Annotated in this window: 46 protein-coding genes (1 of these 46 running past the window's edge); 20 read left to right on the forward strand and 26 right to left on the reverse strand. The window is 37.3% G+C overall.

Annotated features, from left to right (window positions below; genetic code table 11):
• Window positions 1–377: 377 nt before the first annotated feature.
• Window positions 378–1,841 carry a sulfatase family protein gene (locus B6A32_RS07070; protein WP_085302399.1) on the forward strand — a complete coding sequence of 488 codons (1,464 nt, stop codon included), beginning with the start codon at window positions 378–380 and terminating at the stop codon, window positions 1,839–1,841.
• Window positions 1,842–1,877: 36 nt separating this feature from the next.
• Here B6A32_RS07070 and B6A32_RS07075 read toward each other — a convergent pair whose 3' ends face one another.
• The gene (locus B6A32_RS07075) at window positions 1,878–3,920 is read right to left on the reverse strand and encodes a tetratricopeptide repeat protein (protein WP_085302401.1); all 2,043 of its coding nucleotides are present in this window, start codon (window positions 3,918–3,920) and stop codon (window positions 1,878–1,880) included.
• Between the two features lie 331 nt (window positions 3,921–4,251).
• Between B6A32_RS07075 and B6A32_RS07080 the strand changes: the two genes are divergently transcribed.
• The 4 genes from B6A32_RS07080 (at window position 4,252) to B6A32_RS07095 (ending at window position 7,691) form a co-directional block, all read left to right on the forward strand.
• Window positions 4,252–4,818: a hypothetical protein gene (locus B6A32_RS07080; RefSeq protein ID WP_085302403.1), complete on the forward strand. Its 567-nt coding sequence runs from the start codon at window positions 4,252–4,254 to the stop codon at window positions 4,816–4,818.
• 7 nt (window positions 4,819–4,825) lie between these two features.
• Window positions 4,826–5,737, forward strand: a complete 912-nt coding sequence (locus B6A32_RS07085; RefSeq protein ID WP_085302405.1) for a hypothetical protein — start codon at window positions 4,826–4,828, stop codon at window positions 5,735–5,737.
• On the forward strand, window positions 5,718–7,091 hold the full coding sequence (locus tag B6A32_RS07090; RefSeq protein ID WP_085302407.1) for a hypothetical protein: 1,374 nt from the start codon (window positions 5,718–5,720) through the stop codon (window positions 7,089–7,091). Before B6A32_RS07085 ends, B6A32_RS07090 begins: the two co-directional genes overlap by 20 nt.
• Before the next feature lie 204 nt (window positions 7,092–7,295).
• Window positions 7,296–7,691 (forward strand): RNA-binding S4 domain-containing protein, encoded by a 396-nt coding sequence (locus B6A32_RS07095; RefSeq protein WP_085302409.1) that lies wholly within the window; start codon window positions 7,296–7,298, stop codon window positions 7,689–7,691.
• 341 nt (window positions 7,692–8,032) lie between these two features.
• Here B6A32_RS07095 and B6A32_RS07100 read toward each other — a convergent pair whose 3' ends face one another.
• A complete protein-coding gene (locus B6A32_RS07100) occupies window positions 8,033–8,515 on the reverse strand; it encodes a GNAT family N-acetyltransferase (protein WP_085302411.1) in 483 nt (160 codons plus the stop codon).
• 143 nt (window positions 8,516–8,658) lie between these two features.
• Here B6A32_RS07100 and B6A32_RS07105 point away from each other — a divergent pair, with 143 nt between their 5' ends.
• A complete protein-coding gene (locus B6A32_RS07105) occupies window positions 8,659–9,732 on the forward strand; it encodes a Kelch repeat-containing protein (RefSeq protein ID WP_143327881.1) in 1,074 nt (357 codons plus the stop codon).
• A gap of 114 nt (window positions 9,733–9,846) precedes the next feature.
• On the forward strand, window positions 9,847–11,556 hold the full coding sequence (locus B6A32_RS07110) for a proline--tRNA ligase (RefSeq protein ID WP_085302413.1): 1,710 nt from the start codon (window positions 9,847–9,849) through the stop codon (window positions 11,554–11,556).
• Between the two features lie 143 nt (window positions 11,557–11,699).
• Here the strand turns inward: B6A32_RS07110 and B6A32_RS07115 are convergent, their stop codons facing one another.
• Entirely contained in the window at window positions 11,700–12,287 is a 588-nt protein-coding gene (locus B6A32_RS07115; RefSeq protein ID WP_085302415.1) for a C40 family peptidase, read from the reverse strand.
• A 271-nt stretch (window positions 12,288–12,558) separates the two neighbouring features.
• On the opposite strand from B6A32_RS07115, the gene B6A32_RS07120 reads away from it, so the two are divergent.
• The 3 genes from B6A32_RS07120 to B6A32_RS07130 all read left to right on the forward strand — a co-directional run bounded on the left by B6A32_RS07120 (window position 12,559) and on the right by B6A32_RS07130 (window position 15,102).
• Entirely contained in the window at window positions 12,559–13,773 is a 1,215-nt protein-coding gene (locus B6A32_RS07120) for a pyridoxal phosphate-dependent aminotransferase (RefSeq protein WP_085302418.1), read from the forward strand.
• A gap of 39 nt (window positions 13,774–13,812) precedes the next feature.
• Window positions 13,813–14,418: a 5'-deoxynucleotidase gene (yfbR, locus tag B6A32_RS07125; protein ID WP_085302420.1), complete on the forward strand. Its 606-nt coding sequence runs from the start codon at window positions 13,813–13,815 to the stop codon at window positions 14,416–14,418.
• Window positions 14,419–14,490: 72 nt separating this feature from the next.
• Window positions 14,491–15,102, forward strand: a complete 612-nt coding sequence (locus B6A32_RS07130) for a paraquat-inducible protein A (RefSeq protein ID WP_085302422.1) — start codon at window positions 14,491–14,493, stop codon at window positions 15,100–15,102.
• Window positions 15,103–15,231: 129 nt separating this feature from the next.
• Here the strand turns inward: B6A32_RS07130 and B6A32_RS07135 are convergent, their stop codons facing one another.
• A complete protein-coding gene (locus B6A32_RS07135) occupies window positions 15,232–15,591 on the reverse strand; it encodes a Rieske 2Fe-2S domain-containing protein (protein WP_085302424.1) in 360 nt (119 codons plus the stop codon).
• 395 nt (window positions 15,592–15,986) lie between these two features.
• Here B6A32_RS07135 and B6A32_RS07140 point away from each other — a divergent pair, with 395 nt between their 5' ends.
• Complete coding sequence (locus tag B6A32_RS07140; RefSeq protein ID WP_158088462.1) at window positions 15,987–16,688, forward strand: type 2 periplasmic-binding domain-containing protein; 702 nt, start codon at window positions 15,987–15,989, stop codon at window positions 16,686–16,688.
• On the opposite strand, the gene B6A32_RS07145 is transcribed toward B6A32_RS07140, so the two are convergent.
• From B6A32_RS07145 to B6A32_RS19145, 3 genes are all read right to left on the reverse strand, one after another.
• Window positions 16,685–17,590 carry a cation diffusion facilitator family transporter gene (locus tag B6A32_RS07145; protein WP_085302428.1) on the reverse strand — a complete coding sequence of 302 codons (906 nt, stop codon included), beginning with the start codon at window positions 17,588–17,590 and terminating at the stop codon, window positions 16,685–16,687. The genes B6A32_RS07140 and B6A32_RS07145 overlap by 4 nt on opposite strands.
• A 161-nt stretch (window positions 17,591–17,751) precedes the next feature.
• Window positions 17,752–19,056 (reverse strand): inosine/guanosine kinase, encoded by a 1,305-nt coding sequence (locus B6A32_RS07150; protein WP_085302430.1) that lies wholly within the window; start codon window positions 19,054–19,056, stop codon window positions 17,752–17,754.
• Window positions 19,057–19,270: 214 nt separating this feature from the next.
• Window positions 19,271–19,438, reverse strand: coding sequence for a DUF3545 family protein (locus B6A32_RS19145; protein WP_101685929.1), 168 nt, complete (start codon window positions 19,436–19,438; stop codon window positions 19,271–19,273).
• Between the two features lie 312 nt (window positions 19,439–19,750).
• On the opposite strand from B6A32_RS19145, the gene B6A32_RS07155 reads away from it, so the two are divergent.
• Window positions 19,751–20,683 carry a DHH family phosphoesterase gene (locus B6A32_RS07155; RefSeq protein WP_085302432.1) on the forward strand — a complete coding sequence of 311 codons (933 nt, stop codon included), beginning with the start codon at window positions 19,751–19,753 and terminating at the stop codon, window positions 20,681–20,683.
• Between the two features lie 105 nt (window positions 20,684–20,788).
• Here B6A32_RS07155 and B6A32_RS07160 read toward each other — a convergent pair whose 3' ends face one another.
• A complete protein-coding gene (locus B6A32_RS07160; RefSeq protein WP_085302434.1) occupies window positions 20,789–22,732 on the reverse strand; it encodes a S9 family peptidase in 1,944 nt (647 codons plus the stop codon).
• 182 nt (window positions 22,733–22,914) lie between these two features.
• Here B6A32_RS07160 and B6A32_RS07165 point away from each other — a divergent pair, with 182 nt between their 5' ends.
• Window positions 22,915–23,505 carry a zf-TFIIB domain-containing protein gene (locus B6A32_RS07165; RefSeq protein ID WP_085302436.1) on the forward strand — a complete coding sequence of 197 codons (591 nt, stop codon included), beginning with the start codon at window positions 22,915–22,917 and terminating at the stop codon, window positions 23,503–23,505.
• 1,465 nt (window positions 23,506–24,970) lie between these two features.
• Here the strand turns inward: B6A32_RS07165 and sucD are convergent.
• From sucD to sdhC, 8 genes are all read right to left on the reverse strand, one after another.
• A complete protein-coding gene (sucD, locus tag B6A32_RS07180) occupies window positions 24,971–25,843 on the reverse strand; it encodes a succinate--CoA ligase subunit alpha (protein WP_077284901.1) in 873 nt (290 codons plus the stop codon).
• Window positions 25,843–27,009, reverse strand: a complete 1,167-nt coding sequence (gene sucC / locus B6A32_RS07185; protein WP_085302442.1) for an ADP-forming succinate--CoA ligase subunit beta — start codon at window positions 27,007–27,009, stop codon at window positions 25,843–25,845. Before sucC ends, sucD begins: the two co-directional genes overlap by 1 nt.
• Window positions 27,010–27,180: 171 nt before the next feature.
• Complete coding sequence (odhB, locus tag B6A32_RS07190) at window positions 27,181–28,686, reverse strand: 2-oxoglutarate dehydrogenase complex dihydrolipoyllysine-residue succinyltransferase (RefSeq protein WP_085302444.1); 1,506 nt, start codon at window positions 28,684–28,686, stop codon at window positions 27,181–27,183.
• A gap of 51 nt (window positions 28,687–28,737) precedes the next feature.
• Window positions 28,738–31,542 carry a 2-oxoglutarate dehydrogenase E1 component gene (locus tag B6A32_RS07195; protein WP_085302446.1) on the reverse strand — a complete coding sequence of 935 codons (2,805 nt, stop codon included), beginning with the start codon at window positions 31,540–31,542 and terminating at the stop codon, window positions 28,738–28,740.
• A 90-nt stretch (window positions 31,543–31,632) separates the two neighbouring features.
• On the reverse strand, window positions 31,633–32,343 hold the full coding sequence (locus tag B6A32_RS07200) for a succinate dehydrogenase iron-sulfur subunit (protein ID WP_085302448.1): 711 nt from the start codon (window positions 32,341–32,343) through the stop codon (window positions 31,633–31,635).
• Window positions 32,344–32,354: 11 nt separating this feature from the next.
• Complete coding sequence (gene sdhA / locus B6A32_RS07205) at window positions 32,355–34,127, reverse strand: succinate dehydrogenase flavoprotein subunit (RefSeq protein ID WP_085302450.1); 1,773 nt, start codon at window positions 34,125–34,127, stop codon at window positions 32,355–32,357.
• Entirely contained in the window at window positions 34,128–34,475 is a 348-nt protein-coding gene (gene sdhD / locus B6A32_RS07210) for a succinate dehydrogenase, hydrophobic membrane anchor protein (protein WP_085302452.1), read from the reverse strand.
• Entirely contained in the window at window positions 34,469–34,843 is a 375-nt protein-coding gene (gene sdhC, locus B6A32_RS07215) for a succinate dehydrogenase, cytochrome b556 subunit (RefSeq protein ID WP_085302454.1), read from the reverse strand. Before sdhC ends, sdhD begins: the two co-directional genes overlap by 7 nt.
• Window positions 34,844–35,279: 436 nt before the next feature.
• Here sdhC and B6A32_RS07220 point away from each other — a divergent pair, with 436 nt between their 5' ends.
• From B6A32_RS07220 to tcdA, 3 genes are all read left to right on the forward strand, one after another.
• Window positions 35,280–36,566: a citrate synthase gene (locus B6A32_RS07220; protein WP_085302456.1), complete on the forward strand. Its 1,287-nt coding sequence runs from the start codon at window positions 35,280–35,282 to the stop codon at window positions 36,564–36,566.
• Window positions 36,567–36,776: 210 nt separating this feature from the next.
• Complete coding sequence (locus B6A32_RS07225; protein ID WP_085302458.1) at window positions 36,777–38,318, forward strand: response regulator; 1,542 nt, start codon at window positions 36,777–36,779, stop codon at window positions 38,316–38,318.
• Between the two features lie 602 nt (window positions 38,319–38,920).
• Complete coding sequence (gene tcdA, locus B6A32_RS07230) at window positions 38,921–39,706, forward strand: tRNA cyclic N6-threonylcarbamoyladenosine(37) synthase TcdA (RefSeq protein ID WP_085302460.1); 786 nt, start codon at window positions 38,921–38,923, stop codon at window positions 39,704–39,706.
• A 91-nt stretch (window positions 39,707–39,797) separates the two neighbouring features.
• Here the strand turns inward: tcdA and B6A32_RS07235 are convergent, their stop codons facing one another.
• On the reverse strand, window positions 39,798–41,528 hold the full coding sequence (locus tag B6A32_RS07235; RefSeq protein ID WP_233131348.1) for a SufS family cysteine desulfurase: 1,731 nt from the start codon (window positions 41,526–41,528) through the stop codon (window positions 39,798–39,800).
• A gap of 151 nt (window positions 41,529–41,679) precedes the next feature.
• On the opposite strand from B6A32_RS07235, the gene B6A32_RS07240 reads away from it, so the two are divergent.
• The gene (locus tag B6A32_RS07240; protein WP_085302462.1) at window positions 41,680–41,925 is read left to right on the forward strand and encodes a hypothetical protein; all 246 of its coding nucleotides are present in this window, start codon (window positions 41,680–41,682) and stop codon (window positions 41,923–41,925) included.
• Window positions 41,926–42,037: 112 nt separating this feature from the next.
• On the opposite strand, the gene B6A32_RS07245 is transcribed toward B6A32_RS07240, so the two are convergent.
• The 9 genes from B6A32_RS07245 to rimP form a co-directional block, all read right to left on the reverse strand.
• Entirely contained in the window at window positions 42,038–43,303 is a 1,266-nt protein-coding gene (locus B6A32_RS07245; protein WP_143327882.1) for a tetratricopeptide repeat protein, read from the reverse strand.
• 191 nt (window positions 43,304–43,494) lie between these two features.
• Complete coding sequence (gene nlpI, locus B6A32_RS07250) at window positions 43,495–44,412, reverse strand: lipoprotein NlpI (RefSeq protein ID WP_233131349.1); 918 nt, start codon at window positions 44,410–44,412, stop codon at window positions 43,495–43,497.
• A 132-nt stretch (window positions 44,413–44,544) separates the two neighbouring features.
• A complete protein-coding gene (gene pnp / locus B6A32_RS07255; protein WP_085302466.1) occupies window positions 44,545–46,665 on the reverse strand; it encodes a polyribonucleotide nucleotidyltransferase in 2,121 nt (706 codons plus the stop codon).
• Window positions 46,666–47,377: 712 nt separating this feature from the next.
• Window positions 47,378–47,647, reverse strand: a complete 270-nt coding sequence (rpsO, locus tag B6A32_RS07260; protein ID WP_085302467.1) for a 30S ribosomal protein S15 — start codon at window positions 47,645–47,647, stop codon at window positions 47,378–47,380.
• 132 nt (window positions 47,648–47,779) lie between these two features.
• Window positions 47,780–48,724: a tRNA pseudouridine(55) synthase TruB gene (gene truB / locus B6A32_RS07265; protein ID WP_085302469.1), complete on the reverse strand. Its 945-nt coding sequence runs from the start codon at window positions 48,722–48,724 to the stop codon at window positions 47,780–47,782.
• Between the two features lie 2 nt (window positions 48,725–48,726).
• Entirely contained in the window at window positions 48,727–49,134 is a 408-nt protein-coding gene (rbfA, locus tag B6A32_RS07270) for a 30S ribosome-binding factor RbfA (protein ID WP_085302471.1), read from the reverse strand.
• Window positions 49,135–49,270: 136 nt separating this feature from the next.
• Entirely contained in the window at window positions 49,271–51,958 is a 2,688-nt protein-coding gene (gene infB / locus B6A32_RS07275) for a translation initiation factor IF-2 (protein ID WP_085302473.1), read from the reverse strand.
• 21 nt (window positions 51,959–51,979) lie between these two features.
• Window positions 51,980–53,476: a transcription termination factor NusA gene (gene nusA, locus B6A32_RS07280; RefSeq protein WP_085302475.1), complete on the reverse strand. Its 1,497-nt coding sequence runs from the start codon at window positions 53,474–53,476 to the stop codon at window positions 51,980–51,982.
• A gap of 28 nt (window positions 53,477–53,504) precedes the next feature.
• The gene (gene rimP, locus B6A32_RS07285) at window positions 53,505–53,966 is read right to left on the reverse strand and encodes a ribosome maturation factor RimP (RefSeq protein ID WP_085302477.1); all 462 of its coding nucleotides are present in this window, start codon (window positions 53,964–53,966) and stop codon (window positions 53,505–53,507) included.
• Between the two features lie 482 nt (window positions 53,967–54,448).
• Between rimP and B6A32_RS07290 the strand changes: the two genes are divergently transcribed.
• The 3 genes from B6A32_RS07290 to rsxB all read left to right on the forward strand — a co-directional run.
• A complete protein-coding gene (locus B6A32_RS07290) occupies window positions 54,449–56,335 on the forward strand; it encodes an EAL domain-containing protein (protein WP_085302479.1) in 1,887 nt (628 codons plus the stop codon).
• Between the two features lie 225 nt (window positions 56,336–56,560).
• Complete coding sequence (gene rsxA, locus B6A32_RS07295) at window positions 56,561–57,142, forward strand: electron transport complex subunit RsxA (RefSeq protein WP_085302481.1); 582 nt, start codon at window positions 56,561–56,563, stop codon at window positions 57,140–57,142.
• Window positions 57,142–57,671 carry the 5' portion of an electron transport complex subunit RsxB gene (gene rsxB, locus B6A32_RS07300; RefSeq protein ID WP_085302483.1) on the forward strand. The gene runs 25 nt beyond the window's last position, so only the first 530 of its 555 coding nucleotides appear in the window; the start codon lies at window positions 57,142–57,144; its stop codon lies beyond the right edge, outside the window. The genes rsxA and rsxB overlap by 1 nt, the downstream gene beginning before the upstream one ends.

Below are 57,671 nucleotides of genomic sequence, written 5' to 3' on the forward strand. Positions count from 1 at the left end.
GTGCATATTTGGGGTGACATTCGTGATGGTTTTCTTCAAAATAGGTAGTACATTCATGGCGTTTTCTGATTGTTTTTGTTTGGCGATAGATCTGATCACCAAACGTCATGAATGTTCCATTTTTTTTTATATTAATTGATTGATATTTATCAATTAGTTGTGGGGATAGGTCAGTATCTGACCCTACTTTTTGTATTTAAAGTTCAGGAATATCTGCTACTTCTTATTTAAAAAATAGTACCTTCTTTAGTATCTTAGGTTCTCTGTAATCGTAAATGTGTGTTGCAATTAAAATGACTAGTCTTAACTATCCATGTACCTAATGTCTAATAAATGCTAGTTTTGTGTTAATTCTGTAACTTGAATAGGGTTTTCACGTGTTGAAACATTTATTTTCTTTAAGTTTTTTATTAATCATAAACTTAACTTATGCAAGCGAAAAAAATCTGACTAATCAAAAGCCAAACATCATTGTTATTATGACTGATGATCATGGCCAATGGGCGCTAGGCTCATACGAAACACGCATGAAAACACCTAATTTAGATTACTTAGCTGATCAAGGCGTTATATTCGACAATGCTATGACGCCGGCGCCTGTTTGTTCGGCTGCTCGGGCGAGTTTTCATACCGGTAAAATGCCTTCTCAACATGGTGTATACGATTTTTTATCTGAAGGTAAAGGTTACGAAAATAAATGGTTGGTCGGTGAAAAATTTCTGGGTGAGCGATTACAAGAGAATGGCTATCGCACAGCATTATTTGGTAAATGGCACGCTAATGAAGCAAGCCCGAAACCTGTTGCGGGGTTTGATCACTGGCTAAGTTATGATGCGTTAAAAGCCGGTTGGAAAAACCAATACAAACATAGAGGGAGTGTTTCTTTTTCAAAAAATGGTCAACCATTTGAATATACAGGTGTACAAGCAAGGTTTTTAACAGCTGAAGCGATTAAATTTATTGACCAAAAGAATAACAAACCATTTTTTATTAACTTAAATTATGTCGAACCTCATGCACCTTTCGAAGATCTTCCAGAGCGGCTGGTTAATCTTTACCGCCCTATAGCACTTGAGATGATACGCGACGGTGGTAATTCTGACCTTATGCTTGGGAGTAACTATTCATCGGTACCAAAAAATCATCCTGAAGCACTGGCACAGTACTTAGCGGCGATTAGTCTTATTGATGAACAGCTAGGTCATATTATGGACGCTTTGGAGGGACGTGACTTATTAAAAAACACCGTTATTGCGTTTGTTTCTGATCATGGCTTATTAATGGGCCAATATGGCTTGTATGGCAAAACAAATGCTTCATTTCCTTATAACTTCTATGAGGAAACCATACGTATACCCTTTATAGTTTACGGGCCAGAATCACTTATTCAAGGCAAACAATCCCGTGGTGAATTTGTTGATTTACTCGATTTACATAATACAATTTTAGATTTTGCTGGCGACAAAAGTTTCACTAAAGCACAAGGCCCAGGTCGCTCCATTAAGCCCTTACTTAAGGCAGAACGTGTAACAAACTGGAAACGCTACCAAATAATTGAGCGTGGCAATGCCCGCATGATTACCGACGGCCAGTGGAAATTGGTCCGTTATTACAAAAAAGACGCTAGTGTTATTGATCATTGGTACGATTTATCGCACCCCATGAAAGAGCGGTTTATTACTGAGCCCCCTCGTAAAGCAATTGTTTTGAAGATGACAACTGAACTAGATGCGTTCTTTGAAAAATACAGCGACCCTGCTCATTCAGGTAAAAACATTTGGCAACAACCTAGACCTAATTTCAATAGTGAAAATCTGATGGAACAATCTTTATGGCAATAGTTTTTGTTTAAATAACCTTGCACTTGTCGATATAATTTAAATAAAAACAAGCTCTGGAGAGCGTTTATACACAGGGCATATTTTAATGACTTTGTGCCAAATATTTTCTTTGGCATTTGTATTACCTACATACTCAGCCAACCAGGCTAAATGAGCTCTGGCTTGAAGGCTATAAGAAGCCTCTTTTTGAATAAATTGAGTAACTTTGCTACTAATATCAATTAATAAAATGTTGTTTTTAGATAACTTGTGCAACTTTACTTGGTAATACAATTTAAATAGCTCGTCGCTAAGTACGGCATTTTTTAAAAGTTCGTCACGCTCAAGTTGCCTTAATGCTTTTGTATAATAAAAAGCAGCGTTTTTAGGTTGTTCTAGCCTCAAATATACTTCTGCTAAACTTGCCCATGTTTGATGAATAGAGATATCAGGTTGTTGCTTTATAGCACGTAACTTTTGTTCTAATGCTTGTTGGTATTGATGTTGAAATAAATAAACTGTGCCTAAATTCTCATAACCAAGATAATTATCTTTTACGTTTTCAATCAGATCATGATAAGTATTTTGGGCTTGTTCTAGCTCATCGAAACAAAGTTGCATTGTACCTAAGTTAGCTAATATAACCTCATGCTTTACCACGTTAGTCGCTGCGAGATAATATTTTTTTGCATTATGAATATCGCCAACACTAAAGTAAAAATTACCTAATGTATTGTAAGCACGCCAATGGTTGTTTGCGAGTGAAATAGCCTGAGAAGCATACCCTTCAATATATTGGATTAAATCTTCTTCTGATGAATAACTACGATTAAAAACGAAAAACACCTCTGCTGCTACTGCCAACAAGTCAGCGTTATAAGCGTTGTTAAGTTTGAGGCTTTTTATCAACTCAAGTGCCTTAGGTATTTCTCCTGTTCTAGCATAAAGCTCTGCTTGAGCACTTTTTAGTGAGCTACTATTCGAATTTACTAATGCTCCTTTTTGGCAGAATTTAGCCGCGTTTTCAAGAGTGGCTGTTTCATCTTTCATCCAACTTATACGAACATAAGCTCGGCATAATTCAGCCATTGCATCAACAAAGTTGTTATCTAAAGTTATCGCTTTTAATAAATGTGATGTCGCCTTTTTGTAGCTTTGAGCACTATGACTAATAAAAAGTAAATTTTTACCTGATAGATAATAGTTAAGTGCTTGCTCTGATTGAGATAACATTGCATTAATAGGCTCACCATTTATAAACTTTATTGTGTTTTGGGCTAACGCATTTGTTAAGCTGGCACTAGCTGCTTTCATCTCTGTTGGTCTTATTACTTTTTGCAATAATATTGATGTATGCGATTTAGAACGAATTTTAGCTTGAATAATTTGATAATTTTCACCAGATATTACAGAAAAAGAAATTACCGCATGTGCTTGCCATTTTATTAATGCCGCTTGGGCTGAAATACTCTCGTTAAGCACTTGTGTTGGCATAATGGCACTAACCTCATCATTGACTTCAAAGTGTTCAACAAAATTTTGAACTAAGTCGGTCATTAATTGATGAGGTTGCACTACGATTAATGTTTTTCCTATTGCACTATGAATACGTGTACTTTCTGGTAAAACATTGTGTTGATGTATAAATAAGGCTGTTAGCACCAATGAAAAAAAAGCTAATAAGATCAAAATAACATTAGTCTGCCAAAATTTCGCTTTCTGGTAAATTGAGCTTTGCGTAGCTGAGGTTATTAACGAGGCATTGTTGGGGATATGTTCGGTATTTTCAGTCGCATTTTTAGCTAAAAGGTTTGGCGATTGGTTACTTATCGTATCATTAAATTGGCTATCATCTTTTGCCAAATAAATTGTATGCGCTGCTACGTTAAGTGCTTTTGCAACTCTCGCTAAGTTATGCGTAGAAACACCTTGCTCACGAAACACTTTATTCACTAAATCTTTCGGGGCTTTACTTAACCCTTCATCGATCAAAATTTGTTGAGCTAAAGCCGCTTGAGTGTCGAAACCACGCGCTAACATTGCAGCTTCTAATTTTTCTCGAGACGCTTTTATACCTCTTTTACGCTTCCTAGGTTCCATGGGTAAACAATTATCCTAGTGATTAATTTAAAACTCACTAATAAAGTCTAGGTAGTGAATACTTCTTTTGCACGCTTCAAGGCCAATTAATCTTTACTGAATTTAGTATTTTTTATTTGTAAGTTTCAATAATTGGCTTCAACAGACTAATCGTCAGTTAACGCCACTTAAGATTCATTAACTGCATATTTCACTTTTAAGGCTTTGTATAACTTTATTAATTGCCGTATATCTTTTATGAGGCACTGAAAAATCTTCACTTCATTAACATTAATTTAATCGGCCTAAATTAATGGATGAAAACTCCTGTATGGACATTGAGAGGGATAATATGAAAATTCAAAAACACTTCACCACAGCTATAATAACGAGCACACTTTTCTTATTAACCGCATGTAACAGTACTTCGAATAGTAGCGATGATACTTTAGGCTGGGGAACACGAACAGTGTTGTGTACCGGCGGTGGGCTTGTTGGTGGCTATGTTGGAAAAAAGCTTGCAGAGAAATACTTTGAAAAAACGGGTTCTAAGTATAGTGCTGAGCAAATTGAACTGTATACCAAAGGTTTTCAACTGGGTTTATTTCTTACCTTTTGCAAAATAGCTGATTATGCTGGAAATACTATATATAAAAACCTTTCTGAAGAAGGTGAAAAGCAAAGACGAGAGCAAGTATTACAAGCTGCAGCATCTGCACAAACAACAACATACAAAGACCCTAGCAACCCTAATTTACATGGAACAGTTAAACCGATTAAAACCTATGCTGAAAGTGCTCTTAATCGTGAATGTGTTGATATTGAAGATACGCTAGCAGATGGTAATAGTTCAGAAAGTGTTTACGTGAAATACTGTAGAAGCCTGCCGAATGGCCCTTACCAACCTGTAACGGTATAAAAACAAAATGCGCTTTCATCATTGGCTAGGATTATTTTTATTGTTTCTATGCAACCCAAGCTATAGTGCCAATATTACTATAGAGCATAAAGAAAACCGCAAAGTGTTATTTTACAGTGGTCCAGTAAAAGTTGGTGATGCTAGACGTATGCGCTATATGTTAAGCAATAACAGAGTTGATGAGGTATGGCTGAGCTCTGGAGGGGGTGTTTTAATAGAAGGAGTAAAAATAGGCCTGATTTTAAGAGAATATGGCACTATGGTTAAGATAAAAAAACAACATCGTTGTGCTAGTGCCTGTACTGTCGCATTTTTAGGAGGAGTAATTCGTTCAGTTGAACCTAATGGTAGGTATTTAGTACATGCCTACTCTCGGTATAAAGATAAATTGCCAACCCGTAAAGGAGAATCTCAAGCAGCATTAAAACGTCGAATTACTTCCGATCCTAAAGCGTTTCTCTTACAACTATCTAATGAACAAATGCGAAGCATTGCCGTTATGTGGGCAAGCCGTTTATTTGTTTATTATCGTTTAATGATTCAACCTGAACCACGTGCGAAACGCTATACCGTGATTGACTCCACTGAAGAAAGAAATATAAAACGTGCGTTAACGCGATACGGTAATAAAGCATATGAACGTTATCAAACAAAAATACTGAGCAATGATATAAAGCGTATAACAAAAGAAGGTGTTAGTGCTGCCCATGAAATTGCCATGCGCATAGAACGCGACGCAATGAAGGTAATGCTAACGGGTTTAAAGAACTTAGAGCAACAAAACTATTTAAAAAACCGTGCCCCTGAAGCTATTCGAATACTGAGTACCATGTTTGAAAGTCGAATACTTGCAACCAGTGATTTAAGTTTAGAAACGCTCTCAGAATATGGATTTACTAATGTCCCTTTTAGCCAATAACACAGTAAAATATTTAACAACAATTTGCATCATTTGTTTTGCAGGTTGTAAAAGTACCGCTTTAGATAATAATTTAGATACACAAATATTAGCTTCAGGGTCAAAAATTGAATTTAATTGGCAAGACACCCACCCTTTTGCTAAAGATTACGCAAGTCAGCAAATTGTATTAGTTGCAGAATATGTTGAAGTATCGCTTGATGGCGCAACTAAACCCGTAAGACAAGTTATTTCCCGCTCTAACAACCGTTTAACCGAAATTAATAAAAAAATATTTACCTTACCATCAAGCATGCCTTCACGTGTAAATACTCCAAATATTTGCCTGTACTTACAAATGAATCGTCAAGCAATTCCTATTCGCGCAGCTAATAATGCTGACACTGCACGCTTTAGTTACCCTGCGTGGCAAACGTTAGTAGCTGGCAATACAAATCAACAGATTATTTCACAAAACCTAAAAGTGGCTGAAAGAAACTTAACTACGGCTGAAGAAAATATTGATAGAGCTTTAGCACAACAAAATCAAGCTATCGATGATTTTAATGAACAATTATCACAAGATAATACAGCACAAAGCCCGATAATATATGACGCCAAAGATTGTCAGCATATTAATGTAAATACAAAAAAATTAATTCAACCTAGAGATATTATTGCACCGAATAAAAGGCAGTCTACTGCATTTAATATATGTGCTGCTCGTGCATACAATAGCGTGAAGTACGCGAGACAAATTAGCAGTAAAAAAATACCCGCGGTTAAATTATTGCCTTTTTCTATTAAATTTAATCAACAAAATTTATCCAAAGTCATCGCTAATTTTGATAAAAACCGATTAGAACAATTTAAAGTTTTCCATCAAACTTACGAACACTTTTTAAAGAACATTGCTCAAAGTTATACACCAGAGTTAGGTAGTAAAAATGATATATTACCGATTAGCGAATATAACTTTCAATTACAATCACAAGCTTATTCTGCTCTTATCTCTAAAAATGCATTAACCCAGGAACAGATTAATATTGTAAACGAAGTTTATAGTAATGAATTAGAAGAGTTTAAAAGTTGTGTTATTGAGGGACAAAACCAACTAAAAACTAAGTTTGAAGCATGGGAGATTAGAAAAAAAGCTTATCCAAATAGAATTAAAGCTAGAAAATCTTTTTTAAAAGAAAAGTGTGATAATTTATTCTCGCAAAACAAGCAGCAATTACAAATATTAAAGCGACAAGAAACCGCAGCAGATAAAGAGCTTACAGCATTAAAACAACAGTTTCAGCAATCCAACAATACCATTGCGCTAAGCGATAGCAACCTGATATTAAATGGCAAAACCTGTCAAATTCAATAATATAACCTGAATTCTTAATAAGCAGCACTTGCTCAATGCTCCTTTTTAAGCCATTACCTGCGTTAAAACGTCGATAAATAGTAATATAAGTTAACGTTAATAGATAAAATCATTTAAAAATATTTTATTACGATGAATTAGCTTGCACGACAGCGTTAACTAACTCCGTTATAATAGTTTTTTATTTCAATTTTAAAGCCCCATATGACAGACACTATTCAACATATTGATGTTTCAATTCAACCTATAGAACTATGTAAACTATTAAAAATTGCCAACATGGTTGGTGGTGGTGGTGAAGCAAAAATAGTGATCAGCGAGGGTTATGTATTATTAAATAACGAAGTTGAATTTCAAAAGCGTAAAAAAGTCTACCATGATGATATTGTAGAATTTAATGGTGAAGTTATTCAGGTTAATGTAGTGAAACTTGATAAAGAAGCTTCGCCTATAACAACAAAAATAAAAGCCGAGAAAACACTTACCAAACAAAGTGCGTTTAAGAAAACTAAGAATAAAAAAGCTAAAACCGATAACCAGCAACAAGCTGCTCAAGTAAATGATACTCCCCGTTCAAAACGTAAACCAATTTCTTTTTAAATACATTTTGAGCTCTTTTTATAGTAAAAACTTAAGGCATTTAACCACGAGTTCTTTGCTTTGCAAGAGACAAAAAGAATAAAGTAGGGTCAGATACACATTAAATTTTAGTCGCCTGATATCCTCTAAAACGAGCAGCATAGCCAAACTATGGGCTAAATATTCCCTCTTTTACCATTACCCTAGACACCAAAATCAATTAATGTGTATCTGACCCTACTTTATACTAAGCAGACGCTTGCACTAATTAATAACTGGCAAGCGAAACAGTAAATACTTTAGCAGGTTATGTGTAGTTATAATGAATAAACTGTCTTGGCGTTAATTATAGCTTTAATGCCTTAGAGTTTTTTTTGCCAGAATACAGCTTGGCCCATTTTTGGATCAAGCTCATAGCCGCTAAATCCTACTTTTTCATAAGCCTTTTTTGCAACAACATTTCCTTCAAGTACTTCTAAGGTTAATTTACAACAGCCTTTATCAATAGCAATTTGTTCCACGTAATCAAATAAATACGTGGTTAGGCCGCGCCCTCTAAATTCTTTAAGCACAACAATATCATGAAAATTAATTAAGGGTTTTGCACTAAATGTTGAAAAACCTTCCACACAATTTGCTAACGCTGCAACTTTATCATCTACATAACACAATACGCTGAAAACATTATTTTGCTGTTGTAACTTCTCAATTAAATTATGCTGTGTATATGTTGACAAGCTTTCACCGCCCCCCATGGGATCAAGGGCGTATGCAGACAAACACATCATTACATCATTTGCCTGTTGCTTGTTATAATAATCCGCGGTTATTACAGATACATTCATATAAATCTCCTTTGTACGATTAAATACATTGTTTTGCCTTACCCCGATATAATTATCCGCGAATAATACTATAGCCTGAAAGTGTTATTTGCTAGGCTAGCGGCATTATTATCATTTTAGTTTACAAAGAAGAGTTTAATATTATGACCAGACTTAAATTGCCGCTTTGGGCATTTTTAACATTGCTTATTAACCCTGTAGTTCATGCAGCAACGCAAACTCAGTTAAGTGCAATACCAGTGCCTGTTAGCAATAACGGTGTGGCACAAGTTAAAGTAAACAACAATTGGTACTGGATTTCGTTTAGTGGTTTAGGGAACAACAAAGGCTATCAAGATGTACATAATCGTACTTTTGCTTTTGATGTTAGTAAAAACAAATGGTTGGAAAAATCACCGGTACCAATAGCAAAGCCTATTAACGGTTTAGTAGGACGTTTAGCGAGTGTAGCAACAGCTATTAATGAAACGGCTTATGTTTTTGGTGGCTACACGGTCGCTAAAGATCATAGTGAAGTTTCGGTGCCCGACGTTTATGCTTATCATGTATTAAGCGATAAATACCAAGCTTTAGCTCCTATGCCTGTACCTGTTGATGACAGTATTGCCCTGCCTTATAACAATCGATATATCTACTTAATTAGTGGTTGGCATAACGATGGTAATGTAAATTTAGTGCAGGTATATGACATTAAAACCGATAAATGGCAACAGGCATCACCGTTTCCTGGCAAGGCGGTTTTTGGCCATGCTGGCGGCATTGTTGATAATACTATATTAGTTTGCGATGGCGTTAGAGTTGACGTACACCTTAATAAACGTCGAAGTTATGCAGCAGAAACAGCCTGCTATCGAGGTGAAATTGATAGCCAAACTCCTCATAAAATTGCTTGGTTTAAGGTTGAACACCCAACAGGCGAGTCTCGTTATCGTATGGCCGCAAAAGGTATAGTTAATAATACCACCAACAAAGAAATAGTCTTTGTTGGTGGGAGTAACAACCCATATAACTACAATGGTATTGGCTATAACGGTATGCCTTCAGAGCCAAGCAATCAAATATGGCGTTACAACATTAAAACTGCACAATGGCAAATAACCACCACGGATACTGCAACCATGGATCATAGAGCTTTGTTAGAATTAAATGGCGAGTTATTTACCCTAGGTGGTATGGGTAAAAAACAACAAGTTCTTAATACGATTAATCGTTATTAACTAACCTTATCAATAATATTTACCTATTGGGCAATTAAAACCTTTTTCGTGTGAAATTGCCCTGATAGAATACACCTCATATTTATACTCGCTTACTAATGGAATTTTTTCTCAATGCGTACAAGCCAATATTTACTTTCAACTTTGAAAGAAACCCCTGCTAGCGCTGAAGTTATCAGTCATCAATTAATGTTACGTGCAGGTTTAGTACGTAACGTCGCATCAGGTTTATATACTTGGTTGCCCACCGGCTTAAAAGTTTTACGCAAAGTTGAAAACATTGTTCGTGAAGAAATGGAACGTGCAGGTTCACTTGAAGTATTAATGCCAATGGTACAACCGGCAGACTTATGGGAAGAGTCTGGTCGTTGGGAAGATTACGGCCCAGAACTTCTGCGTATTAATGACCGCCACAATCGCTCGTTTGTTTTAGGACCAACGCACGAAGAAGTGATCACTAAACTTGTTGCGAACGAAATAAACAGCTACAAACAGCTACCGCTAAACGTATTTCAAATTCAAACTAAATTTCGTGATGAAATACGTCCTCGTTTCGGCGTTATGCGTGGTCGTGAATTTTTAATGAAAGATGCCTACTCGTTTCATTTAGATAGTGCGTGTTTAGACAAAACTTACCAAGCAATGTTTGACGCTTATTGTCGTATTTTCGACCGTTTAGGTTTAGATTACCGTCCGGTAATTGCTGATACTGGCTCTATCGGTGGCGAAGCGTCACATGAGTTTCACGTGTTAGCTGATTCAGGTGAAGACGACATCGCCTTTAGTGATGGCTCTGATTTTGCAGCAAACGTTGAAAAAGCTGAAGCTTTAGCACCAGCAGGCGATCGAGCTGCACCGACACAAACGATGACAGAAGTTGCAACACCTAATGCCCGTACAATAGACGATGTTGCTAAATTATTATCGATTGATGCCACAACCACAGTTAAAACACTGTTAGTGCAAGGTACATCAACAAAAGAAAACGAAACGCCGATTGTTGCGCTAGTATTACGTGGCGACCACCAATTAAATGAAGTTAAAGCCGAGAACCTAGCACAGATTGCTTCACCATTAACTTTTGCGACCGACGAACAGCTTGTCGCTGCTGCAGGCTGCAATGCAGGCTCTATTGGCCCTGTAGGTTTAAACATCGAAGTTATTGTTGATAGAAGTGCCGCGCACTTAGCTGATTTTGTGTGTGGCGCAAATAAAGACGACGTGCATTTAACCGGTGTAAACTGGGATCGTGATACCACAAGTTACACTGTTGCCGATTTACGTAACGTTGTTGCTGGTGACCCTAGCCCGTGTGGACAAGGTAATATAGAAATAAAACGTGGTATTGAAGTTGGCCATATTTTCCAACTTGGTGATAAATATGCACAAGCAATGAATTGTGGCGTATTAACTGAAGCAGGTAAAAACCAAATTTTAACCATGGGTTGTTACGGCATTGGTGTTTCACGTATTGTGGCTGCAGCTATTGAGCAAAACCATGATAAATATGGTATTAAATGGCCTGCTGCGATTGCACCATATCAAGTAGCGGTTGTGCCAATGAACATGGCAAAATCTGCACGGGTTAAAGAAACCGCAGAGGCGTTATACGAGCAGCTACAAAGCGCCGGCATTGAAGTTATATTTGACGATCGTAAAGAGCGCCCTGGTGTAATGTTTGCCGATCACGAATTAATAGGTACACCATTGTTACTTGTTATTGGTGAACGTAATTTAGACAACCAAGAAATTGAAGTGAAGAACCGTATTACTGGTGAAAAGTCGATGTTAGCCATTGCCGATGTAATGTCGCTATTTGCTTAATATTTATTTTTACGCACTTTTGTAAATAAAGAAAGAAAACGGCTTTGCATAACTTGCAAGGCCGTTTTTATTTAGGTATTAACTGATACTTAAGTAAGTTTACCCAATCTCTGCACAACTCGATACAACTCGATACAACTCTGCTAGCAATCACATTTATCCCAATAAATCACGCGGTCAAACAATTTTGCCATATTTATCGATAATGCTTTAAACGTGGTTATCGGCTTAGCATCGGATTGGAAACACTGCCAAATAAATTGATGACAATTGTTATTAAACAAATGATAATTAATTACCTGATAAATTTGTTCAATTGCTTTTTGTGCGGCTAATTCACTCACCAAAGGCCTACCTAATGAATCACAGGCAATAAAAATTCCATCTCCGGAGCGTGTTTGAGTAAACCTTTGCACAGATACTGCTTTAATTAAACCATTACCATCAACTTCAACAATAGTATTGTCACCAATCCAAATTCCACTGTGCTCTAAAACCCCACCAATACCACAACAAACAATCGCCCCAACCTCAGGTTTAACAAGTTGTTCAGTGTAAAACATATCAGTAGGATAGATAGCAATTGGCGACTCATGTCTTTCAAGATCAGCAAGAGTTTTCGCTCGAAAGTTATTAGCACGATAACCTTGTTGACGTTTTCTATCATCAGCCAATGTTTTTACGGCTAAAGCAGAAGCGGCAGCACCTAGCCACAATAAAGGTAAAGGCATTATTAGTCTCCTCGTTAGTGTAAATTTTCCTGAATGTATGCCCGAAAAATTCCTCTTAATAACAAGATGGCGTAATTATTCACTATTTACTATAAAAAAGTTGCAAGTAACTGTTTCAAAATTGGCTAATATTCGCAACAATGGGATTAAGAACATTAATTTAAATAACGTACATTCAATGACTATCAGTTTTGCTTTAGCTTCATTTTCTGTTTCATATTAACGAGCACGGTAACGTTAATTCACTTTTATCATTTATAAGACCGCCATTATGAAAATTATCAATAAATCTTCAAAATTAAAAAACGTATGCTACGAAATTCGTGGACAAATAGCTGCTGAGGCCAAACGTTTAGAAGATGAAGGTCATAAAATTTTAAAACTCAACATTGGTAACCCTGCCCCATTCGGTTTTGAAGCTCCCGATGATATTTTAAAAGATGTTATTCGCAACTTACCCACGGCCCAAGGGTATTGTGAATCAAAAGGTATATACCCTGCACGTGTAGCTGTAATGCAGTATTTTCAACAAAATGGCATTTTAGATGTTAGTGTTGACGATATTTATATTGGTAATGGTGTTAGCGAACTTATTGTTATGGCCATGCAAGGCTTGTTGAACGACGAAGATGAAGTGTTAATTCCAGCACCTGACTACCCCTTATGGACAGCAGCAGTTGCGCTTTCAGGTGGTGAGCCAATACATTATCATTGTGACGATGAAAACCACTGGTTTCCTGACTTAGCAGATATGGCGAATAAAATAACACCTAAAACCAAAGCCATAGTGTTAATAAACCCAAATAACCCCACTGGCGCAGTTTACAGTGAAGAAATTCTTCAAGGTATTATCTCGCTTGCGCGTGAACATAATTTGATCATATTCAGTGACGAGATTTACGATAAAATTCTTTATGATCAAGCTAAGCATATTCCAACGGCAAGCCTAGCAAATGACGTACTCATTATTACTATGGGTGGATTATCTAAAAACTATCGCATAGCAGGATTCCGCGCTGGTTGGATGGTTGTTTCTGGTCCTAAATCTCATGCCGAAGATTATTTAGAAGGTTTAAATATACTTGCTTCAATGCGCTTATGTGCCAATGTGCCCTGTCAACATGCTATTCAAACAGCACTGGGTGGCTACCAAAGTATTAACGAACTCATTCATGGCGATGGTCGTTTACTCAAGCAACGTAACTTAGCACACAAAATGATAAATGAGATTGACGGTCTTTCTTGCCACCCTGCAATGGGCGCTTTGTATTTATTCATTAAAGTGGATCAAGAAAAGTTCAACATCAGCAATGATGAAAAAATGATATTAGATTTACTCAAGCAAGAAAAAATATTGCTCGTACATGGCAGTGCTTTTAATATTCAACAAAAAAATTACTTTCGTTTAGTGTTTTTACCGCATGTATATGAATTAAAACAAGCAATGGAAAGGTTAGCTAACTTTTTTAGCACTTACCGCCAATAATTTTTAATACTTATTTATAGTTTTACTTAAGGTTTTAATATGCAAAGTACTTTTCTCGCTTGGATGTTTAGAATGCCACTTATCAAACGCTGGGCATTAATGTTTTGCGTTAAACCAGAGAATGTTGCAGAACACTCTCATCAGGTAGCGATTGTTGCGCATTTATTAGCGGTAATTAAAAATGAAAAATTTTCAGGAAACATAAATGCCGATAAAGTTGCTACCGTTGCACTTTATCATGAAGCTAGTGAAACAAGGTTTGGTGACATTGTAAGTCCAACCAAATATGCAAACCCAGAGATCGCACGTGAGTTTAAAAAAATAGAATATATTGCGGAAAAACAATGCCTTGAGTCTTTACCTGAAGAGTTTCAAGCTGTTTTTTCAGATATTATTGTGCAAGATAATGTAGACGAACAATACAAAAAAATTGTTAAAGCCGCCGACATTTTAGTAGCGTATATTAAAGCACTTGATGAATTGAACCACCAAAACCATGAGTTTGATCACGTAAAAGAACGTTTAGAATTAAAGTTAACCAGCCTAAAGCAACAAATGCCTGAAGTTGAATATTTTTTGTCGGTTTTCCTTAAATCTTGCTCTACAACAGTAGATAAGCTTACCGAAGTGCAAATTAAAAAATAGTAGCAACGTGCTCCTAGTTAAACATTCATACGCTTATTAAAAATAATTAAATGAGAAAAACCATAAAATATTATGATAAAAAAACATCTAGGCTTTTTGATTAACCTTGTCGCTATAGCGTTATTTATTCCGGGTATATTTTTACCTATGTTTTCGCTAAATATGGCAATGACAGCAAACGTTAGTGGCGCAAAAGTTACCAATACATTAATTGATAAAAACTTATCTTTATTACAGACAGTACAAGAGCTTTGGCAAGATGAACGCTTATTAGTTGCCGCATTAATTTTTGCTTTTTCAATTTGTATTCCAGTGTTCAAGTTTATATTGCTTACCCTAGCTTACATAAAAAAGCATACCAGGCTTGAAGTTATGGTTTATAGCATTATTAGCAAAATTGGTAAGTGGTCGATGGCTGATGTTTTTGTAGTCGCTATTTTCCTTGCTGTGTTATCTACAAATCATGCGGAAACCGCGACACAACAACAAATGGCAATTTTTGGTTTCAAGTTAGACTTTATTATTAGTAGCGAAACTTTGTCTGCTTTGGGGCCAGGCTTTTATTACTTTACTAGCTATTGTTTATTGTCTTTATTAGGCACAGCAATAAGTAGTAGTAGCATTGGTACAAAAGTTTTAGCGACAACAAAATCTTCAGCTGTAATTAAAGCTATTGACGAGTAATAATTAAACTAACCCACCTATTCTAAATAACACTGACTAAAATTAGGCCATGTGGCTCGCGGTGCTAAAGCGCAATAATTTTTTGCTGGTGACGAAAAATACTGATGCAGCTTTTGGGTCTTCAGGCCGTTAATTTTTAATAATGTAAAAGTCGTCTCCACGTTTCACAGTTAAGTAAGCACGATTGTACTCGCTGAATATACATATAGGGCGACGGTGCAAAGAGCAATATACATTGCCGTCTGGTTTGAGTTCATCCAGGCTTATATCAGCACCTTGATGTGGGCACTTTGCTGAAATAGTACGATACTCTATTTCACCATTGGCTAGCAGCTGCCGATAGATAACAACAGGCTTTTCTGTGCTTGAATATGGTAACTTCGCCATCGCAAATAGAACATCTTCACGCTGAGTTGTCTTAAGATCTGCAAGCTTAATTTCATCTGCTACCTGGCCGCCTGCGGGGTAGTACTTATCTAATGTTAGCAAAATTATTTCCAAATATTCTTTAGTACAACAAGCTTATATTTTGTCATGTTTATTATCTTATTCAAGTATGATCAATGGTTATGAAGAGCGTCAATATTGCAGGCTAACGGCTTGTAAATTATTTTATACTGGCAATAAATAGCAGTTATTCCATAAAATAATGAATAAACTGGCCACTCTTAGCTATTAATCTCAGCTACTAATCACAGCGAAAAATTACAAACACTCAGTTATTTCTGCTAAATGGTTAAAATTTAATACTCTTGAAATTGTCTTAAGCAATAAGTAATACTACCTTTAAATAATAAGTAACAATTTCACTAGGTAGCTTTACGTTGAAACAACATTATTATATTTCATCCTTTATTTTTTTATCGCTTACTATGATACATACCATGTCACTTGCTAGCGATAAAAGCATTAACTTCAGTGTGCCGCCATTCTCACCTTTTAATGGCTTTGATGAACAGCCAAAATGTAAAGGTGTTGGGGTGCTAGCTATTGAGAAAGTAATTATAAATCTTGAAGAAGATTTCACATTAGCTCTACTCCCATACGCTAGAATTTTAAATTCACTGAAAACAGGTCAGCTTGATCTAGCAATATTATTTAAAAATAATACCGTTGCTGAAAACATTGAATACATTGGCCCACTTTCTATGGCAAAGGTTTTGGTTATTACTCAATCTGGTACCACAGTGAAACATTATAAAGATTTATATCAGCTCGACAGTATTGGGGTTATCAGAAGTGCACAATTTAATAATAGATTTGATCAAGACGAGTTGTTAAAAAAAGTTAACGTAAATAGTTATAGCCAGGCGGTTAAGTTGCTAAAATTAAAGCGCATAAACGCTGTAATTGGCTCTAAAATTGGACTTGAGTATGCTTTATACCATGAAAATATGAGCAATGAATTAATAGCTGATGCTTTTTACCTTGGGGACAAAGAGCTAGGATTACACCTTTCAAAAAAGTCTGCTTTAATCAGTAACCTTCCGCTGATAAAAAACGCAGTAAAAAGTGCTTATCAAGCTAATCTTACTGAACAACTTTATAGGCAACAAATGAATGAGTGTTATTCAAAAATATATTAGTGTGTATTTTGCCCATGATGCTGGCAACCTGCGGTTTCAATTTGCAATACACTGGTTGTAATATCGAACTGCTCTTTTAAAACACGTTCAACTTGAAAACGGCAAATTTCGTCATGTTTCTCTAGTGTACATTGATGTTTTAACACAATATGTGCACCAACAACCACTTCACCATTATCACTTTTTACAATTAAGTTATGCACATTGTCGATATGGTCTACTTGCTGTAAAGCTGTTTCAATTTTTTTCAATGCGGGTAAGCGCACACGGTTGAAAAACAGTCCTTTAATACATTTATAAAGCAACTTAGAGCCGGTAAATAGTACAAATATAGAAATAAGTACGCTAGATAAAGAGTCAACAACCGTCCAACCAGTAGCATAAATAATAATACTGGTGGCAAAAGTCACTATAGTTGACAGTAAATCAAAAAAAGTATGTAAAAAAACAGCATATACGTTCACGCTATCTTTGCGGCCTTTATATAAAATATAGGCCGATGCACCATGGAACAAGAAGCCTAACGATGCAACCGACGACATAACAAAAGTATTTATTTCATGTTCATCATGATGCTCATGACCAAATATTCTGTCAGCACCTTGCAGTAAAATCCAACAGCTGATCAAGATATATAACGTGCCGTTAATTAAGCCACCTGATAGCTCTAATCGCTGATAACCATCACTAAATGTTCGGCCAAACTTAATCGCTAAAGTTGAAGCTATTAGCGCAATAAACAAAGAACTATTATGCACAAACAAATGCCCTGCGTCGGCATATACCGCTAGTGAATTTGCATAGAAAGCACCGACCAACTGTAACAGCATAAATACACTGGTAATAGCCAGTGCAATAAGTAAACGCCGCTGCGATGCTTTATGGGTAGTAATAGTTGTCATGCGAAAAAGTTAATACTCTCATTATGGAGATTAATTGAAATTACTGCGTAATATGTCGTCGAAAAGCGCAGCTGATGTAGTCTTATTTGTTCAAAATAAATAATCAGTACAATTGTACATTAAAAACATAAACTACAATTGTACATTACAGAACATTTTAATTACTGCGCCCAATAAGCTTGGTCTAAGCTATCTTCGCGCTCAGGTAAACCACGAGATAAACGCGGGGAGTGTTGCACTAATACCTCATAACTAGCTCTGTTTGCATATTTACTCATTTGAGATAATGAAGAATAAGTTAACGCAGGCTGTTGATGTTTACTGGAATTTGAAACTGTGTTTTTATGATAAACATTAGCACTTAAATCATGCAATATTGCAGCAAGCGCTGCATCACCTGCACCGTTAGTATTCTTAATACTTTCAGGGCCGCCCATATAAGGTGCAGAATGTGTATATATGCGAATAGGTTGTTTACAATCTTTTAAGAACATAGGACGAGAATATTCATAACGATTAAATTCATGTATTTCGCCTGAAAGTAATGGATACTCACTTTCTCGTTTAAAGGCATCGTCAACGTAACCTGCCATGTATAAGCCATCTTTTCCAGCAGTACAAATAACCATGTCTACCCAATCTAGGCATTTATTGGCGGCAAGCAGCGGATCTTCAATTTCCGTAATAGCCAAGGCTTCTTCTTCATTCATTGTTAGAATGTTGACATATTTTTGCACAAAATCACGCCAAAATTCAGGCTCTTCTTCGATTAAAAATTTAGTGCCTAAGGTTAGTACAACAGGTACACCGGCAGCATTTGCACACTTAACGGCTTTAACAGCAGCTTCAGTCATGGTATCGCCGGGCTGCGTTCGCATTAAATACGAACTAATAACTAATGCTGAAGCGCCAGCAATTAATGACTCGTCGATAGAGTCAGGATGTAAGCGGTTAATTAAGCCAGCATTAATACCAAATGTACGTTCTCCGGTATCATCTATCAATGTAAAGCAGCGACCAATAGGCCCATCTACCGGTTGAAGGTAATTAAGATCAACACGCGATGAAGTATTACTGATAAAACGATAAGCGTAATCACCAACATGAATATTTTTAGACATTACGCCAAGCAATACCGAGCGGTCATCAGCAAGCACAGAATAATTGTGCATAGTGTTGCCAATTGTGCCACCCGCGAATTCATAATTTATTAGCGATTCATCTTTTAAGCGTTGATAAAGACGCTGAGTAACCTCGTCTGAAATAACTTGAGACATACCACGTTGAAGATCAAACTCATCTAAAAAAGCTTGATCTACTTTCGCTTCTATATCGACTAAAACTTGATCAATACCCACAATGTAATTTTGCTTAGCATTAGCGCTAGCGTTTACTTGGTTTGTTAGTGGGTTTTTATGATCGACAGGGAAATAATGTCTATGTTGACGTCGTCCAGGAAACTTCATGAAGCAATACACGGTTAATGGCAAAAAACGAATTATACCGTATTGCTATTTGGTTTGACCAGAGCACATCACATGAAATAACACAGAAATGTCTATAAGTTTGTACTTATCGCTAAATTGTAATTTTATAGTTGGTTAAAAATTAGCTAAAGAGCGTTTTATAATTCGAAAAAAAGCCTGAATTTACGCTCTATAATTAAAAATAATAACAAGGTCAATGCATTAAAAAATTGTCGTACGACTCGATTTCTCTTTGCATTCTTTTTTGCTCTTTTAACGCTTCAATTTCGCGCCATTTTCGCTTTGATTGCTTACTATTTTTTTTATGTTGAAACTCAGCATAATCGTCTATTTCATCTAAATACTTTTCTTTATATTGCATAACACGTACTCATTTAAATAATTTGTCTTTAAATTAATAAGTTTGTGTTTCAGTTATTTGAATGAAATATGACAATTTAAATATCCGCTAAATTTATTTAAAACTCACCATGACTTATCTATTTTAAATTTCCCTTTGAACTGGATTAAGTTAAATTAATGTTTCATACGTATAAAGTGAAAACGAAAGAGAGCCAAGTCTCGGTTAATTAATATAAACTTAAATACAAACAGCGCTAATCATTTAAAAGAAAATATGCTTAAATAAACATTATAATGAAAAATAAAGAATTAAGCCTATTGGAGAACATATATGACAGAAAATAAAAAATATCGTTTAGTAACTAGAAGTGATTTCGATGGCTTAGTTTGTGCAATATTACTCAAGCATATTAATTTAGTTAACGACATTCTTTTTGTACACCCAAAAGATATGCAAGATGGCATTATCCCTATTGGCTCTGACGATATTTCAACTAACCTTCCTTTTGTTGAGGGTGTACATATCGCTTTTGATCACCATCATAGCGAAACCATACGCAATGAAAAAAGTGATAATCATGTTATAGACCCTAAGGCACCATCAGCGGCACGTGTTGTTTATGATTATTACGGTGGCGCTGAAACATTTCCAAAAGATTGGGATAGTATGATGGCAGCCGTTGACAAAAGTGATTCGGCACAATTTAACATGGAAGAAGTGTTAAATGCTAAAGGCTGGGATTTACTTAATTTCATTATGGATTCTCGCACGGGTTTAGGCCGATTTAGAGATTTTAGAATTTCTAACTATGAGCTTATGATGGCTTTAATCGAGTTTGGTAAAGATCATAATATTGACCAGTTACTTGAATTGCCAGACGTAAAAGAACGTACTGAGCTTTACTTTGAACATGAAGAAAGCTTTAAAGAACAAATTATGCGCTGTGCAACCGTACACGGTAATTTAGTGGTCTTAGATTTACGCGACGAAATAATTATTTACTCTGGTAACCGCTTTGTAATTTACGCCTTATTTCCACAATGTAATATTTCAATTCACATTATGTGGGGTCTTAAAAAACAAAACACCGTTTTTGCGACAGGTAAGTCTATTTTTGACCGTAGTTCAAAAACGAATGTTGGCGAATTAATGCTTAAATTTAATGGCGGTGGCCATAATGCCGCAGGTACTTGCCAAGTGCCGCATGAAGAGAATGAAGCATGTCTTGCAGAGCTTATTTCCACAATCAATGCTGATGGCTAAATATCAATAAACTTATCTAAAAGCCTAACTCGTATAAAGTAAATACTTTATACGAGTTAAATAACGATATAGAAAAGCGTTAACTATATTATGTACCCTGCTATTTTATATGTGCTTATTAATAAACCTCAACGACTCTTCTAAAAATATTCGGCGAGAATTACCACTAGAGAACCAATGGTCTTCCCCTTCTAACTCAATATACTCACTTTTATTATTTCCTAATTCTTTTAATTTTTTATGCATTTTATTCGATTGAAATACAGGTACTTGAGTATCATTATTCCCATGTATTAATAACAAAGGTAGCGTTGCTTTAGAAGCCAAATGGTAAGGTGAGTATTGATGTAACTCTTTATAATCCCCGGGTTTACCAATACTTTTAGAAAAGTAACCAGAGAAATTCAATTGCTCTTTTTCATGTAAGAAAACATCACCTAAATTACTAATGCCTGCAAATGAAACACTGCATTTAAACAGACTTTGTCTACTAGTAGCGCTAAACATAGCAACATAGCCGCCATAACTTCCACCCACAACACAAATTCTATTTGGGTCTATTTTGCCATCTGTTATTAATAACTTAACGCCCTCATCAACATCTCTTTGCATCGCCTGGCCCCACTGTCCGTAACCACTTTTTGCAAAGTCTTTACCGAAGCCAGAAGAGCCCCTAAAGTTAGGCTGAAAAACAGCAAATCCCTCAGCTACATAAAACTGCCGCATCCAATCAAAACTCATATCATCTCTAGATTCTGGTCCACCATGAGGCATAACAATTAGCGGGGGTTTTTCATCTGTTTTTAACACTGGCATAGTGAAGTAGCCCGTGATCTTTTGCCCATCACTCGTTTCATAATCAAAGCGATTAACTTTACCTAAAAGAGCTTTGTCGACAGCTGGATAACCTTCAGCTACTGGCATTAGCTGACCTAATTTACGATCGTAAACCGTATATTTTTCTGGATAAGAACTACCAGAAGTTTTAATTACTATACGCTCACGCTTCAAATCATAAGATGTAATATTAACTTCAGTATCCAAATAAGTCGCTTTCAGATCAGCTTGAATCTGTGCTAGTTCATTATCTAGATAATCATATTCAGCATAATCTTCAATTAATTTTGTACCAACTATTTTATAGGCATTGTTGTAATCATAAACAATATTATCTACATCATAAATATCACTTTCAGCAACTGTAGTTGCTTCACTAACAATAAACTTATCTATCGTAGATTTTACCAATACTCGCCTACTGTCTTTATTACTTTGCCAATAATATAGCGTTTTTTTATCTTCACTTAGCCTAACCACAACTTCAGTGAAGTTTTCCAATTTTCCGTCTTTTAAAATAGAAAGCCGTTCAAAGTCGCCCTCTGATTCATCTCTATATAAATTGACCCATTTAGTCACCTTACCGCTGTAGAGCCGATAAAGAAAAACATCACCGTCGTTATCTGTCAGCCAATTTCTTGCATTAGTATCTCTAAATACCTCTTCTCTACTGCCATCTTCAAGCTTCACTTTATACAGCGCATTGATTTTCCCGTAATAATATGAAAGCAAAATGTGTTCATTGTCGTCAGGTAATTTATTAACTAAAGTGGGAGCACCAATATTGCGCTTAAAACGACTACTGTTAAAAATCCACTTAACCTCATTAATCTCCACGTCAAGAACTCCTAACCTATACATGGTAAAGGTTTCAAAATCACCTCTTGAATAATATGGAATGGTTAAATCAAGTAAAACATTTTTATTATTTGCCCATGTAAAGCCTCGTATCAACGCTTTTTTCATTCCAAAAACTGTAGGCTTACCACCAGCTAATGCTTGGGTTACAACTACATACTTACCATCTAGATCTCTTAGATAAGCAATTTTTTGTCCATCAGGTGAGATTTGTACATCGGTTACAAAAGGGAGTCGGCCAAAACTATCTACGTTGCTGTTTGCTTGAGCAAAGTAGCAAACCATAGATAAAGACACAGCCAATAAAAGCTTCATAGTTAATCCTTTGATTATTATTATTTTTATATTTTCCATTACGCTAACTTATTAATACTACGTTCTTTAAGTTGATTTTAAAAGCAGCTAATTTAGTTTTTATGCCGCCCTTAACGTTAACAGATAAATATAATTTACTCGTAGTCACAAAATACAAAAATAATTAAATTTATGTTATACATGAATACCTTGAAACACTTTTAAATTGCACAAGGAACATTATGTCTGAATCTCAATGCGCATCATGCAATCATATTGTTAAAGCAAAAGTGCTTCATTGCCCTATGTGTAATGGTGGTATGAAAGTATTAGAGGAAACGAAACAAAAGTCGTGTCCTAGATGCTCCATAGCTTTACAAATAAGACATTACAGAAATTATGAATTAGATAAATGTAATCAATGTGAAGGCTTATGGTTACAACCAGATGAATTTTCAGTTTTAACATCCGAATTTGACGTTTACCGCGATGCTGAAAGTAATCCACAATATTTACGTACGGGGCTACCTCAAGCTGAAAACTACTTACCCTGTGCAAATTGCAATAAGGTTATGTCAAGGCGTAACTTTAAGTCGATTTCTGGCGTATTAATTGATGCCTGCATACATTGCGGCGTTTGGTTAGACAAAGGCGAGTTACAAAGTATTCGAAACTTTATCGCCAGCGGTGGTTTAGATAAGGCTCAAGATAATAAGCTGGTAAAACAAGAGCTAAAAATAGATGCCTTGAATGATCGTGTTTCGGACCTTGAATTGATGGAAAAAATGCTGAATAAATATAATATGAAAAGAATATTATTCAGAGGATTTTAATCTTTTTGTAAGCTAAAAATAAGTAAAATATAGAGCGGCTAAACTGAGCCCATAAGTTCAATTATGTAATTAGCTAGAAAGTTTTTAAAATTTTAAAAGTAAACTCCACAGTCGAACCAATCGCCAAGCACGCCACATTAAACGCACGAACGTAATATTTAGCATCATGGAGGGAATACGTTTAATGCAGTCGCGCCAACAAACTCCAGAGCTAAGAAAGTATGAATGCTGCTAACCTCCCTTCTCCTTTTTGGATTTAGTCGGCCCCAATGCCATACTAATAAACAAGTTCCAGTCCGATAAATTTACAGGGGCTCGGTGAAAGAGTAATGTGTATCTGACCCTACTTACTAATGTGTATCTGACCCTACTTACTACTATCGTTTGACTATCTAAAACATTAATTTCTTGAAACATTAAAATATAAACTCAAGAATCGAATCAAACACCAAGTCTGCTTCATTAAACGCCGGAATGATGATCAATATTCACGTATCACTGGCAAGGATGCCAGTGAAAGCGCTGTTGGCACACGGACGTGCCATCAGCGCTGGTACGTCGAGAATATTGGGCATCATGGAGGGAATACGTTTACGGCGTTTAACCCTCTTTGGGTGTAGTCGGCACCCCGACGCCAAACCAATAAACAAGCTCCAAGCCGATCAATTCGCAGTGAGTGAGTATCTGTCTAATATTAATATGATTTTAATATTTTTTTTTGAAACTTAACTGCTTTGAGTTTTAATCTCTGCTTGGCGTCGCGGTGGCGACAACACCCAGAGGGACGTTGCACGCCAAACGCCCCTCTGGACTCCCCATGGCGCCCAACACAGCAAAACACTCCAACAGAATTTAGGCACGAAGTTTATACCTGCCGAAAATCGTCCCTTCACGCGGCAGTCTACGCCATCCATGGCTCCGATAAACATCGCACTTTTCTAAATTCAGTTTCCGTTGCTGTGATGGGATCTAGTGATCGTTGAAATTTCATTTTCTAAATTAACGAATTGAGAGCTATGAAAGATGAAACAACCACCAAGTCTGCTTCATTAAACGCCGGAATGGTGACCAATATTCACGTATCACTGGCATGGATGCCAGTGAAAGCGCTGTAGTACATGGATGTACGTTCAGCGCTGGTACGTCGAAAAATATTGAACAGCGTGAAGGAAACACGTTTAATGTAGCAGCGCCGAGGGAGTCCAGAGCGAGGTCGGCGTCAGCCTCCCTTTGGGTGCAGTCGGCACCCCGACGCCAAACAGGTAAACAAGCTCCAAGTCGTTAAATTAGAGTGAGTGTCCGTCTAATTAGTCTTTTTTGTCATACACGGATGAATTTTCAAACGCTATTATCTCAAAGTAATATTTATAATAAAGATAACTATTAATAAGCAATAAAAAACCCGCATTCTCTTATAGAGAGTGCGGGTTTTTATTAAGAAAAACAGTTTGCAATCAAAAGCTGATTACCAACCCGTTTTCTCTTTAAGTGCTACACCGATATCCGCTAAAGAACGAACTGTTTTAACACCAGCCGCTTCTAATGCTGCGAATTTCTCATCAGCTGTACCTTTACCACCAGCGATAATTGCGCCAGCGTGACCCATACGCTTACCTTCTGGCGCAGTAACACCAGCAATGTAAGATACAACAGGTTTAGTAACGTTTGCTTTGATGTATTCTGCAGCTTCTTCTTCAGCTGTACCACCAATTTCACCAATCATTACGATTGCTTCAGTTTGTGGATCGTTTTGGAACATTTCCAATACGTCGATGAAGTTAGTACCAGGGATAGGGTCACCACCAATACCTACACAAGTAGATTGGCCAAAACCAGCATCTGTAGTTTGTTTAACGGCTTCGTACGTAAGTGTACCAGAACGTGAAACAATACCTACTTTACCAGGCTTGTGAATGTGACCAGGCATGATACCAATCTTAGTTTCGCCAGGAGTAATAACACCTGGGCAGTTAGGACCGATCATACGAACGCCAGATTGATCAAGCTTAGCTTTAACGTCAACCATATCTAAAGTTGGGATACCTTCAGTGATAGTAACGATAAGCTCGATGCCTGCATCAATAGCTTCTAAAATTGCATCTTTACAGAAAGGAGCAGGAACATAGATAACTGTAGCTGTTGCGCCAGTTGCTTCTACTGCATCACGTACTGTGTTGAATACTGGAAGGCCTAAGTGCGTTTGACCGCCTTTACCTGGGCTTACGCCACCTACCATTTGTGTACCATACTCAAGTGCTTGCTCTGAGTGGAATGTACCTTGACCACCAGTGAAACCTTGACAGATTACTTTAGTATCTTTGTTAATTAAGACAGACATTATTTGCCCTCCGCAGCTGCTACAACTTTAGTTGCTGCATCAGATAATGATTCGGCAGCAATGATATCTAAGCCAGAGTTTTTAAGAACTTCACGACCTAATTCAGCATTAGTACCTTCTAAACGTACAACTACTGGTACTTTAACGCCAACTTCTTTAACTGCGCCAATAATACCTTCAGCAATCATGTCACAACGTACGATACCGCCAAAGATGTTAACTAAAACAGCTTTAACGTTGTCGTCAGAAAGGATGATTTTGAATGCTTCAGAAACACGTTCTTTAGTCGCCCCGCCGCCAACATCAAGGAAGTTAGCTGGCTTGCCGCCGTGTAAATTAACGATATCCATTGTACCCATTGCTAGGCCGGCACCGTTAACCATACAACCAACGTTGCCATCTAAAGCTACGTAGTTTAATTCAAAACGTGCTGCATGTGCTTCACGCTCATCTTCTTGAGATGGATCGTGGAACGCGCGCATTTTAGGTTGACGGTATAAAGCATTACCATCGATACCAATTTTGCCGTCTAAACAATGAAGGTTACCTTCGTCAGTAATAACTAACGGGTTGATTTCTAATAATGCGAAATCGAAATCTTCAAACATTTGTGCAAGACCTAAGAAGATCTTAACAAATTGCTTCATTTGCGTTGGGTTTAAACCTAACTTGAAGCCTAATTCACGTGCTTGGTAAGGTTGTGCGCCAACAAGTGGATCGATTTCAGCTTGGTGAATTAACTCAGGAGTCTCTTCAGCAATCTTCTCGATGTCAACACCGCCTTCAGTAGAAGCCATAAATACAACTCTACGGCTTGCACGGTCAACAACAGCACCAAGGTATAATTCGTTCGCGATATCAGTACAGCTTTCTACTAAAATTTTAGCAACAGGCTGACCGTTTTCGTCTGTTTGGTAAGTAACTAAGTTTTTACCTAACCAGTTTTGTGCGAAGTCTTTAATCTCTTCTTTTGATTTAACTAGCTTTACACCGCCAGCTTTACCACGTCCACCTGCGTGAACTTGAGTTTTAACAACCCACATATCGCCGCCAATTTTGTCGGCAGCTTCGGCAGCTTCTTGAGCGGTATCGCAAGCGAAACCTTCAGAAACTGGTAAACCATATTCAGCGAATAATTGTTTCGCTTGATACTCATGCAAATTCATGGTGTTTTATCCATTTATCTGTAGATGAAAATGACAATAATATTAAAGCTATTGCCATCGAAAAAAGTCGACCGATTATAGTATAAAAGCTCTAAAGAACATAGTCCTTAGAGCCTAAGACTATAGTCTAAATCGAACAAAATAATTTAGTACTATATACTAGATGCTTAACTATATATTTAGTAACAAGCGTGTTGGATCTTCCAACAACTCTTTAATCGTTACTAAGAACCCTACAGATTCTTTACCATCAATTAAACGATGATCATAAGAAAGTGCTAGGTACATCATAGGTAATATTTCAACTTTTCCATCAACAGCCATTGGGCGGTCTTGGATTTTATGCATTCCTAAAATTGCCGCTTGTGGCAAGTTTAAAATTGGTGTTGAAATTAATGAACCAAAAACGCCGCCGTTGGTAATTGTAAAGTTACCACCTTGCATCTCGTCCATGGTTAATTTTCCGTCACGACCTTTAATTGCTAAAGCACGAATACCGTTTTCGATACCTGCCATGCTTAATTGATCAGCATCACGTAATACCGGTGTAACTAAACCACGAGGAGTAGATACAGCAATAGATACGTCGAAAAAGTTATGATAAACAATATCATCACCGTCAATTGACGCATTAACTGCAGGGTAGCGTTTAAGTGCTTCTGTGACTGCTTTAACGTAAAACGACATGAAACCTAAACGAGTATCATGAGTTTTTTCGAATACGTCTTTGTATTGAGCACGAAGATCCATGATTGGCTTCATGTTAACTTCGTTAAACGTAGTTAACATCGCCGTAGAATTTTTAGCTTCTAATAAACGTGTCGCTATTGTTTTACGCAAACGTGTCATAGGTACACGTTTTTGTGTACGCTCACCTAATGCTGCAGAAGCTTGTGCTGCTGGGGCAGGCGCCGCGGCTTTTGCAGGAGCTGCTTTTGGCTTATTGGCTGCAGCTTCTACGTCTTCTTTAGAAATACGACCACCTTTGCCAGTACCTACAACATCATTTGCTGTAAGGCCCTTTTCTGTCATTAAGCGACGTACTGAAGGACTAGCGAGCTCGTCAGAACTAATGGCTTCTTCTGCTGAGGCAGCAGGTGCTGCACTTGCTGTTGCACCAGCACTAAGCTCACCAATTTTTTGGTCGCCTAATACTGTATCGCCTTCTGCATGAATAATTTTACCAATTACACCATCAGCTTGTGCTACAACTTCTAAAACTACTTTATCAGTTTCAATGTCGACTAAGTTTTGGTCAACTGATACCGTGTCGCCTTCAACAACATGCCATGTCGCAATAGTTGCATCAGCAACTGACTCAGGCAATACAGGTACAACAATATCAATAACTTTAACGTCGCCAGCAGGAGCTTTCGAAGCAGATTTGCTTTCTTTAGCTGTGGCTTCTTTTTTAGCTTCAGGAGCAGCTGCTTCAGCTTCACCTTCAGATAAAATAGCAATTACTTGCTCGCCAAGTACCGTAGCACCTTCAGCTTGAGATATATCTGTGATTACGCCATCTGATGTTGCTGGTACTTCAAGTACCACTTTATCAGTTTCAATATCAACTAATACTTGATCACGAGATACTTTATCACCTACTTGTACGTGCCAAGTCGCTATTGTTGCATCTGCAACTGATTCAGGTAAAACGGGAACCTTAATTTCGGTTGTCATTTATAATATTCCTTACACACTCTTAATTAATCTCTTTATAAAAAAGAGGGTCTATTCTACATTAAGCGCGTCATGAACTAGCGCCTGTTGCTCTTTAACATGAACTGACATATAACCTACAGCCGGTGCTGCCGAAGCATTACGTCCTGCATATGTCAAATTAGTACCTGCCGGTATAGCCGCTCTAAAATGATGCTGAGAACAATACCAAGCACCCTGGTTTTGCGGTTCTTCCTGACACCAAACGAATTGCTTAACATGCTGATATTTTGCAATTTCAGCTTTTAGCTCATCTTCTGGGAATGGATATAATTGCTCAATACGAATGATAGCCACATTGGTTTGCTCATTCTTACGACGTTGATCAAGTAGTTCGTAGTAAACTTTACCACTACAAAATACAACGCGCTCAACTTTATCAGCATCTAATTCATCAACTTCGCCAATAACATTATGGAATACACCCGTAGAAAGCTCTTCTAATGATGATACCGCCATTGGATGACGCAACAATGATTTAGGTGACATAACGACCAAAGGACGTCGCATAGGGCGTACCACTTGACGACGAAGCATGTTAAATACTTGCGCAGGTGTTGATGGCACACAAACTTGCATGTTGTGATCAGCACAAAGTTGTAAAAATCGTTCTAAACGAGCAGATGAATGCTCAGGTCCTTGACCTTCATAACCGTGCGGTAACAACATGGTTAAGCCACATAAGCGACCCCACTTTTGCTCGCCTGAACTAATGAACTGGTCAAAAACAACCTGTGCACAGTTAGCAAAATCACCAAATTGAGCTTCCCAAATAGTTAAACCACTTGGCTCTGCTGTTGTGTAGCCATATTCAAAAGCTAATACTGAAACTTCAGATAATACTGAGTCATGTACATCAAAAGGACCTTGCCCTTCACGAACATTTTGCAATGGCAAGTAACGACTTGCATCATCTTGACCATGTAATACAGCATGACGATGGAAGAATGTACCACGACCTGAATCTTGACCAGTAATACGAACGCGTTTCCCGAGGTCAACAATAGAAGCGTAAGCTAAGTTTTCCGCCATCCCCCAATCGAGTAACTTCTCACCTGAAGCCATTTTTACACGGTCATCGTAAATTTTCTTTACGCGGTTATGAACATTATGTTCATCAGGAATGCTAGAAATTTTACCGGCAAGTTCTTTTAACTTTTCAAGCGAAATTTCTTTATCGTAGTCGTCATTCCACTCGTGACCAAGATATGGAGACCAATCTACTGAATGTTCAGTCATTGGGCGCCACTGCTCAACCGTACACTGACCTTCATCGAGTAATTTACGGTAATAAGCAGTTAACTCATCTGTTTTTGCTTTATCTAGCGAGCCTTCAGCATTTAACTTGTCAGCATAAAGTTGACGAGGCGTTGGATGCTTTTTAACTTTTTTATACATAAGCGGCTGCGTAGCACTTGGCTCATCAGCTTCGTTATGTCCGTGACGTCGGTAACAAACAAGGTCAATCACTACGTCGCGTTTAAACTCGTTACGGTAATCTAATGCGATTTGTGTCGCTAAGATAACCGCTTCAGGATCATCACCGTTAACATGAAGAATTGGCGCTGAAACCATTTTCGCAACTTCAGTACAATATTCACCGCTGCGTGTATCTTCTGAGTTTGAGGTGGTAAAACCAACTTGGTTATTTACTACAATACGAATAGTGCCGCCGACTTTAAAAGCGCGCGCTTGTGACATATTGAAAGTTTCTTGCACTACACCTTGACCAGCAATTGCCGAGTCACCATGAATAGTAATAGGTAAGACTAAATCACCCTCATTACAATCACGTCGGTCTAGTCGTGCTCGCACACTACCAATAACTACAGGGTTAACAATTTCTAAATGCGACGGGTTAAAGGCTAATGCTAAATGAACATTGCCGCCCGGAGTAACGAAGTCTGACGAATAGCCTTGATGATATTTAACATCACCAGAAGATAAAATTTCGTCATGTTTTCCGCCAAACTCATCAAATAACTTAGATGGATTTTTACCCATCACGTTAACTAACACATTTAAACGACCACGGTGAGCCATACCAATAACAACTTCTTTCGCACCTTGCGTTCCGGCACGAGTAATAAGTTGTTTCAACATTGGCACTAGTGCATCACCACCTTCAAGAGAGAAACGTTTAGCACCCGGGAATTTAGCACCTAGGTATTTTTCAAGTCCATCAGCCGCAACTAAGTCTTTGAAAATTTCTTGTTTCTCTTCAGCAGTTAAAACAGCTTGTGACTGCACTGATTCAAGGCGTTGTTGTAACCAACGTTTTTCATCCGTACTGTTGATATGCATATATTCAGCACCAATAGAACCACAATAAGTAGTTTTAAGGGCTTTATATAAGTCTCCAAGTTTCATCGAGTCTTGGCCTATCGCCAATGAACCAATGTTAAACTCACGATCAAAGTCATTTTCTGATAGATCATGATGAGATAATTGCAAATCACGTACTTTATCACGTTGCCATAACCCTAAAGGGTCAAGGTTAGCATTTTGATGTCCGCGAAAACGAAAAGCATTGATAAGCTGTAAAACTTTAACTTGCTTAGCGTCACTGCCACCCGAAACAACCACAGTTTTTTGTGTTTGTTGGGCTAGGTCTTTAAATTCATTGCGGATTTCAGAATGCCGATATTCAACGTCAGCACCTTCAATTTTAGGAAGTTGTTGGAATATAGCTCGCCATTCTGCAGTAACAGATTGTGAGTTATCCAGATAAGATTCGTATAATTCTTCAATATAAGCAGCGTTTGCGCCACTTAAATGGGAAGACTCTATCCAAGCCTTCATAGCACCTTCGGGCATTGCCTGTTCCTTTATGGGATAAAAGCAATCAAAAGATATGGCTAAAATAAATTATCCGAGTACACAACACTGCGTACTCGGACGTTTAAATTAAACCGCTCTGGTAAGCAACATTGACTTTATATGGCCAATGGCTTTTGTTGGGTTTAATCCTTTCGGACAAACATCAACACAGTTCATGATACCATGACAACGGAATACGCTGTAGGCATCTTGTAAATCATCTAAACGTTCTTCGGTTGCAGTATCACGGCTATCGATAAGAAAACGATATGCATGTAATAAACCTGCTGGCCCAATAAATTTATCAGGATTCCACCAAAAAGAAGGACAAGATGTTGAACAACAAGCACATAGTATACATTCGTATAAACCATCTAGTTTTTCACGTTCTTCGATAGTTTGTAAATGTTCACGTGCAGGTTGCTCTTTACCATCATTAATCAGGTAAGGTCTGATTTTTTCATATTGATTGTAGAACTGTGTCATATCAATAATCAAATCACGTACTACTGGCAAGCCTGGTAATGGACGCAACACAATCTTCTTTGCTGGAACAGCAGATAAAGGCGTGATACAAGCCAAACCGTTTTTACCATTCATATTTAATCCGTCAGAGCCACAAACACCTTCACGACATGAGCGACGGAAAGATAATGTAGGATCTTCCTCTTTCAACATAATTAATGCATCTAGCACCATCATGTCTGAACCATCAGGTATTTCTAGTTCATAGTCCTTCATGTAAGGCGCATTGTCTACATCAGGGTTATAACGGTAAATTGAAAATATCTGTTTCATCAAATTATTCCTTAGTAAACACGAGCTTTAGGTGGGAAAGCTTCACGATGAACCGGTACCATGTTTACATCACGCTTAGACATATCTTGTGTCTCAGGAGTGTAAATTGAATGACATAACCAATTTTCATCATCTCTATCCTGGAAATCTTCACGTGCATGTGCACCACGAGATTCCGTTCTAAAGTTCGCCGCTTTAGCTGTACTAAAGGCCGTTTCCATCAAGTTGTCTAGCTCTAAACATTCAATACGTTGAGTATTAAAATCTGAAGACTTATCACTTAAATGAGCCGTTTGTAAACGTTCGCGTATTTCTGTTAGCTCTTTCATACCCTGAGCCATCGCTTCGCCTTCACGGAAAACAGAGAAATTAAACTGCATACATTTCTGAAGATCTTTACGAATTTGAACAGGATCTTCACCAGATGTAGATGCTTCCCAACGATTAGTACGAGCTAATGAAGCTTCTAAATCAGATTCTGAGGCTTCTTTACCAAATTCTGTATCATTTAAGTAGGTACCTAAGAAGTTACCCGCTGCACGACCAAATACAACTAAATCAAGTAATGAGTTACCACCTAAGCGGTTTGCACCATGTACAGATACACAAGCTATTTCACCAACAGCGAATAAACCTTCAACAATACTTTCTTTACCCGTAGCTGGGTCGAAATGAATTGCTTGGCCATTCACATTACAAGGTACACCACCCATTTGGTAATGACATGTAGGAATAACTGGAATAGGCTCATCAGCAGGATCAACGTGTGCAAATGTTTTAGATAATTCACATACACCAGGTAAGCGTTTGTATAACGTTTCACGGCCTAAATGATCAAGCTTAAGTTTAATATGTGGACCATACGTTGGATGATCACAACCACGACCTTCACGTATTTCAGTCATCATAGAGCGAGCTACAACATCACGACCCGCCAAATCTTTAGCATTAGGTGCGTAACGTTCCATGAATCGTTCGCCATCTTTGTTAAGAAGATAACCACCTTCACCACGACAACCTTCAGTTACTAATGTACCAGCACCTGCTATACCTGTAGGGTGGAACTGCCACATTTCCATATCTTGCATTTGAATGCCAGCACGAAGCGACATACCAACACCGTCACCTGTGTTAATGTGAGCATTAGTTGTTGAAGCGAATATACGACCAGCGCCACCGGTAGCAAGTACCGTTGCACGAGCTTTAAAGTAAACGACTTCACCAGTTTCAATACATATTGCTGTACAACCTACAACGCCACCATCACTGTTTTTAACTAAATCTAGTGCATACCATTCTGAGTAAACGTTCGTTTTATTTTTAACGTTTTGTTGGTATAAACAATGTAATAACGCATGACCTGTACGGTCAGCGGCAGCTGCGGTACGAGCGGCTTGTTCACCACCAAAGTTTTTAGATTGGCCGCCGAATGGACGTTGGTATATTTTACCTTCTTCCGTACGAGAGAAAGGTAAACCCATATTCTCAAGTTCGATAATTGATTCTGGGCCGGTTTTACACATGTATTCAATAGCGTCTTGGTCACCGATATAATCAGAGCCTTTTACGGTATCGTACATGTGTTGTTCCCAGTGATCTTCATGGGCATTACCCAAGGCAACAGTAATACCGCCCTGTGCTGATACCGTATGAGAACGAGTAGGAAAAACTTTTGAAATCAGAGCACATGATTTGCCTGATTCAGAGATTGCTAGGGCAGCGCGCATACCTGCACCACCAGCGCCAATAACAATGGCGTCGAATTCACGAATTGGAACGCTCACTTACACACCCCACACAGTTAATAAGCCTGCTGCAAAGTATACAAGCAACAAAACAGAAAAGAAAAATTGTAAACCACCGCGTAGAAGCGCAGGTTTAATGTAATCAGAAAGTACTTGCCATACACCAATCCAAGCGTGAACTAACAACGCAACAATCGCTAAAATGGTAAATATTTTAGTGCAGATGCTACCAAAGAATGCTTGCCATACTTCAAATGTTACATCCGCAGTTGTAACGAAAAAGCCAACAAGATAAAAGGTATACAGTGCTAATATAATCGCACTAGCACGAAGAAGAATGAAATCATGTACGCCACTACGGCCTACTGTTGCTGCGTTATTTACCATAATCGAACTCCTACTACTACAGTAAGCACCAACCAAAGTGCAATGATAAGTTTAGCCGTAGCATTGCCTGACGCTAGCTCTTCAAAATGACCTAAATCCATAAGTAAATGACGAATACCGCCAAGTAAATGATAGATAAGAGCAGAAAGCGTACCAAGCATAATTATTTTGAAGAATAAGCCACTAAGTAATGATTCTACTTGAGCAAAACCTTCAGCAGAAGATAGAGATAAAGAAAGCGTCCACAATAAAATACCGATAGCAAATACCATGATTACACCTGATACTCGGTGCAATATTGAAGCATTAGCTGCTGCATGCATTTTAATTGTTGACAAATCTAGGTTTACAGGACGTTGTTTTTTCACGATTGTTGCCTAAGGAGCTCTTAGAGCTTTCAACTTATTTTTTTTACGTTATCTAACTTATTTTTCACAGTTAGGTAACCCCCTCTCCGATACAAATTAAATTTTTGCACTTAATTTATTTTAATTTATAAATATTAAAAATTAATGAATGCTAAAAAAAAATTCAGATCGGCTTGATTATATAGGTGAAAATCATTAATTACAATTTTCTTCCTGACAAGTTTTCGCCCTTTTTGTCAGGAAAACGACTATTTAAACAGCATACGAAACAAAATATCCTAATGACATGTAACTTTAGTCTAAGAGATAAACAAACAAATTGACTTCTAGGGGGGGATCTGAAGTAGAATAGGGTTAGTTTAATATTCACAAAAATTGATTAAACATTTGGTTTTAGCAATTTTATAGATAAACAAAAATAATGGGGACGAAATATATGGCTGACTCAAAAGCCTCTCTTAGTATCGACGGTAATGAAGTTGCGGAATTACCAATTCTTAAAGGTAGTGCAGGTAACGACGTTATAGATATTCGTACACTTGGCAGTGCTGGCTATTTCACCTACGATCCAGGATTTTTAGCAACCGCGTCTTGTGAGTCTGCAATTACTTATATCGATGGTGATAAAGGTATTTTACAACATCGTGGCTACCCAATTGATAGCCTTGCTAAACAAGCTGATTACTTAGAAGTATGTTATATATTATTGAATGGCGAAGCTCCAACCAAGAGCCAATATAATGAATTTACAGAAACTATTACTAACCATACGATGGTACATGAAAAATTAGTTCACTTTTTTCATGGCTTCCTACCAGATGCACATCCTATGGCAATGCTTTGTGGTGTTGTTGGCGCTATGTCTTCTTTTTACCACAGCGATTTAGACATTCACGCACCAGACCAACGTATGCGTAGTGCTCACCGTTTAATTGCTAAAATGCCTACAATTGCAGCAATGGCATACAAATACAGTATTGGACAACCTTTTGTTTACCCACGCAACGACTTAACTTATGCAGAAAACTTCTTGCATATGTTGTTCTCTGTACCAGCTGAAGAATACATTGTTAGCCCTACTGTTGCTCGTGCTATGGACCGCATTTTTACATTACACGCAGACCATGAGCAAAATGCTTCAACATCAACAGTACGTTTAGCAGGTTCTTCAGGCGCTAACCCTTATGCATGTATTGCCGCTGGTGTTGCATCACTTTGGGGCCCTGCTCATGGCGGCGCAAATGAAGCGTGTTTAACCATGCTTGAACAAATTGGTTCATTAGATCGTGTGGACGAATTTGTTGCTAAAGCAAAAGATAAGTCTGACCCGTTCCGTTTAATGGGCTTTGGACATCGTGTTTATAAAAACTTCGACCCTCGTGCAACGGTAATGCGCGAAACTTGTCATGAAGTTTTAACTGAACTAGGTATAAAAGATCCATTACTTGATGTGGCTATGGCACTTGAAAAAGTAGCTTTAGAAGACCCATACTTCATTGAGAAGAAACTCTACCCTAACGTAGATTTCTACTCAGGCATTATTCTTAAAGCCATTGGTATTCCAACTAACATGTTCACGGTAATTTTTGCCATGTCTCGTACTGTTGGCTGGGTTGCTCATTGGGATGAAATGTTAGGTCAAGAAGGACAAAAAATTGGTCGTCCTCGTCAAAAATACACAGGCGAAATAGATCGTAAATTTGTGCCATTAAGTGAGAAGTAATTAACGTTAATTAATTGCTTATTATGAATATCAAAAGGCAACCAAATGGTTGCCTTTTTTTATTACAATGTATTAGAAACACCTATATTTAATAGCTAGACATATCAGCTTAACTTAATATATTTCTTATACAATTTCTGTACATTAGGGTTACAAACACGGTATTGTTACACTAATATTCTCCCTCATTATTTAAACGGTACTGCAACTTTGCTTAATCATATTTTAATTGTCGATGAAAGCCGCTTAGTGCGTGAGGCACTTGCTAAAATACTTTGTTCTTGTGGTATTACTAAAACCGCGATTGCGTGTATTGAAAATGCTGATGACGCATTAGAATATGCTCAATTTTCAACGATTAGCTTAGTCATTTGTGCTGATAATTTAACTACAGATAACAGCTTAAATTTTCGCGATGAATTAGTTAAAATATTAAATGTTGAGCAGTTGCCAATTTTAATTCTTTCGAAAAAGCCCTCAAAGGATCAGCCTCAAAACATCAATACTCCATCAGAAAATATAGTGGAGTTAAATCATAGCATTACATTAGCCCCTCCTTTTAAAAGACACAGGGTAATTAATGCTTTATTTGAGTTAACGCAAGCCTCTGAATTTGCTAACTGTGCCGAACGATCAAATACCGCTGACACACCTGATAAAATGGTAAATATCGAAAAAAATGCTCTGCAAGACCATAAACCTACAATATTGGTTGTTGATGATGAAAGCAGTAATATCGATGTTGCCGCCGGAAACCTACGAAGCTTGTATCGTGTTATAGCGGCAAAATCAGGACAACATGCATTAAAAATAGTGGCTAATAACAATCATAATATTAGCCTTATTTTGTTAGATATTATGATGCCAGAAATGGACGGTTATCAAGTATGCAAGAGTCTAAAAGAGTTGGAGAAAAGTGCAAATATTCCAATTATATTTCTAAGCGCGAAAGCACTGGTAGAAGATATAAAATATGGTTTTGATCTTGGTGCTGTTGACTACATAACAAAACCATTAAACGGTGATTTACTACGTGCACGAGTTGCTACCCATATTCGGCTACAACAGCAAAACCTTGCTTTAGCTGCACAAGTAACAACCCTTAAAGAAAATGCTAAACTACGAGAAGATATAGAAAAAATAACGCATCACGATTTAAAAGCGCCATTGAATAACATTTTATTTGAAACCTACCGTTTGACAGACAAAAGTGCTGCAAAATCGATAAACCGTGCAGTTAACAATGTGGTCAACATGGTGAATAACTCGCTTAATTTATATAAAATAGAGCAAGGTATTTACAGAGTTATGCCACAAGTAACAAGCCTTAATGTATTAATTAATGACGCGATTAATGCTGTAACAACGGTAAGTGATGCTAAAAACATTAGCTTTGAGTTAAGCGGCTTTGATGTTGAGCATAATATTTTGGCCGAGCCTTTGCTTTGCTTATCTATATTTAATAACTTAATTAAAAATGCGGTAGAAGCCTCACCAAGTAATAAAAATATTACTTTAGCAATAAGACAAAACAACCACTTTATCACTTTTCAACTAACTAATTATGGTGTTATACCGGCTGAAATGCGCTCAACACTATTTGAGAAATACAGCAGTTCTAACCACAATACAGGCATTGGTTTAGGTACATATTCAGCCAAATTAATGACAGAAGCACAGCATGGGGAAATTCATTTTGAAATACTTAATGAAGAAAAAACCCAGTTTACCGTCAGCTTGCCGCTAGCATAGCGAACTAAACATAGCGGACTAAAGAAACCTCTATAATAAAATTTATATCGATATCCTAGCTTACCATTTTTATTTTCCGCTGCTTCAACGTCTATTTATTGACTAAATTAGGCGAATATACGAGCTAAAATAGTGCTTTCAAGTACGAAAATTAGTCATAATTACTTAGCTACTTAGATTAAAGTGTTAAATCTGATATCAAAACCGTATAAAAAACTATCAGATAGTTCCTTTATCCAGATTTATATAGAGCTAATAACAAGCTTCTATATAGATTTTTAACTTATTTAGCTAAATTTAGCCTTATTATCACAAATATTAAGCATCAATTATGCTGACCATTTTATATTTACAGTGCTTCCCTGCCGTAAAAAGCATAAATAAAAGCCAAATCCAGCGGTTTAAATCAGCTGAATTACTTAATTCTTATCACTGACTTAAATAACGAAAATAAACAATATAAATATCCATTTGGTCTACCTGAATTAAATCTCTTCTTTAATGATAAAATAGCGTTAAAAAAACTTAATGATTTACAGACATAGCTTTAGTTTAAGGTACTGCTATAATGCGCAGCGAATTTTCTCGTTAGTGGATAAATAATGTCTGATTATCAATTAAGGTTTGGCGGTATAGCTCGATTATATGGTAATAGCCAAAGTGAAGCACTTCAAAAGGCTCACTTTTGTGTTATAGGTATTGGTGGTGTTGGCTCTTGGGTTGCAGAGGCCTTTGCACGTAATGGTATAGGCCAGATAACCTTGATAGATCTTGATGATCTATGTATCACTAATATTAATCGACAAATACATGCGCTCACTAGTTCAGTTGGTCAAAGCAAAGTAGATGTAATGCGTGACAGAATTATGCAAATTAATCCTGAGTGTGTTGTTAATACTATTGAAGATTTTGTGACCCTAGAAAACATGGCTGAAATTATGTCAAATGGTTACGATTATGTTGTTGATGCCATTGACTCGGTAAATGTTAAGAGTGCGGTTATAGCCCATTGTAAGAGAAATAAAATCCCCCTTATTACTATTGGTGGTGCTGGTGGTCAAATTGATCCAAGCAAAATTGCCATTGCAGATTTAAGCCAAACATATCAAGATCCGCTATTAGCTAAAGTGCGAAATCAACTGAGAAGAGAGTACAATTTTCCTAGAAATGTTAAACGTAAATTCTCAATTGATGCCGTTTTTTCAACTGAGCAATTACGTTACCCTGATTCAACCGGAAATGTCTGCCACGCTAAACAAGCAACTGATGGCGCAATGCGATTAGATTGTAGTGGCGGCTTTGGCGCAGCAACACATGTTACCGCAAGTTTTGCTTTTTTCGCTGTAGGTCGAGCGATGGAGAAGTATTTAAAGAAAGCCTTTAACTAACATAGACTTGATAGTTAATAGCAGGCCATTAATTTATGCTTTGAGTAATAACTGCGACGTAATAGCTAGAACCTGACATATATTGTCTGTTCTAGCTCTCATTAACTAAGTGATATATTTTTTTAACAATAGCTGAAAGGCCATTCCCTCGAGATGGACTTAAATGCTGTATCAAGCCTAATTCTGAAAAATAATTACTCATATTAAAAGTATTAATCTGCGCAGAAGTTTTATGATTAACGGCGGCTAAAACAATGGTTAGAAGTCCTCGAATAACTTTTGCATCGCTGTCAGCGCTAAATATAAAAGTGCCATTTGGTTGTTGTTTACCCACCAACCAGGCCTTGCTCTCACAACCAGAGATTAAGGTCTGCGCTGTTTTATCTTCTTCAGCTAAACCTAATTGCTTTTTTCCTAACATCATAATTTCACGATGTTTACTATCCCAACTTTTGGCTTTTGAAAATAAAGCTACAACATGTTTTTCGGTAAAATCATTGATGTTCTTTTCAGCCGTATTGATATCGGGAACATGATTATTTTTAGCCACAGTATTAATTGGGTTAATTAAATTAACATTACGAGGAGAGTCAGACATGTTAGAACTTAAATTTTTAAGCTCTTGCACTGTAAAGTCAATTTCTTCAAAACTATTATAAGCAGACAAAGATAAGCGTATACAACCATCTAGCTTTAAATATTGCATTAAAGGCATAGCGCAGTGATGACCCGCTCTAACCGCAATGCCTACACTGTCTAATGCGGTTGCAACATCATGATTATGTTGCCCTGCTAAGGTAAAAGAAAATACCGGAATATCGGGTATTTTCTCAACAATAAAGCTTAGTCCTTGCACCGTTGACAGTTGCTCAAAACAATAATTTTTTAATTCACTCTCGTAGTTGAATAAAGCAAGATGGCTGTACTTTTCAATAAACTCAATCGTAGCTCCCATAGCTACAACACCTGCAATATTGGGTGTGCCTGCTTCAAATTTATGGGGTAATTCATTAAACAAAGTTTTTTCGAAGCTAACGGTTTTTATCATTTCACCACCCGCTTGATACGGCTGCATATCATCAAGAAGTGCTTGTTTTGCATAAAGTACACCGACACCTGTTGGACCATACATTTTATGTGCAGAAAATACATAAAAGTCACAATCTAACTTAATAACATCTACCTTTAGATGAGCGATCGCCTGCGCACCATCAATTAAAGTTAAAGCTTCGTACTTTCGAGCAATACGTATAACCTTTTCTATCGGGTTAATTTTGCCGATAACATTGGATATATGAGCACAACATACAATTTTTGTTTGCTCGCCGATAACATGTTCAAGTTGTTCAGCATCAATTTGACCGGCAAGTGTTAAAGGTAATATTTTAATTTTAGCGCCAGTTTGTTCTGCAACTATTTGCCAAGGTACAATATTGGCGTGGTGTTCACTGTAACTCAATACTATTTCATCACCGGGTTTTAAGTTGGCTCTGCCCCAGCTATTGGCAACCAAATTAATGCTTTCAGTACTTCCTTTAGTCCAAATAATTTCTTTACTTGTTTTAGCATTAATAAAGTTTTTTACACTTTCACGCGCAGCTTCAAATGCTGACGTAGCTCTAGCGCTTACAGCATGTGAAGCTCTATGAACATTAGCATTGCTTGTTTGATAAAATTGGTTATGACTTTCGATAACACAACCAGGCTTTTGAGTAGTTGCAGCATTGTCAAAATACACTAATGGCTGTTCGTTCACTAAACTAGTTAACAGCGGAAATTGTTGACGAAAATCGATATAAGAAAAATTTTCCATAAATGTCATAATGATTTCATTAAGTTGCCACAATTATATCCTAACTTCTCACTAATAAAGTTAAAAACTATGCTTATTTAATCAAAAAATATTTGAGATATATGAGCAAAAAATAACATTTTGCACTATACCTTATAAGTGTAAATGGAGGAAAAATACTATGGCATTATTTTCATGGTTTATTACAAGAAAAAATCTTAACTCCGCCAAAAATAATCAAGCTACATTAAAACAAGAGCTTTTAATTTTTAATAACAACACTATGTGGCCTGTAGCTAAAGTTAGAAAGAATGTTGTCTTACACAAGCAAGAATATATCAGTTCAACTTTGCAGCAAGGAAATGAAGTTAAATCAAACTCACAGAAGGATTTTCAACACGACTTACTCAAACAGCAGGCAAGCTAAAATATAAAATTAAATACGAGGAAAAACTTAAGCATTAAAATTTAGCCAATGAATAATATGCAAATGTTTAATAAATTTAAACTATTCAAATATTCACATGGCTAAATTTTAATTAATCAAATAATGTTGTTTGCAACACTTCAATCGCGTCACTAAGCTCTCCCTGCTCGACTAAGTCTTGGCTAATATTATAATGGTAACTCGGCATCAAATATTGCCTTGGAGCTAATAGGAATATGCGTTCGTATATTTCTGGAAACGTTAATTCAAAGTATTCTAATTTTGTTCGTCGGGCAATGGGTTTAAATGCCTGTACATGACTTGAATAAAAACAAGTATCTGCCTCAAACACACCTACTTGATCGTTAAATTCTCTTGGCGTAGCCAATTGCCAACCGTTGTTTCCTTGAGATAAAATCGGTGTCGAATCTTTAATTAAATCGCGCCATGGTATTTGAGATAATATATGCTCTCGCAGAACTTTGCGGTTACCTTGATAATTTTTATCTAATATTACGAGGTTATGGGCAAATGGTGTTTCCTGTGCTTTTTGACATACTTGATGTTGTTTGGATAGAGGATACTCATCTAAAAAACCAATAAAGTGGCTGAGTTCATGAACCAAAACATCAATCGTATCATGTTGATCAAGATACATAATTCCGTTATCTACATTTGCTGCGCCTTGTTCAACAATTAAACCAATATAACGTGATGATACATCTTTTCGTGTAAGCCATACTCTTGCATTACAGTTAATGTGCTTTGATATTTCATTCTGACAATTTATTGTCTTTGATGGGATATATTTAGGTGGCGCTAAACAAATATACTCTGACAACCTATGTTGCTCAAAAGATGAAATTAAAGCGACAGCATGGCGCAAACCAGCTAAGTTCGTCGCAAATAATTGTACTTCAAATAAACAAGTGGCTGACGATGAACTGCTTCGAGTACCTATTTTTTTCTCTTCTAAAGTATCATTAAACACTGAATAATGTACAAGCTCACGATAGAAATCAGCATCAGTAGCTTTTGCTAATTGGCTTTTGTACTTATCAATAAAATTCAGATCACCTTGATGTAAAGCCAACTTATAAAGTAAGGCTAACGCGTTATCATTGGTTATTATCGGGAGGAGTAAGGGTTTAATCGCAAGATATTGCTGTGATTCAAAATAGATATTAGCTAACGCTAAACGCGCCTCACTATGTTTTTGTCTGATGGCAGTTTTAAACCAAATTACTGCTGAGCGTTTATTATTTCTACTCAGAAAATATTCACCCAACTGAAATGCGGTATTTGGGCTTTTATGCGCATGTAGTTGTGCTAAATGCACCCAAGCATTCTTATTACCCGCTGCTCGAAATTGGGCCAATCGCTCGTCAGTATTAGTTGCCGTAAAGACATGTAAATATTCTAGTATAGAAAGTTCTTGGCTCGTTATCTCAGCACTATTAAGTTTAACTGTGTAGGTAAAGATCAAAAAAAATAAGCTTAGTAATACCAATATTACTAAGCTTATTATCAGCTTTTTAAAAACATCCATAAATAACTAAAATTCAGTATTTAAAGTGCACTAGATTGTTGAATGGTTTGTCGCATAAGATCGAGTTCAAGCTTGGCATATCTATGCTCAACGAATTCATATACGTTAGTACTTAAAGCAAGTTTAAAAAAGTTAAGGGCTGCATAATTATCACCTTGCATTTGGCTGTACTTGCCTAAATAAAAGTACGCTTCACATAAGCGCTCTGTTAAGCCTACATTTGAATTAACATTATCCGCTAAAAGACTAATAAAAGTATTTTGGCTCATCTCACCTAAATAAAGCTTAATAACATTTTTAGCCCAAACGCTTTCGCTTATTAATTCAGCATTTAAGCGTAAGTCGCTCGTCGCTTTTTCTTTATTTATTTCTAGATCTGACAAGTATTGCCATAACACACGGTAAGGATCATTTTGTTGGTATTGCCTAAATGTTTCAAAGTCAGCAGACGCTAAATTAGGACGGCCTCCATAATAAAGTGCAATTCCACGGTTTAAAAAAGCAAACTCATGATCAGGCGCCAATTCTATAGCTGAGTCAAAAGCATCGTATGCTTGATTAAATTCTTGAAGCTGTGTGAAGTGAATTCCTAAGAAGTTATAAGCGTCAACCATATCAGGCTTTAAGGATAAAGCTTGATTAAAGTCAAAACGCGCTAAGGCACGTAACCCTACTTTGTCATATTCAACACCACGTTGATAATACAACTCTGCACGTTGTCCGTCGCTAATTTCCGCTCGCAGCAACACTTGTGTTAATCGAGCTAAAGCGATTTCATTTTTATAGCTAATCTCAATAGGCTCAGCAATGATCAGATCACCGATTGCCGATTGCGGATTAGTGTTTGTAGAACAAGCTTGAGTGATCAATAAGCCTGAAACAAGTAATACTTTGGAAAATAAAGTTTTTGAAAATTGAATATTAGGAAGTAAGCGCACGAAAAACAGAACCCTAGAAAGAATTTATGCTAATGAGTATATAAAAAAGGGAGCAATTAAGCTCCCTTTTTGTTTATTAGATATTAGCAGAAATAAATTCGATTTCCGCTGTACCTATTTATGGTATTAAGTTTACTCAGCTGAGTCAGCTTCAGGTGCTGCTGCTGGCTTTTCTACCGCTTCTTTCATACTTAAACGTACGCGACCTTGACGGTCAACTTCGAGTACTTTAACTACTACATCTTGACCTTCTGTTAACACGTCGCTTACTGCATTAACACGTTCTTCAGAGATTTGAGAGATATGTACTAAACCATCTTTACCAGGTAATACGTTAACAAAAGCACCGAAATCAACGATACGTACTACTTTACCCGTGTAAACAGTACCCACTTCAATTTCAGCCGTTAGTGCAGTAATACGTGCAATGGCATCTTTAGCTTGTTCGCCATCAGTTGCTGCAATTCTTACTGTACCGTCGTCTTCAATTTCAATTGTAGTACCCGTTTCTTCGGTTAATTGACGAATAGTTGCGCCGCCTTTACCAATGATGTCACGGATTTTATCTTGTGGCACTTTCATTGTGTGGATACGTGGAGCAAATTCAGAGATATCGTTACGATGTCCGCCAATAGCTTCGTCCATTACACTTAAGATATGCGTACGTGCAGCTTTTGCTTGGTTTAAAGCAAGTTGCATAATTTCTTGTGTAATACCTTCAATTTTAATATCCATTTGAAGTGCAGTAATACCACCCGTAGTACCGGCTACTTTAAAGTCCATGTCGCCTAAGTGATCTTCGTCACCTAAGATATCTGAAAGAACAACAAAGTTGTCGCCTTCTTTAACAAGACCCATAGCAATACCAGCAACTGAAGCTTTAATTGGTACACCAGCATCCATAAGTGCTAATGAAGTACCACATACTGAAGCCATTGAAGATGAACCATTTGATTCAGTAATCTCAGAAACTACACGAACTGCATATGGGAATTCTTCAGCTGATGGCATAACAGCCAACATGCCACGCTTTGCAAGACGGCCATGGCCAATCTCACGACGCTTTGGAGAACCAACAAAACCAGTTTCACCAACACAGTATGGAGGAAAGTTGTAATGCAACATGAAGTTGTCTGTTTTCTCACCCATGATAGTATCAAGGCGTTGAGCGTCACGTTGTGTGCCAAGTGTAGCAGTAACAAGTGCTTGAGTTTCACCACGTGTAAATACAGCAGAACCATGAGTACGAGGTAATACGCCTGTCATAACATCTAACGCGCGAATCATTTCTGGATCACGGCCATCAATACGCGGAGAACCTTGAGTGATACGACCACGAACAACTGTTTTTTCTAAGTCGTGGAATAAATCTTTTACTTCTTGAACGTCAACTTCAGCGTCGGCTTCAAGTAATTGCTCAACAACAGCGTTGCGAATTTCAGCAATTTTTTCATAACGAACAGCTTTTTCAGTAATTTGGTAAGCTTCGTTAACTTGTGCTTCTGAAAGTTCAGCAATTTTAGCAATTAAATCAGCATTTTTAACTGGAGCAGTCCATTCCCATTTAGGGTTGTTAACTTCTGCAGCCATTTCTTTAATTGCAGTAATCGCTGTTTGCATTTGCTCATGACCGTATACAACAGCACCAAGCATAACTTCTTCAGATAATACGTCAGCTTCAGACTCAACCATTAATACGGCTGAATCTGTACCTGAAACAACTAAGTCTAGTTGTGAAGTAGCTAACTCAGATTGTAACGGGTTAAGAATATATTTGCCGTCAGTATAACCAACACGCGCTGCACCAACAGGACCACTAAAAGGCATACCTGAAATAGCTAATGCTGCAGAAGTACCTAATAAAGAAATAATATCTGGGGCAATTTCTGGGTTAGCAGAAACTACAGTAATAATAACTTGAACTTCGTTTGTAAACCCTTCAGGGAATAATGGACGAATTGGACGGTCAATTAAACGCGCGATTAATGTTTCTTCTTCTGAAGGACGACCTTCACGTTTGAAGAAACCACCTGGGATTTTACCTGCAGCGTAAGTACGCTCTTGGTAGTTAACCGTTAATGGGAAAAAGTCTTGACCTGGCTTAGCTTCTTTTTTACCTACAACAGAGACTAATACAGAAGTATCGTCCATGCTTGCCATAACGGCACAAGAGGCTTGACGAGCAATAACACCCGTTTCAAGAGTAACGGTATGTTGACCGAACTCAAATGATTTAGTAACTGGTTTGAACATATTATTAGTTCCTTAAATATTTTTGATTTTAATCAATCTGTACAATTATTTATTCACTTAGTTAATCATTTGATATTAAGGCGTTACCGATAAGTTACGCACCAAGTTGAACAAAAAATTATACAGTTTGATTGATTAGTTTTTTGCAAATACAAAATTTGCAGGCACATTATACTGAACAGTTATATTTTTACTAGCATCAAAGGCAAAATGTTATGGTTAAAGGTGTAAAAACAGACGGTTTTTTATTAATATTTTCAAATTACACAAATTGAAAATATATGCAGCTATTATTGGGATAATTTATTACCACTGAGATAGTTTTTTAAATAATACAATAGCAAAACGTCAAAGCCTTCGGCTTTACAGTTATTTAATAAGTGAAGTTATTCTTAGCGGATAGTGTGTTGAACATAAAATTTGGTTGCTAGTTTATTAATCAAGGATATTACAATTAAAGCCCTACTTTACATCAGATAAAGTATTAATCATCGGGTAATAACTACAGATTTATTAGCATTAGAAAACACAATACATTAGTGCAAGTATTATATCAGAACGGCTTAATCAAACTGCAGTGTCGAGAGCATACGCTCTTAATAGAAAACAGCTTTATATGCTCTTTCGAACTAGTCACTTTAAAATACGATATACAAAGCAATAAAAAAGGAGCCGTTAAGCTCCTTTGAATATTCTTTATTTAAATCTAGTCTTAACGACGTAGACCTAATTTACCGATTAAAGCAGTGTAACGTTCAACGTTTTTGCCTTTTAAGTAATCAAGTAATTTACGACGTTGGCTTACCATACGTAATAGACCACGACGTGAGTGATGATCATGGATGTGCTGTTTAAAGTGACCTTGTAAGTGGTTGATTTGTGTAGTTAACAAAGCAACTTGAACTTCTGGAGAACCAGTGTCACCTTCAGCTTGTGCGTATTCTGCAACGATAGCAGCTTTTTCAGCAGCATTTAAAGACATAATATTTACCTTAATTTTAGTGTTTTAAAAATCGCGTCGAGCCGAACACTAAATCAGCAAGACGTTCTAAGAGCGCGTATTCTATCAGCAATAACCCGAAATGCAACTTTTACTGATATTACAAGTATTTCTCTAATTAACAACAGTAATTCGTTTAGGGGCAACTAAACCATCATCGTCAATTTCGCCAACACCGATAAACTCACCGGTATCAACATCATCACCGATAAACACTTGTACTAAACCATCACTGGGTCCGTTCGAGCACTGAACAGGATTACCGTGTCGTAAGAAGTTAGCCGACATATCATCAACAAAAACGACAGGTATACCATCACATGCTGTCGTCATAGGTAATAGTAATGGATCTAAATACACCGACGGTTGAACATCTTCAGCTTGTGCTTGTTCAAGCAAAGCTTCTAACTCGGCCATTGTTACCATACGCTCGGTCGGGTAATTTCCTACCGCACTTCTACGAAGTTGGGCAACATGAGCGCCACAACCTAAAAGCTCACCTAAATCATCGATAATCGTACGGATATATGTGCCTTTAGATACATGAATATCTAAATCGACTTCATCACCTTCAAAGCGCAATAAATCTAATCTAAATACCGTAATATCACGAGATTCTCGTGGTACTTCAATGCCTTCACGTGCATATTTATATAAAGGTTGTCCTTGATATTTTAATGCAGAATACATTGATGGAATTTGTTGGGTTGTGCCACGAAATGAATCTATTGCTATTGCTAATTGCTCAGCACTAACGTCTACCGGTTTCTCGCTAACGACTTCACCATCGGCATCACTGGTTGTCGTACGGACGCCTAATTTCGCAGTTACTTGATATGTTTTATCGGTATCAAGCAAGAACTGGGAAAACTTAGTCCCCTCACCTAAACATATTGGTAACATGCCAGTAGCTAGAGGATCTAAGGCGCCGGTATGCCCTGCTTTTTGAGCAAAGTAAATATGCTTTACTCGCTGCAGTGCATTATTAGATGACATATCGTAAGGCTTGTCGAGTAACAAAACACCGTTAATTGCACGGCCTTTTCTTTTCTTAGCCATTATTATTCACTCTCTGGCTTTTGTGTTTCGTCGATTTCGCCTTCGTGATTTTTCATATCTTCAGCGACGGCTTTATCTACTAAGTTACCCATACGAACACCTTCAACCATAGAGCTATCATAGATAAATCTAAGCTCTGGCATAATGCGCGCTTTAATACGTTTAGCTAACAAAGTGCGAATGTAACTTGAAGCTTCATTTAATACCTCAAGTGAAACATCAACGTTTTGTCCTTCTAACGTAAAGAAGGTAACAAATATTTTTGCATAAGCTAAATCACGGGTAATTTCTACTGCATTAACCGTTACCATACCTAAACGTGGATCTTTGACTTCGCGTTGAATAATCATCGCAATTTCTTTTTGAATTTCTTGTGCAACTCGATCAGTTCGAGCAAATTCTCTGGCCATAATTAATTCCTAAGACCTAATTATATTTAACTCGGTACGAATGTAATCACCATACACTTTAAATATTAGGTATATTTTTCAAATGAAAATGGAGGCTAAGCCCCCATTTTAACTAAACCATGAAAACTAAACGCGATTAAAGTGTGCGTTTAATCTCAACCGTTTCAAATACTTCAATTTGGTCACCAACGCGAACGTCGTTGTAGTTCTTAACACCGATACCACACTCAGTAGCGTTACGAACTTCTTGCACGTCATCTTTAAAGCGACGTAAAGATTCTAACTCACCTTCGTAAATAACTACGTTATCACGTAGTACACGAATTGGTGCTGAACGTTTAATAATACCTTCAGTAACCATACAACCAGCAATTGCGCCAATCTTAGGAGACTTAAATACATCACGAACTTGTGCTAAACCAATGATTTCTTGTTTAAACTCAGGAGCAAGCATACCGCTCATTGCCGATTTAACTTCTTCAATTAAAGCGTAAATAACACTGTAGTAACGTAAATCGATTTTCTCAGCGTCAATCACTTTGCGTGCTGTAGCATCGGCACGAACGTTGAAACCAACCATAATCGCATTAGACGCTGCAGCAAGAGTTGCATCAGTTTCAGTAATTGCACCAACACCACTACCGATAATACGTACTTTAACTTCGTCGGTAGAAAGTTTAGTTAGTGAATCAGAAATCGCTTCAAGTGAACCTTGTACATCAGACTTAAGTACCACGTTAACTTCAGAAACTTCACCTGTAGCCATGTTAGCAAACATGTTTTCAAGTTTAGATTTCTGTTGGCGTGCAAGTTTAACATCACGGAACTTGCCTTGACGGAATAAAGCAACTTCACGCGCTTTCTTCTCATCTTTAACAACTGTTGCTTCGTCACCAGATTGTGGAACACCACTTAAACCAATAATTTCTACTGGGATAGATGGGCCTGCCGATTGAATCGTTTTGCCGTTTTCATCACGCATAGCACGAACACGACCATATTCTAAACCACACAGAACGATATCGCCTTGGTTCAATGTACCTTCTTGAACAAGTATAGTCGCTACCGGACCACGACCTTTATCAAGTTTTGACTCTACTACAACACCGTTAGCCATTTTATCAACTACAGCGGTTAGCTCTAATACTTCAGATTGAAGTAATATCGCGTCAAGTAATTCGTCAATGCCTAAACCTGTTTTAGCTGATACGTGACAGAATTGAACGTCGCCGCCCCACTCTTCAGATAGTACATCGTGTTGTGAAAGTTCACTTTTAACACGCTCTGGGTCTGCACCCTCTTTATCCATTTTGTTAACCGCGATAATAATTGGTGCTTCAGATGCTTTAGCATGCTGAATAGCTTCAATTGTTTGTGGCATTACGCCATCATCTGCGGCTACAACAATAATGACGATATCTGTAGCTTTAGCACCACGTGAACGCATAGCAGTAAACGCTGCGTGACCAGGAGTATCTAGGAATGTGATCATTCCGTGCCCTGTTTCTACATGGTATGCACCAATATGCTGAGTAATACCACCCGCTTCGCCAGCGGCAACTTTTGCTTCACGAATGTGATCAAGTAACGATGTTTTACCGTGGTCAACATGACCCATGATAGTAACAACCGGAGCACGTGTAATCGCTTCACCTGAATGATCACGATCTGAAAGTACCGCTTCTTCAAGGGCATTCTCTTTTACTAACACTACTTCACGGCCCATTTCTTCAGCAACTAGGGCCGCTGTTTCTTGGTCGATTACTTGGTTAATGGTTGCCATAGCACCCATTTTAAACATAGCTTTAACAACTTCAGCGCCTTTAACAGACATTTTGTTTGCTAATTCAGCTACCGAAATAGTTTCACCAATGCGTACTTCGTTAAGTTTAATTTCTACAGGTTTAGTAAAACCATGTTTTAAACTTTGCGGTGAAGAAAGACTTAACTTGCCTTTACCTCTAGCATTACGACCGCCGCGGTTGTTTCTGTCTTGGCCAGCTGGTTTTTTCTTCTTACGTCGACGACCACTTTCGTCAGCAGAGTCACTTTTATCTTCAGCTTCTTGTGCGTATTTAGAAGAAGTTAAATGTACAACTTCTTTTTCCTTCGCTTTACGTTCAGCTTCTTGCTCTTTCCAACGTGCTTCGTTTTCTTCTGCAAGCTTACGTGCAACTTCTGCAGACAAGCGTGCTTCTTCTTCCGCTTTCGCGGTTAATTCAGCTTCTTGTTGTAAACGTAATTTTTTAGCTTCTTCCGTTTCAGCAACTACTGGTGCAGGCTTAGGCGCCTCTTCAATATTTTTTGCTTTCGCGATAGCAGCTTGTTTAGCTTTAGCTTCTGCTTCAAGTTTTGCTTCAGCTTTTGCTGCGGCTTCAACTTCAGCTTTTGCTGCAGCGGCAGCGGCAGCATTTACAGCTTCTTTAGCATCTGCTTCAGCTTTTGCTGCAGCATCAATTTCTGCTTGAACACGTGCTTCTTCAGCCGCTTTTGCTTCAAGTTCAGCTTGTTGTTGCTCTTCTAAATCGCTACGTTTTACATAAGTGCGTTTCTTACGTACTTCTACTTGAACTGATTTAGCTTTGCTACCGTGACCTAAAACTAAAGTAGACTTTTTCTTACGGCTTAATGTCATTTTACTTGGGTTAGCCGTTGAGTCATCACCGTGTTGCTTTTTCAAATAATCAAGTAGGTTTTCTTTTTCTTCTTGCGAAACAGAATCGGTTGCCGATTTGCTCACACCTGAGTCAGCCAATTGGCTCACTAAGCGATCCACCGGTGTACCGATCTCTTTGGCAAGTTGTTCTACTGTTACGTTTGCCATCTATATAATTCTCCCGATGCGTTATTCTTCGTTAAACCAACAAATATTACGTGCAGCCATAATTAGCTCGCCCGCTTTGGTTTCATCTAATTCTTCAATGTCTGATATTTCATCAACGCCTTGTTCTGCAAGGTGTTCTAATGTAGTAATACCACGACTCGCTAATACAAACGCTAAATGGCGTTCTAAGCCAGGAAGGTTTAATAAATCTTCTGCAGGCTCTGCACCTTCAAGTGTTTCTTCACTTGCTAATGCTTGAGTAGTAATTGCTGCTTTTGCACGCTCACGTAATTCTTCAACAATGTCTTCATCCATGCCGTCAATATCAAGCATTTCAGCAACAGGTACGTAAGCAATTTCTTCTAATGAAGTAAAACCTTCTTCGACTAACATCAGAGCAAAATCTTCATCAAGATCTAACTTGTCAGTGAATAATGTTAAAACTTTATCGTTTTCGGCTTGATGCTTTTCGTTCATGTCAGCAACAGTCATTACGTTTAATTCCCAGCCAGTTAACTGACTAGCTAAACGAATGTTTTGACCACTACGACCAATCGCCATGGCTAAGTTGCCTTCTTCAACAGCGATATCCATCGTGTTCTTGTCTTCGTCAACAATAATAGAAGCAACTTCAGCTGGTGCCATAGCATTGATAACGTATTGTGCTGGGTTGTCATCATATAAAACGATATCAACACGCTCACCGCCTAACTCACCAGAAACGGCTTGAACACGTGAACCGCGCATACCAACACAAGCACCTACTGGGTCGATACGTTTGTCGTTACTTTTTACAGAAATTTTTGCACGAGAACCAGGATCGCGAGCTGCGCCCTTAATCTCAAGCATTTCTTCACCAATTTCTGGTACTTCAACACGGAAAAGTTCAATTAACATTTCAGGTTTAGTACGGCTAACAAATAATTGTGCGCCACGTGCTTCTGGTTTAATTTCATATAGCAAACCACGAACACGATCACCTGGACGGAAGCTTTCACGTGGTAACATGTCATCACGATAAATTATTGCTTCGGCATTATTACCTAAATCTAAAATAACGCTGTCACGGCTTGCTTTTTTCACGACACCTGTGATGATTTCACCAACTTGTTCTTGGTAAGCATCAACAATAAGTCCGCGTTCAGCTTCGCGAATTTTTTGCACAATAACTTGTTTTGCCGTTTGTGTTGTAACACGATCAAACTTAACTGATTCAATTTGATCTTCAACATAATCACCAACTTTTAAATCGGCATCTTCATATTGCGCCGCTGCTAAGCTTATTTCAGCATACGGATTTTCCATTGGTGTTTCGCTTTCATCAACAACTAACCAACGACGGAAAGTGTCAAACTCACCCGATGCGCGGTCAATACTTACACGAACTAAAATCTCACCTTCATATTTCTTTTTTGTTGCTGTTTCTAAAGCGGTTTCCATCGCTTCAAAAATGCTTTCTCGTGGTAATGCTTTTTCATTAGAAACAGCATCTACGACCAGTAATATTTCCTTACTCATGCTAGTTAGCCTTTCTCATTATTATAAATTATTTATTGTGGTTATAAACAAGGTGAGCCTTGTCTACGTTACTAATAACAAGTTCATATTCCTCGTTATCAACCATTACAATTAAACTATCGTTCTCTACGGCAACCAATTTACCTTTAAATTTACGACGACCGTTTAATGGCATTGAAATTTTAGCTTCAACCGTTTCACCCACAACCGCTTCAAACTGCGATTTTTCAAAAAGAGGACGATCAAGCCCTGGTGATGAAACTTCTAAGCTATATTCACTACTAATTGGGTCTTCTACATCTAGAATAGCCCCTACTTGACGACTTACTTCAGCGCAGTCATCAACATCGATACCATTTTCATGGTCGATAAATAATCTTAAAACCGAATGGTTGCCAGCACTGATAAATTCAACGCCTAATAATTCCTTACCCGTTTCTTCAACGGCAGGACGTAACATTTCGGTTAATTTGTGTTCAAATTTAGCCAATCACTTTTCTCCAATTTGGAAGAGTTCAGAAACAAAAAAAGGGCATAAAGCCCAGCGATACACCTTGCTGCTATTGCACCTTTTACAAAGTTAAGATACAAAAAAGCCCCAATACGCGGGGCTTATTCACTGAACCCACGATGTAAACCAAGTAATAACGTTCTTGGTTCTGTATAACAATATCTTAGATGTATATCTACCTTCGATAAAATCTATTCAGTGAAATATTGCTACATTCAAGCTGCGCAAATTATATAGAGTTGCTGCTTATATGGCAAGCTAATTTTCGTAGTGATTTAGGCTTGTGATTATAATATTGTCGACCTTATTAGAAAAGAATAGTTACTATTTATGCTAACATTACTATAATAATTATTGTGGCATTATCAGATAGTTAGTAAATTAGTCTAATTTATGATAAAAGTTGCTACAGTTGATATCTTGCAATCTTAATTAAGTATATAAAGGCACTTTGAAATTATATGTATACATATTCTCGTTTATTCATCAGAAACTTGTTTATTGCGATAGGCTTTTGTGCCTGTGTATCCCTAGCTAGCATTCTTAGTTTAGCTACACATATTGAAGAACAGCAAACTCAACATCAAGCAACCTTGCTAAAATTAGATAAGCAAATAGATTTTGGAAGTACAGAAGTACTGGCGAAGCAACTCGCTAATATTAATCAGTATCAATACATTAATATTATCAATATAGAAGGTGATGTTATTGTTAATGAACAACGTAAACCTACTTTTATTGACGAATATTTATTAGCTCCTAAAAGTCAAATTAAACTAACTAATTCAGATTTAATTATTCAGTTTCAATTAGCTGCACACACACAATTAAAATCTTTACAATTAACGCTCGTCAATGTATTCATTATTTCATTGTCTTTTGCTGTGCTTTTGATGCCGTTAATTATTGCAAGATCACGTAAGTTTGCTAAGAAAATTGATCAACAAGTCACACGTGAACTCGCATTTATTATTGCTGAAAAAGAAAGTCCTCTGACCGCAAATAGAAATGATACAAGCTTACCTGAAATTGAAAAAAGCTTAATTGATTTAAGAACGCTCATTGCCAATAAAATTACCGCAACAACATTGCTAGAGAAAGACGCTTATATTGAGCCAGTAACGAAATTAGAAAACCGCAATCGTTTTGTGCAGTTTTTTGAAAATGCTAATAGCCGTTCAAACTTTGGCGTTTTATCTATTACTCGCTGTTCAGAGTTACAAACAATTAACCAAATACATGGTTATCATGAGGGTGATAATTATATTCGCAAAGTTTCCGAGATTATGAAAAATGCGGTCAGTCGATATAAAGGTGCACAAGTTTTTAGATTGAACAGTTCTGATTTTGCAACATTACTTCCAAATGTTAATTTAAAAGGTGCTGAATCATTTGCGACTGAATTAACCAGTAACTTTAATAAATATCAACAAGCATCAGACTTAGACTCTGTCGGTTATACAGGCTTAGTTTACTTTGATAATGATAAACCACTAGGTGAATTATTAGCATTAGCCGACACCGGCATTAGTGTTGCTCAAACACAAAAAGTAAATGCTTGGTATGCTCAAACAGATACCAGCATTATTGACAACAGTAGTGCAAGTTATGGTAATCAAAATTGGCGTCAAGAAATTGATAGTGTAATTGCCAACCAACGTGTTAATTTGCTAGTTCAACCAATAAAGCCTAGCAGCCCTAATAACCGAGTATACGGTGAAATTTTAACGCGCTTTTTAAACAGTAATGAAGATATATTACCCACAGCTTCTTTTATAGCGATGGCAGAAAAGCTTGATAAAATAGTCGCGGTCGATCAAATGATCATTGAAGCGGCAATTAAAGAAATCTCTAATCGTAATATGCAAGATAACTTCTTTGGTATTAATGTTAGTTCACGCTCAATAAACGATGGTCATTTTTTAATTTGGCTTGAAAGAAGGTTATTACGCGACACGATTATTGCATCAAAACTTGTTTTTGAAATTACCGAAAGTGGTTTACAGCATAACATCAAAGCAAGTAAAAACTTTATTGATATGGTGCACAGAGTGGGTGCAAGAATTACTGTCGAACGTTTTGGTATTGGCTTAACTTCGTTTAAGTTTTTTAGAGATTTAAAGCCTGACTTTATTAAAATGGATAGCACTTATACTCGAGACATTGACGAAGATAAAAACAATCAATACTTTATGCGTTTAATGGTAGATTTAGCGCATAGATTAAGTATTAGCGTGCTAGCTGAAAGTGTTGAAAGCCAAGAAGAGAAGTTCATGCTTGAAAAGCTCTTTGTTGATGGTTGTCAGGGATTTTATATTGGTAAACCACGAACTATATCGTCATCTTAACTGCGAAGCATTGATCCTTAAGCCACTAAAATATAGTGGCTTTTTTATTGCTTCTTATAGAAACATATACACCAATGTTGTCTCAATTGTTCAACTTTACATCGATTTTATAAACACATTTCAATCAACCGACATTTAAAATTAATAACCTTACAGTTCATCTGTTGTTTATTGCTTGATAAACACGGATAATAGTGCCAATTTTCACGGTAAAATAATAAGCGAATGACTGATTATCTCTTGCTACTTGTTGGCACAGTATTAGTAAATAACTTTGTTTTAGTTAAGTTTCTAGGCTTATGCCCTTTTATGGGTGTATCTTCCAGAACAGAAACGGCTATCGGCATGTCGTTTGCGACTACCTTTGTTATGACACTAGCTTCACTGCTAAGCTATATCGTTAATAGTTATGTTCTAGCACCTTTAGGCCTAGAATATTTAACTACCATGACCTTTATTTTAGTGATTGCTGTTGTTGTGCAATTTACCGAAATGGTGGTACATAAAACCAGTGCTAATTTATATCGCTTATTAGGTATTTTCTTACCACTTATTACGACTAACTGTGCCGTACTCGGTGTAGCTTTATTAAACTTTCAAGAACAACACAACTTTTTCGAGTCAATTATATATGGCTTCGGCGCTGCAGTTGGTTTTTCACTAGTGTTAATCATGTTTTCAGCTATGCGTGAAAAACTAGCTAATGCTGACGTGCCCGCCCCATTTAAAGGTTCAGCTATTGCAATGATCACGGCAGGATTAATGTCTTTAGCCTTTATGGGCTTTACTGGTTTGGTTAAAGTTTAATGAGCACTCTTATCGCAATATTAGTCGTTGGTGTACTTGCTGCTTTATTTGGAGCCCTGCTCGGTTACGCCTCTGTACAATTTAAAGTTATTGGTGATCCACTTGCAGAGCAACTAGATGCCTTACTACCACAAACTCAATGTGGCCAATGTGGCTATCCGGGTTGTAAGCCTTATGCAGAAGCGGTTGCTAATGGCGAAGCTATCAATAAATGTGCCCCTGGCGGTGAAGACACCATTAAAAAAATAGCTGATTTAATGGGCGTTGAAGTACAACCATTAGATGGTAATCATGAAACCGATAATACACCGAAAGTTGCTTTTATCATTGAAGAGGACTGCATAGGTTGTACTAAATGCATTCAAGCCTGCCCTGTTGATGCCATTATCGGTACGACAAAGCAAATGCATACAATAATAGCTGACGAATGTACTGGCTGTGACTTATGTGTTGCACCTTGTCCGGTTGATTGTATTGAGATGATCCCATTAGCCACAACAACACAAAACTGGCAATGGGATTTAAATAG

Source organism: Colwellia polaris (assembly GCF_002104515.1).
Taxonomy (GTDB): domain Bacteria; phylum Pseudomonadota; class Gammaproteobacteria; order Enterobacterales; family Alteromonadaceae; genus Cognaticolwellia; species Cognaticolwellia polaris.

What these genes read in the sequence shown, in the direction of transcription:
- sdhD (WP_085302452.1), bottom strand. Translation starts at nt 34,475, where the DNA reads ATGGTAAATAACGCAGCAACAGTAGGCCGTAGTGGCGTACATGATTTC.
- B6A32_RS07235 (WP_233131348.1), bottom strand. Translation starts at nt 41,528, where the DNA reads ATGACATTTATGGAAAATTTTTCTTATATCGATTTTCGTCAACAATTT.
- B6A32_RS07155 (WP_085302432.1), top strand. Translation starts at nt 19,751, where the DNA reads ATGACAGAAAATAAAAAATATCGTTTAGTAACTAGAAGTGATTTCGAT.
- truB (WP_085302469.1), bottom strand. Translation starts at nt 48,724, where the DNA reads ATGGCTAAGAAAAGAAAAGGCCGTGCAATTAACGGTGTTTTGTTACTC.
- B6A32_RS07150 (WP_085302430.1), bottom strand. Translation starts at nt 19,056, where the DNA reads ATGAAGTTTCCTGGACGACGTCAACATAGACATTATTTCCCTGTCGAT.
- rbfA (WP_085302471.1), bottom strand. Translation starts at nt 49,134, where the DNA reads ATGGCCAGAGAATTTGCTCGAACTGATCGAGTTGCACAAGAAATTCAA.
- B6A32_RS07220 (WP_085302456.1), top strand. Translation starts at nt 35,280, where the DNA reads ATGGCTGACTCAAAAGCCTCTCTTAGTATCGACGGTAATGAAGTTGCG.
- B6A32_RS07145 (WP_085302428.1), bottom strand. Translation starts at nt 17,590, where the DNA reads ATGACAACTATTACTACCCATAAAGCATCGCAGCGGCGTTTACTTATT.
- B6A32_RS07290 (WP_085302479.1), top strand. Translation starts at nt 54,449, where the DNA reads ATGTATACATATTCTCGTTTATTCATCAGAAACTTGTTTATTGCGATA.
- odhB (WP_085302444.1), bottom strand. Translation starts at nt 28,686, where the DNA reads ATGACAACCGAAATTAAGGTTCCCGTTTTACCTGAATCAGTTGCAGAT.
- B6A32_RS07130 (WP_085302422.1), top strand. Translation starts at nt 14,491, where the DNA reads ATGATAAAAAAACATCTAGGCTTTTTGATTAACCTTGTCGCTATAGCG.
- sucD (WP_077284901.1), bottom strand. Translation starts at nt 25,843, where the DNA reads ATGTCTGTCTTAATTAACAAAGATACTAAAGTAATCTGTCAAGGTTTC.
- rsxA (WP_085302481.1), top strand. Translation starts at nt 56,561, where the DNA reads ATGACTGATTATCTCTTGCTACTTGTTGGCACAGTATTAGTAAATAAC.
- B6A32_RS07165 (WP_085302436.1), top strand. Translation starts at nt 22,915, where the DNA reads ATGTCTGAATCTCAATGCGCATCATGCAATCATATTGTTAAAGCAAAA.
- B6A32_RS07240 (WP_085302462.1), top strand. Translation starts at nt 41,680, where the DNA reads ATGGCATTATTTTCATGGTTTATTACAAGAAAAAATCTTAACTCCGCC.
- B6A32_RS19145 (WP_101685929.1), bottom strand. Translation starts at nt 19,438, where the DNA reads ATGCAATATAAAGAAAAGTATTTAGATGAAATAGACGATTATGCTGAG.
- B6A32_RS07105 (WP_143327881.1), top strand. Translation starts at nt 8,659, where the DNA reads ATGACCAGACTTAAATTGCCGCTTTGGGCATTTTTAACATTGCTTATT.
- B6A32_RS07090 (WP_085302407.1), top strand. Translation starts at nt 5,718, where the DNA reads ATGTCCCTTTTAGCCAATAACACAGTAAAATATTTAACAACAATTTGC.
- rpsO (WP_085302467.1), bottom strand. Translation starts at nt 47,647, where the DNA reads ATGTCTTTAAATGCTGCTGAAAAAGCTGCTATCGTTGCAGAATACGCA.
- infB (WP_085302473.1), bottom strand. Translation starts at nt 51,958, where the DNA reads ATGGCAAACGTAACAGTAGAACAACTTGCCAAAGAGATCGGTACACCG.
- B6A32_RS07095 (WP_085302409.1), top strand. Translation starts at nt 7,296, where the DNA reads ATGACAGACACTATTCAACATATTGATGTTTCAATTCAACCTATAGAA.
- B6A32_RS07075 (WP_085302401.1), bottom strand. Translation starts at nt 3,920, where the DNA reads ATGGAACCTAGGAAGCGTAAAAGAGGTATAAAAGCGTCTCGAGAAAAA.
- B6A32_RS07085 (WP_085302405.1), top strand. Translation starts at nt 4,826, where the DNA reads ATGCGCTTTCATCATTGGCTAGGATTATTTTTATTGTTTCTATGCAAC.
- B6A32_RS07120 (WP_085302418.1), top strand. Translation starts at nt 12,559, where the DNA reads ATGAAAATTATCAATAAATCTTCAAAATTAAAAAACGTATGCTACGAA.
- B6A32_RS07200 (WP_085302448.1), bottom strand. Translation starts at nt 32,343, where the DNA reads ATGAAACAGATATTTTCAATTTACCGTTATAACCCTGATGTAGACAAT.
- nusA (WP_085302475.1), bottom strand. Translation starts at nt 53,476, where the DNA reads ATGAGTAAGGAAATATTACTGGTCGTAGATGCTGTTTCTAATGAAAAA.
- B6A32_RS07115 (WP_085302415.1), bottom strand. Translation starts at nt 12,287, where the DNA reads ATGCCTTTACCTTTATTGTGGCTAGGTGCTGCCGCTTCTGCTTTAGCC.
- B6A32_RS07080 (WP_085302403.1), top strand. Translation starts at nt 4,252, where the DNA reads ATGAAAATTCAAAAACACTTCACCACAGCTATAATAACGAGCACACTT.
- B6A32_RS07160 (WP_085302434.1), bottom strand. Translation starts at nt 22,732, where the DNA reads ATGGAAAATATAAAAATAATAATAATCAAAGGATTAACTATGAAGCTT.
- pnp (WP_085302466.1), bottom strand. Translation starts at nt 46,665, where the DNA reads ATGTTCAAACCAGTTACTAAATCATTTGAGTTCGGTCAACATACCGTT.
- B6A32_RS07140 (WP_158088462.1), top strand. Translation starts at nt 15,987, where the DNA reads ATGTCACTTGCTAGCGATAAAAGCATTAACTTCAGTGTGCCGCCATTC.
- B6A32_RS07195 (WP_085302446.1), bottom strand. Translation starts at nt 31,542, where the DNA reads ATGCCCGAAGGTGCTATGAAGGCTTGGATAGAGTCTTCCCATTTAAGT.
- B6A32_RS07100 (WP_085302411.1), bottom strand. Translation starts at nt 8,515, where the DNA reads ATGAATGTATCTGTAATAACCGCGGATTATTATAACAAGCAACAGGCA.
- B6A32_RS07110 (WP_085302413.1), top strand. Translation starts at nt 9,847, where the DNA reads ATGCGTACAAGCCAATATTTACTTTCAACTTTGAAAGAAACCCCTGCT.
- tcdA (WP_085302460.1), top strand. Translation starts at nt 38,921, where the DNA reads ATGTCTGATTATCAATTAAGGTTTGGCGGTATAGCTCGATTATATGGT.
- sucC (WP_085302442.1), bottom strand. Translation starts at nt 27,009, where the DNA reads ATGAATTTGCATGAGTATCAAGCGAAACAATTATTCGCTGAATATGGT.
- yfbR (WP_085302420.1), top strand. Translation starts at nt 13,813, where the DNA reads ATGCAAAGTACTTTTCTCGCTTGGATGTTTAGAATGCCACTTATCAAA.